The following is a 57,156-nucleotide window of genomic DNA, read 5'->3' on the forward strand; positions in this document are numbered from 1 at the left end:
TGGCCTTCTGCTACTCGGTGGGCCTCAACGCCCTGCTCACGGCCCGACGGAACGCGCGAATCCTGGGCGTGGAGATGACGCTGGCCGCTCCGCTGCCGCAGACCAGGCGGCTGCTGGAGATCACCGGCACCGACCGGGCCTTCACCGTCCGCAACAGCGTGCGCACCGCCCTGGCCGACGCCCCAACCCCGCCGGCGGGGAGGTCGTCATGAGCAACCCGTCACGCTACGCGGTCACCCTGCCCGGCGTGCCCGGCACGCACGCTCCCCCCGAGGTCGTGATCGTCCACGCCACCGGCGAGATGACCGCCAACGGGCCGGTCTACGCTGACCCGCCCGGCACCTTCCGAGTCGAGATCGCCGGAGAAACGGCCCGACCACTCGCCGAACCTTCCGGACCAGGACAGCACACCTGCCTGCACGCAGTCCCTCTGCCCTGACGCCCCCCAAGACCTCGAACACCTCGCCCAGGTGCTCAACGGCCTTCCACGCAAGACGCTCGGCTGTGATACCCCAGCCGAGCGTCTACGTGATCTACTCACCGTCTGAAATCAAGCGGTGTTGCGACCCCTTGAACCCAAAATATCGCGGGAGGGCCTTCGCAGCGCGAGCCCGCCGTAGTCGATCTGCAATAGACGGCAACGAACCGCAGGTCAGGGACAAGTACGTCCTATTCATGGGAGCCCCCCAGGACGCAGAAATCGGGCTCGCTCTGGGTCAGCAAGTACCCGACATCGCGCAGAGCCGTGGTGAGGCCGGCCTCACCGATCACGTACGGGCGCGGTTCGGCCACCGGACCTTACCCGAGGCCGTGTCTCCCGTCGCCTCCGTGCGCGTTCACGATCAGTAGCACTTCGTGCCCCGGGCGGTGGGGCGGCCGAATCGATCTCGTGGTCTCCGCTCGGCGCTTCTCACCGCGTCTCATCGTCATCACCGCCGCGTGTGCACTGGTTGTGAAATGATCTTCCGCGCGACTCGCATTTCCGCAGGTCAGAGGCATGTTCGATCAGTACTACGACCTGTAGGACCCCCTCTGACCTGCAGAAACGCAGGTTGATCTCTCATCGTTTCCGCAGGTCAGGCAGGGCCCTGACCTGCGGAAACGCGCAGGGAGGGGTCGGCCGCAGTACCTCTGGGGCTCGCGATGTGAAATGAGTGTGCAATGGGCAGGGGCAGATCGAACTCACGATGACGCCTTCTTGCCCGTGCCGGCACTGGGAAGTACGCCATCTCGCTACTCACAGTAGCCATCACTCCGGGGCTTCCGACGCAACGGGTTCGATCTCTTACCGGCACTGCGCCTCCTCAGGCGAGGTGTCACCCGGGCTCGCCAAGCAGCGGAGCCTGCCGTCGTCGGGCCGCGCCGGTTCAGCAGGCCACTGATCGGGATTCCGGCCGGCGCGGAGGTCAGCAGCTGCACCGTCGAGAGCGTCGCGTGGTCGTCTGGATGAACCGCCCAGTGGATCGGACGATGGAGGACAGCCGCATGGGGGACTTGCGGTAGAGCGCTTTCCGCCAGGTGGTCTGGGCCAGGCACGGGGCGGACAGCGCGGCGCGGGACCGCGACTGGCCGAGCGGACCTGCTCGTAGCCGGTCAGGGCGAGGAAGGCCGGGGCTGGCCGTAGGACTTCATGCCGACGAGGCGGACGTCCTTCTCGGAGCGGAAGAGCTCGTTCACGCCGTGTGGGTAGACGGTGCCGCAGGAGTACTGGTTGGGGTCGATCAGCGGGGTCAGCTCAAGCTGGGCCTGGAGGCGGTCGTCGAGGCCGAGGCGCAACTCGGCGAGGAAGGACAGATCCGGACGCAGGCCGGCTCGAAGCGCACCATGTACGCCTTCGCTTTCCGCGAAGTCCGCGTCAGGACCGGGTTCCGCAACATCCGCACCACACTGCCCTGCCCTGCGGCCGATGCGGGGTCTCGGACCGGTAGTCGGTGGTGAAGCAGTCGGCGACCCGTCGCGGGTCGTGCGAGTTGATCGCGTCCTTGAGCCGGTCGATCGGGGCGTTCGTGGTCACTGCGACCTCCTGGTTCCGCGGATTGTTGCGCGCTGGGCGCGGTCTGAATGTGCGCTCTGCGCCGGGCGCCTCACCAGGTTTGTGGCGTGGCGCCCGGCAGGATTTCGCCGCTCAGGAGGACGGGGTCGTCGCGTCTTCGCCACCGGGCCTGGTGAAAGAGGCGGCCTGGGCCACGAGTGCGGCGATCTCGGGGTGCTCCGCGAAGTGGCGAGCCTGTACCTGCTCGATCTTCGTCTTGATCTCAGGGTCGGCGGAGTCCGTGATGTCGAAGGCCTCGAACCGCGCGAGGTAGCCGATGCCTTCCAGTTCGAGGCGGACGTGCGCGGGGTGGTTCAGGTACTGGTCGTAGCCGTCGAGGTCTTCGATCACGAACACGGCTCCGTAGTCGAAGCCCCCGGTGGGGTGCGGCCCGACCACGTACGACTTCACGGCGGGACAGGTCTCGCCGACCTGGCGCAGCAGGTCGAGGCAGGCCTCGAGCTGCTCCTCGCTCAGGTCGGGCTTGGGCGTCAAGCGGTTGATGTGGAAGATCATGGCCTTCTCCTCAAAACTCGGTACGGCACCGTCTTGTCTGTGGATTCCTGCGTCCCGGGGGGCCCGTACCGGCCCCCCGGGGGGGTCCAAGCGTTCCCCCGTGCGACCTGCATGATCAGGCCAGCCGGGCAGGCAGCTCGCCGCCGTGCGCCGCCCCGGGCGGCACTTGTCGGCTCTTCATCGCCAGGACACGACGCTAGTCAGGCGATCGTTCTTTAAGCAGGAGGAGATTTACCTGACACTGTCAGGTATTCAGACAGTCGTAAGCCGCTTCGATCCCCGTCGGGCCGGCACCCTAGGATCGCCGCATGTCCGCAGACGCGTCCGCGACGGTCCTGCCATCCCTGCGCCAGCGACGCCGGGCCGTCGCCACCCAGGAGATCGTGGCCGCCGCCGAGAGCCACCTCGCCGAGCACGGGTTGCACGCCCTGTCCCTGAGAGCGGTCGCCCGTGGCCTCGGTATGACCGTGCAGGGGCTCTACCACTATTTTCCGAACCGGGACGCCCTCGTCACGGTTCTCGTCGCCAAGGCGTACGAGGACCTGGCTGACGCCGTGACAGCGGCTGTCGACACGATGACGGACGAATCCGCCGCTCTGCGGTTCCTGGCCGCCGCCGAGGGCTACCGCCGATGGGCCGTCACCCACCCCGAACGATTCCAGCTGCTGTACGGGGCGCCGTTGCGGCACTACGAAGCACCGGCCGAGGGTCCGACCGTTCTGGCGATGCGCCGGGTGGGCGAGGTCTTCCAGCGCGAGTTGTTCGGCGGGTTCACCACGTCACAACTGGCCGCGGCCGACACCCGGGTCCTCTCGTCGGCCCTCCGGGCGGACCTGGAACGCTTGATTCCGCACGGCCCGGGCACTCTGCCGCCTCCGGCGGCCGCTCTCCTCGTCAGCGCATGGGGGCACATGCACGGCATGGTCGTCCTCGAAGTCTTCGGACACACCACCTTCATCGGCGAACACCAGGCCGAGATCTTCCACATGGCGATGCGGGACCTGGTCGAGGACGTTCATCGCCGGATCACCGCACCGCCCCACGCCGAGCCTCAGTGAGAAACACGGACGACCCACCACGATTGCCGGACCGCTCCGAGCTCCAACAGGCGGCCGCGCCGGAGCTACGGAACTGGCCACCCATCTGACGGTCGATGCCCGAGGTTGAACTCGCCTTGTCGTAGGTGCTGACGGACCTTGATCCCTGCGGTACGACATCGGAGTGCGATACGCGCAGGGGGGCGGGTTCACTGCCCAGGAGCAACAGCGTCGGGAACGGGTACGCCTGGAGGCCGCAGAGCGGTTTGAACGGGGAGACGGCAACAGGCTGATCGACGCTGACCTCCGGGTCACGGTGCGGTCGGTGGACAGGTGGCGCCAGGCCTGGCGGCAGGGCGGTTCGGCTGGCCTGGGGGCGAAGGGGCCGCAGTCCCCGCCCCCGCTCGGCACACGGCAGTTCGCCCTGCTGGAGCGGGAGCTGGAGAGAGGGGCCGCTCCCTCACGGGTGGGAGGACCAGTGATGGACGCTGGCGCGGATCAAGATCCTGATCGGCCGCCGGTTCCACGTCTCCTACACAGTCCAGGGCGTGTGGAAGCTGATGCGTCGCAACGGCTGGTCGTGCCAGCAACCGGTCCGCCCGGCGATCGAGCGAGACGACGGGGCGGTCGAGGTGTGGAAGAAGGAGGTGTGGCGGCAGGTAAGAGCCTAGCGGCGGAGCTCGGGGCCTGGCTGGTCTTCGAGGACGAGGCCGGGGGTCTCGATGACGCCGGCGCGGGCCCGCACCTGGGGACGCCGCGGGCGGACGCCTGTCGTCCGGGTGCGTGACCGCTCCCGTCGCCGGGTCTCGATCGCTGCCCTGACCTACTACAACCCGGCGAGCGCTCCCGGCTGATCTACCGGCCCCGGCTGGACGACAGCCAGGGCAGAAACAAGGGCCGCAAGAGCTTCACCTGGACCGACTACCGCGACCGAGCGGCGCCGCCGGGTCCTGCGGTCGTCCTGCGGCGGAGTCGCCCGGGGCTCTCAGCGGTTGATCGAGATGGCGAAGGGCGTGAATCCGCTGGATCGGATCACGTGCGGGACGAACAGGATCGCGGCCTCCGTGGCGCGGGCGGTCTCGATCCCGCCGAGGTCCGTGATCCACTCCTGCTGCCAGCCGAGGTCGGTGAGCAGTTCACGGACGGTCCGCTTGGCCTGCGGGTCGTCGCCAGAGAGGAAGGCGGTCGGCGTCTGGGCCAGCGCGGCGGGCGCGGTCATCACGGGGAAGAGCATCGTGTTGAGCGTCTTGACGACGCGCGTTTCGGGGAGCGCTTCCTGGAGTTGCTCGGCCAGGCTCGAGCCGGGGTAGACCAGGTCGGCGGGCAGCCCGTCCGGTCCGTCGACGGTGGCGTTGGAGACGTCGACGAGGATCTTGCCCTGCAGCTCCCCGCGCAGCGCGGTGAGCCGTTCCAGCGAGCCGGCGCCCGGGGTGGCGTTGATGACGATCTGCGCCGTCCTGGAGGCGTCGGCGGCGGCGCCCGGCTCGCGGTCCACCGTGGTCACCTCGTGGCCTGCCCGGGTGAGGGCCTGGGCGAGGTTGCCGCCGACGCGGCCGTTTCCGAGAACGGCGATCGTGGTCATGTTGTTCTGTTCCTTCCGTACGTGCAGGGTGTGGTGGGTGGTCAGCGGGAGAGCGTGGTGACGGCCGCGGCGTGGACGCCGGGCGCGGCGGCCAGGAAGCTCTCGCTCTGCGGGGTCCAGGGGCGGCCCTGGGCGTCGGAGATCCGCCCGCCGGCCTCGGTGACGAGCAGGGCTCCGGGCAGCAGGTCCGCGCGGGCGCCGGCGAACTGCCAGAAGGCGTCGATCCGGCCGGCGGCCACGTTCAGCAGGTGCAGGGTGGCAGGCACTGCGACGCGGACGACGAGCGCGTCGAGGAGCATCGCGGTGATGGAGGAGCCGATGCGCCGGACGACCTCCTCGTTCTCGTCCGGCCGGGCCTGGCTCGTGGCCACGAGGCCCAGGCCGAGGTCGGTGGTCCGGGAGACGTGCAGGGGGCGGCCGTCGAGGTGGGCGCCGGCGCCGGCGAGCGCGGTGTAGGTCTCGCCGGTCAGCGGCAGGTGGACCGCGGTGAGCACCGGCTGGTTGTCGCGCACGAGGGTGGCGGTCACCGCCCAATCCGGCAGGGCGTGCAGGTGGTTGACGTTGCCTTCGGCCGGGTCCACGACCCACCACTCGCCGGAGGGCAGGGCCCCGCCCGCGAGTTCGTCCTCCACGAAGCGGGCGTCCGGGCGGAGGCGGGTGAGGGCGGGGCGCAGGGCCTCCAGGGCGGCGTCGTCGTTGGCGGCGAGCGCGCTCATCAGCTCTTCCCGGGTCCGGTAGGGGACCACGTCTCCGAAGCGCTCCCGCAGCACGGCCCCCGCCGCGCGTACGGCGTCAGCGGTGTGTGCAAGCAGGTCGGTGTCGGGCACGGCGTCGGCGGTCGCGGCGACTTCGACCGTCTGGATCGTTTCGGACATGGTGGTGCTCCCGTCTGAGGAGGGGTGATCAAGCGGACCAGGCGAACCGTGCTCCGTTCGCGCCTGCATTTCGAAGGTAGAAGGGCCGGGCATTAACTTCAACTGCATGTAAAGCACTGCTGGGATGACTCCCATGCAACTGAATCTGCAGCCTCCTCGCCGTGCTCGGTGAGCTCCCGGAGGAGGACGCACGACGAGGGATCGGGCCGTGGCCGGGTGCGCGCCGGGACCGGTCAGCAGCCCGGTGCCGGGTGCCAGCACGACCGGCGGCGATCAACCGTCCCGGTGCCGACGTCCGTGTGAACAGGCCCCCCAGGGGCCGGCCGGAGCGAGCGGAACCACGGTAAGCGCCCGGCTCGCCCGGCGGCTGGGCGTGTGCTTGCCCGCCTCGGGCCGGTGCTCCCAGAAGTCATGGGTGTGGCCGAGAGCGGGCAGGACGACCTGGTGCCCGCGGGACAGCACAGGCAGCAGGTCGTCGGTCGGGTTCACCGGCGGTGCGGAGAAGTCGAGTTCGCCACCGATGAGCAGAGTCTCGGCCGCGCCGGGCCGGACCGTTCGGCATTCGGCGCCGTCGGGCCCATTGCCCGGCGGAACGCTACTGGCCAGCGGCGTCCGGAGTGGTGAACAGGTCCTGCAGGGTCTGAGTCGCCAGGTCGAGCAGCCAGGTGTGGGCGGGGTCGTCGTCGTAGCGCTTGTGCCAGAGCAGGTAGAGAGGTACGGGTGGCAGGTCGAACGGCAGCGGCAGCGTGGTCAGGCCCAGTTGCTCGCGGGCGGAGCGGGTGACCGCGTCGGGGAGGGTGACCACGACGTCGGTGTCACGGGCGAGCTGCAGGGCGGTGTCCGTCGCGGGGGCGGAGACGGTGACACGGCGCTCGTGGCCGAGGGCGGCCACGACATCGTCGACCCGGTCGCGCAGGCTTCCACGCCGGGAGACGGTCACGTGATCGGCCGCCGCGTACCGCTCGACGGTCACCGGTCCTTCGGTGAGCGGATGGCCCGCCCGGACAGCGAGGATGATCCTGTCCTGGCCGATGAGACGGTGATGGATGTCGGACTGAGAGGGCGGTCCGTCACTGGAGGCCACATCGACCTCGCCACGACGCAGCTCAGGGGTGTCGTGGCCGGGCTCGACCGTCAGGCGCATCTTCACCCCCGGGGCCTGGCGGCGCACCGCGGCGACGAGGGCAGTCCCGCAGGCGGTGGTGAGGGCGTCGTGCAAGCGAATGGTGAACACCCGCTCCAGGCTCGCCAGGTCGAGGTCCGGACGGGCGGACAGCAACTGGTGCGCCTGCTGCACCAGGGCGTGGACCTCGGTGCGCATGGCCAGCGCGCGGGGCGTGGGCGTCATGTGGCGTCCGGTGCGGACCAGGATCTGGTCGCCGGTGGCTTTGCGGATACGGCCCAGCGAGCGGCTCATCGCCGGCGCGGTGACGTGGAGCCGGTCCGCGGCTCCGGCCACGCTGCCCTCTTCCAGCAGCGCGTCCAGGGCGGTGAGCAGATTCAAATCCAATTGCATGACAGTAACTATAGGAGTAGAAGTCATGCACTTTTTGTTAATAGTTGAGGGCTCTGGCTTGGCGATGCGGGGCCGAGAGGAACACCCAACACCGGCCTGCTTCTACCGAATTCCGTCGCCGCCGCTAAAGCGGCCGTCGCTCGCCCGGCGGCCTGCGTCAATCGGGGATCGGGTCAGACCCTCGAGCGGTGCCGCCTCATGATCATCTTGACGCTACGGACAGCAGTCTGCGGCCCCGCGCCCCTACTCCTCAGCGGCGACAACGGTTTCGCCGTCCTCCAAGCGCTGGCGGATGCCGGCGTACTTCTCGGGCCCCCACTCGGGCGAGGCGGCCAGCTCCGCCTCCACCCAAGCGTCTATGCTCTTGCCCAATTCCTCATCGTACGCGTCCATGCGACTACCCTCCGGCAACACCTCAGGTCAAGACTGCCTGGTTGTGACAAGTCATCGGCACCAGCTGATGGCCCGTCAGAATTCGGATGCGCCTGCACGGCCCTGCGGCACCGACTCCACGGATGCACGCCGCAGTCCCCAGTGGCGACCGATCCGCTCACGGTGTCGGCCCGTGGGGTGCGCGACCGGGGGCGCAACGCGCTGTCGTCGGGCGTAATGGAGGAACCGGCCCGGTGAACGGGACCGGGGCTTCGGACTGACCGAGCCGGTGCCGAGCGTCCGTGGCGGGGCAAGGAGGGTGAGCAGGGATGACTGGTGGGCGGCCGTCCGGTGCAGCGGGACCGGGCCGGTCGGAGGGGCACGGTGAAGGCCTGTTGTGGGCGCTGCTCGATCAGGCCCATGGGCTTCCGCCGCGGCTGGTCGCTCCGCTGGTCGCCGAGGCGGTGAGCAGGTTCGGCGGCCGTGACCCGGCGTTGCTGTTGCAGGACTACGGGCAGCTGGTGCTGGTGCCGCTGCCCGGCCGGGGGCTGGCCGCCGGGGTACCGGTGCGGATCGAGGGCTCGCCCGCGGGTGCGGCCTTTCTGCGTGGTGCCCCCGTCGAGGTACCGCAGACGGACGGGGTGCGGGTGTACCTGCCGCTGCTGGGCGGCAGCGACGAGGTGGGGGTACTGGCTCTCACGCTGGACGATGTCGGTGAGGACGGTCGGCGGCTCCTTCGCCGACTGGCCGCCTTGGTGGCGGATCTGCTGGTCACCAAGCGCGGCTACACCGACCGGATCTTCCAGGCCCGGCGCATGGAGCCGATGAGTGTCGCCGCGGAGATCCAGTGGTCGCTGCTGCCACCGCTGTCGATGACCGTCCCCCGGGTCGCCGTGGCGGGCATCCTCGAACCCGCTTACCAGGTGGCCGGCGACAGTTTCGACTACGCGCTCAACGACGATGTCCTGCACGTGGCAACGATCGACGCGATGGGTCACGGGCTGGACGCCGCGACCATGGCGACCGTGGCCATCGGTGCGTACCGGCACGCCCGGCGGGCCGACATCGGGCTGGCGGAGATCTACGCGTTCATGGACCGGGCCATCGCCGAGCAGTTCGGGCCGGACCACTTCGTCACCGCGCAGATGATGCGCCTGGACACCGTGACCGGTCACCTGCAGTGGGTCAACGCCGGCCATCCTCAGCCGCTGCTGATCCGTGACCACGTCGTCGTCGAGCGGCTGGAGAGCGAGACCACACTGCCGGTGGGGTTCGGTGGCGAGGTGCCGGTGATCAGCGAGCGGGTGCTGCGGCTCGGTGACCGGGTCCTGTGCTTCACCGATGGTCTGGTCGAGGAGCGGGAGGCCGGCGGGGAGCAGTTCGGGGAGGAGCGGCTCATCGAGTGGGTCGACCGCGTCGAGCGTTCGCAGGACGGGGTGCGGGCCGTGGTGCGGGCGCTCTCCCACGTGTTGAAGGAGAAGCGGGGCGGGCGCACGAGTGACGACGCCACCCTGTTCCTGATCGAGTGGCGCGGAGGCCCTGGCACCCCGCCGGGGCTCTCGTGACCGGCCGGATCGGCCCGACGCGGGCGGAGTACCGTAGGAATATCGGGGGTAGCCCGAGCCGTCGCTCCCCCAAGGACCGGTCCTCGCTCAGCGGGCCCGGTCTGTGTCTGCGGATAGGTGGCGAGCCGTGTCGGAAGAAACCGGTGCTTCGCATCCGGGGCTTCTGCCCGACCGGTTCCGACAGGCGGCGAAGCCGGGGACGGTCTTGTTGCGCCTGGAGACCACACAGTCGCGCGAGGGTGTCCTCGACGGGGCGTGGTGGCCGCGTTCACGGGATGTCGGCGCCGAGCTGCCCGGGCTGATCGAAGCCTTGACCGAACACCTCGGCCCCGTGGCGAGCGTCGGCCTGGACGCGCAAGCCTGGGACGATGTCCCGGCCCGGCTGGTCGTCGGCGGGCGGTCGGTGCACATCGACCAGTACCCGGTCGGCGACAGCACGGTGATCATCACCCGTGGCGACCGCGATCACTTCAGCCTGCTCGTCGTGCCCCCGCAGGCGAGCCGGGAGGCGGCCCTGGCCGCGATGGCGCACGCGATCGAGGCCGGCGCAACCGACTCGGCAGGGCAGATCCTCATCGCCACCGGCATCGGCTCCGAACCACCGGCCGAAGCCACCTGAGAGACCAGCACCGCAGGTCCTCGGACAGACAAGGAAGGCGGGACGAGAGATGTCCGTCTACGTGAAACTCTCAACCGAGACCCGGGCACCGGCAGAACCGTCGAAGGGACCGTTGGACCTGCAGTACGAGGACGGCGCGGACGACGGCGTCACCTTCGAGTACGACCTGCATCCGAGCGGCGCGCTGCGGATTCTGCGGGTCTTCGAGGACACCCCGCACCGGGTCGAGGCGTGCTTCAGCTCCGGAGCGTGGCTTCAGGTCGCCGGCACCTACCTGCGCAGCGGCTCCGAATACTGACGGCGGGTCGGGTCCGGTGTTGCCATTCGCCGGAGACGACGCCAGTATCCGGTGCCGGCCTGCGAAGTGCCTTCGGTAACCTCCGGGCTACTCTCGGTCCGGCCCGAACCCGGCATGGCCGCGATGCCATCGTCTCCGCGCGTTTTCACGATCAGTAGCGCTGCGCAGCCCAGACGGTGGGGCAGCCGACTCGATCTCGTGGTCTCCGCTCGGCGCTTCTCGCTGCATCTCATCGTCATCGCCGCCGCGTGTACACCGGCTGTGAAATGATCTTCCTTGAGACTCCTGTTTCCGCGGGTCGGCAATTCGCTGAACTGCGGAGACGCCAGGTCGCCGGCTCGCCCGGACTGCTCCAGGCGCGGTCATCGACGGGTGGGGTGAAGGGGGCGCCGCCACTCGGCACCCATAGTGGATACAGTGTTGCTGTTATGGTGCCGACCGGGGAGGTGGACGTTTCAGTGGCAGCAGCTGGTCCTACGCGAGCGACGACGACATCGGGCCGAGGCCCGGGGCGTCCGCCCGTGCCGTTGGAGCGCATTGTCTCCACCGCCCTGCTGGTCGTGGACGAGGAGGGGGCCGACGCCCTCTCGATGCGGACGCTGGCCCAGCGCCTGGGCTCGGGCACGGCGACGCTGTACCGGCACTTCGACAACCGGACAGCGCTGGTCGCCCATGTCGTGGACCGCATGTTCGGCGTCGTGGAACTGAACGGCGGGGAACTCCTCGCGATGGGCTGGCAACAGGCCCTGCGGACGGTCGCGCACACCATGTTCGAGGCCCTGGCCCGGCACCGGAACGCGGCGCGCCTGATGGTCGAAGAGATTCCCATGGGGCCGAACGCCATGGCGCTGCGGGAGCACTGTGTCGCGGCGCTGCTCGACAACGGCTTCCCGCCACGACTGGCCGCGCACGCCTTTGCCACCCTCGCCCGCTACGTGCTCGGATTCGCCATACAGGTCAACGGCCATGGCGACGGCGGGCAGCGCGACGACGCACACCTGTCCGGTGTCTTTCAGGGCGTCGATCCGGCCTTGTTCCCGGCAACGGCCACCGTCGCCGGGTCGATGCCCGTTCCGATCGAGGACGAGTTCTCCTTCGGACTCGAACTCCTGCTCAGCGGGCTTGCCCACCTGCGCGACGAGGTCTGACCCGGGTGGTCGAGGTCTGACCCGGGTGGTCGGCGGTTCGTCAGCGGAAGGCGAAGTGCTCGGCGTGGAGATGCTGCCGGGGGACGCCCTGGCGGTGGAGGGCGCGACTGAGGTCTTCGACCATCGAGGCGGGGCCGCAGAGGAAGACGTGCGTGTCGGGGGTGATCGGTCCGGCCACGGCCTGGATCCTTTCGGCGGTCAGGCGGCCGTGGCTGCGGCTGAAGGTCGGGTGGAGCCGCAGCTCGGGGCGGTGTGCTGCCGCAGCGGCGAGTTCCGGGAGGAACGGTGCCTCTTCGGCGGTGGGGGCGCAGTAGAAGAGGTCGGTTTGGGCCGGCACTGCCCCGGAGTGGGTGAGCCAGCCGAGGAAGGGCGCGATGCCGATGCCCCCGGCGATCCAGATCTGGCGGGGTCCGCCGAGGGTGTGGTCGAACATGCCGTAGGGGCCCTTGAGGGTGGCGGGGTGTCCTTCGCTCAGCTCCCGGTAGAGGCCGCGTGTACCGCGGCCCAGGGCACGGATGGTGAGGCGTACCGAGCCGTCGGCCCGGGCGCCGGCGACGCTGAAGGGGTGTTCGTGCCAGCCGCCGACCCGCAGGTAGACGAACTGGCCTCCGGTCACGGGAAGCGTCGTCTCGCCGGTGGGCGTGAGGGTGAGGTCGAGGACGTCGGGTGTCGGGCGCTCGACGCGGTGGACGGTGTAGTCCGCCCGGGGTTCCCGGTGCCGCAGCACCAGTTCCTCGTAGGCGTAGGCGGTCATGCCGATGGTGGCCATGGTGACGTAGATCGCCAGGAGGGGCGTGGATCCGTTGATGACGAGATCGAGGTACCAGCCGTGCAGCAGCGCCGACAGGAGCAGCAGGCCGGTGAGGCGGTGCAGGAACAGCCAGCGCTGGTAGGGCAGTCGGAGGATGCGGCCGACCTGGCCGAGGGAGATGAGGACGAGCAGCAGCAGGCCGATGGCGGAGCCGGCGCCGAGGAGATGGCCCATCCCTACCGACGCGGTCGGGTGGGCGTAGCCGTACGGGCTCCCGTCGAAACCGGAGAAGAAGTGGAGGAGCAGGTGGGGGGTGAGCAGGAGGATGGACCACACGGCGTACCGCTTGTGCCGGCGGTACATGCGGTCCAGGCCGCCGAACCACTGCTCCAACCACATCAGGCGGGTGGCCAGCACCAGGGTGCAGGACATCAGGTAGGCGGACAGGACGCCGGCGAACTCACCGGCGAAGTAGACGGCGCTGAGGTGCTCGGGCCTGAGCCGGTCCCAGGCCAGGTAGAGCATGACCGCTCCGGTCGTGACCGACAGCGGGCCGATGTGGCGCTTCTTCAGGCGCGCGTCCAAGGGGGCGCGCGCGATCCGGATGGCGTAGATCGCTATCACGATCAGGACGGGCATTGTCTGACCCTTCGGAGGTCGGCTGGTCTTCGGTCCTCAGGCGAGCAGGGCCGCGAGGTACGAGGCGACAAGCACCGCGCACACGGCGGCGGGCGCGACTCTGGCAACCGGGTCGCCCTTGCGCAGGTGTACGACCGCAGCTCCGGCGAGCAGGAGGAGCAGCCCGGTCCCCGCGAGGGCGCCGAGCGCCGGCACGGCGGGGCCGAGCGCCACCCCGGCGACTCCTGCCAGTTGCAGCACACCGATGCGGCGGTAGGCGGCGACGGAGAAGCCGGTCTCGGCGGCCAGCTCGCGGGCCTTCGGCAGCGCGAGGGTGTTGAGCACCCCGCTCGCCCCGAAGATCAGGGCGATGGCGCAGGCGAGGGTGACGGTGAGGATCACGAGGTGTCTCCAGCGTGGCGGTGGCGTGGCGGCGCGGGCGTAGGGTGACGGCCCGAGGGCGCGCGGGGTCGTCACGGGCCCGTCATCGGATGTGTCGGGCGGTCGAGCCGCTCGGCTGGGGCATGGCGCGGCTCGCTGTCTGCGGCGCCATCGCCCGCACGGCGGCTCGTGTGGTGGTGAGGAAGTCCCGGGTGGCGATGTGCCCGAGGTAGCCGTCGGGGCGGATCAGCAGCAGCGTGTCGCCGGTCAGGCCGTAGGCGGTGCGCAGCGTGTCCCTGGGGTCGGAGAAGGCGAGGTCGTCGCCTGCGGCCGATCCGAGGGTGAGTCGCTTCAACTCGGCGCCCGTCGTCGGCCAGTCGAGGAGTTCGAGGTCCCGGGCGGCGCCGGGGCCGTAGGCGATGGCGGTGAAGTGCGGCCCCTTGAAGAGGTCGAACAGCCTGGTCTCGGTGCCGTCGGGGCCGAGCAGCCGGGCGTCCGGGGCGCGGTCGCCCACGTGCAGCGTGCCGCTGCCGGCGCCGGCAGCGGGGGCGAGCGGGCCGCCGTAGTAGGTCAGGGAGAGCTGCTGCTCGTCCTTGCCGCGCTTCATACTCGAGGGGTCGAGCTTGGCGATGCCGCCCCACTTCTCGGTGGACAGCCCCAGGACTCCGGCGGCGATCGGCTGCCGCTCGGCCTCGTAGGTGTCCAGCAGGGCCGGGTCGGCACCGGCGAGGACCTGGCCGAGCTTCCAGCCGAGGTTGTAGCCGTCCTGCATGCCGGTGTTCAGGCCCTGAGCGCCGGCCGGGGTGTGGACGTGCGCCGCGTCGCCGACGAGGAAGACCCGTCCGCGGCCGTAGTGCTGCGCAAGACGGATGTTGGGCCGGAACACGGACGTCCAGTGGATCTCGTGCAGCTGGATGTGCCGGTTGCGGGTGTGGGAGTGGATCCGGTCGATGACGGCGCCGATCTCCTGGGGCGGCTCCTCCTCGGGCGTGAGCCGGATCATCCACTGGAACATGTCGCTGCCCGGGAGTGGGCAGGCGGCGATGAGCTTGCCACCGAGGCCGGGCCACATGTGCCACCGGTTGCGGGTCAGGCCGCTGACGGAGGCGTCCACGATCAGCACGCGGTCGGCGTCGTCCGTCGTCCCGGCGAAACCGATGCCGAGCTGCTTGCGCACCGCACTGGACCCGCCGTCGGCTCCCACGGCATAGCGGGCGACGATCTCCTCGGCCCCGTCCGCGCCCACCACCTTGGCAGTCACCGTGTCCTCGTCCTGCGTCAGCTCGGTCAGTGCTCTGTCGAACTCGACCTCGCAGCCGAGCTCACCGAGCCGGGCGTGCAGGGCGCGGTCGGTGCGGAACTGCGGGATCAGCCAGGTGTTCGGGTACGGGACGTCCGGGGTCGCCTCTTTGGTGGGGAACATCTTCCACGGCACGCTGAGGGGTCCGGCATGGAGCCCGAGCTTGGGATAGAGGTCGCCGCCGGCCAGCACGTCGTCGAGAGCGCCGAGGTCTTCGAGGAGTTCGAGGCTGCGGGGCTGGATGCCCTTGGCGCGCGAGCCGTCGAAAGCGTGGGGGGACCGGTCGACGATCCGGACGTCGAGTCCGCGGCGGACGAGGTCGATCGCAAGGGCGGAGCCCGAGGGGCCGGCGCCGACGATCAGGACGTCGATGGTCTGCGGGTTGTTCATGAGTCGAGCCTTTCGGTGCGTGCGGACACGAACGGGACGAGCTGGTCGGCGACGTCGCGAGGCCGTTCGAACGGGGCCATGTGCCCGCACTTGGTGATGACGTGATGCTTCCGCGGCTTCAGCAGGGCACGCGCCGTGTCGGTGTGCACCGGCGGCGTGACGGTGTCCTCGTCGCCCCACAGCAGCAGCGTCGGAATGCCCAGCGCCCCCGTCCGCCGGAAGAGGTCGTCGCGGCCGGCGAGAGGCAGGTGCTGCAGGGTGTCGAAGACCGCGTACAGCGAGCCCTCGAAGCGGAGGGTGCCGAGGACCATCTCGGTCAGTTCCGCCCCGAGCTCGGGGTCCCGGACGTTGTGCCCGAGATGCCCCTGGAGCAGCCGGAGGCCGCGACGGCGGACGACCACCCCGGCCAGCAGATCGCTGCGCAGCAGCCGGTCGGGGGAGGCCAACCGCGATTTGGCGAGACCGGCCGGGCCGACGATGGTGAGCGTGGACACCTGCGAGCGGTACCGGTCCGCGTACGTCATGGCGACGAGCGCGCCCATGGAGGTGCCGACCAGGTGCAGGGGCCGCTCCGTCAGGCCCAGCCGGTCCGTCAGCTCGGCCAGCTGACGGGTGAACAGCGTCTCGTCGTAGCGCGCCCGTACCCGGTCGGAGTAGCCGCGGCCGTAGGCGCTGCAGGTCAGCGTGCGCAGCCCGCGGGCGTGCAGCTCGGTGACCAGGCCGTCCCAGTAGGACAGCGGGATGGTCAGACCGCCCGCCATCAGGACCACCTCCCCGTCCTCGGGCCCCGTCAACTCGTAGTGGGTGACGCCGTCGGACAGCTCGACGAAACTGCCGCGCAGCGCCTGGCGCGAGTCGGCGGTGAGCTTGAGGTCCTCACCCGGGGCGACGAAGTACTTCATGGCACGGGCCTCTCAGTTCGCGGGGGTGCCGGCGCAGGAGCCGAGGAACTTCGCGATCGCCTCCGCGGCCCACCGCGGTTCCTCTTCCGGCAGCAGGTGCCCGCCGTGGGGGTGGACGAGCTCCTGGGCGCCGGGGATGTCGCGGGCGAAGTGCTGGCCGTCGATGCCCGCGCTGCGCAGCACCAACGTGGGCACCGTGATGCGGGGGATCTGCGCGCTGCGGTCCGGCTGGTCGGTGTTGCAGAAGTCGACGAAGGCCGAGCGGTTGCCGGGGCGGCTCATGAGCTGGTGGGCGCGGTCCACCATGGCGTCGTCCACGATCTGCGAGTGCGGCCCGACGGCCTCGCGCAGGCTGCGCTCGACTGCCCCGCGCGGCATCACCCGCCTCAGCAGGGGCCGCACCAGCGGGTTGCGGGTCAGGCGCATCCCCGCGGGCACCGTCTTCTCCGGGTAGCCGGTGGCGTTGACCAGCACCAGGCCGGTCAGCCGCTCCGGATGGTCCAGTGCGACGTTCCAGGCGACGTTGCCGCCGAGGGAGTTGCCGGCCAGCGCGTAGCGCGGCACTCCCAGTGCCGCCACGAAGCCCGCCACCGTCGCGGCGTACGCCGGGATGCGGTAGTCGCGGTCCGCGCGCGGGCCCGTCAGTCCGAACGCCGGCAGGTCGGGACGGATGACATCGAACGAATCCGACAGCAGATCCGTCACGGGGTCGAAGTGCTGGAGGGATGAGGCGCTGCCGTGCAGCAGCACCAGTGCCGGGCCGTGCCCGGCGCGCTTGTAGTGGATCGGCAGGCCGTCCACCTCGACGAACCGGGAGTCGGGCTGGGGCTCAGACCAGTAGCTCATAATGGATACAGTGTTGCCGATAAGGTGCGGTGTCAAGTGAAAGCCCTTGGCGCGGGCGCGGCGCCCCACCCGGCCGACTCCGCACGACGACCTCGAAAGGTGTGCAGCACATGACACTCCGACGCGTTCTCGCCGGACTGGGCGCCGCGGCAACCCTCGGCGCTGCTGCGGCGATCAGCAGACGGCGCCGCGCCCTGGCGGCAGTCCCCCGCGAGCTGCGGCACCCCGTGCTCCTCCTCCCGCTGAACTTCGGCAACCCGCTCACCCTGGCCGTCGCCCGCCGCCTCGTGCCCTTGGCGGGAGCCGCCGTGCGGCCCGGCGTCCGCGTCGACCGGCGCACGCTGCCGGCCACGGCCGACGACCTCCCCGTCGAGGTGCTCACCTACCGGGCACCGGGCCGAGCGCCGCGCGCCGCGCTGCTCTGGATCCACGGCGGAGGACTCGTCATGGGTGCCGCCCGGCAGGAGAACACCTGGTGCAGCCGCGTGGCCGACGAACTCGGCGTTCTGGTCGTCAGCGTCGACTACCGCCTCGCACCCGAGAACCCGTACCCCGCAGCTCTGGACGACTGCTTCGCTGCGCTCCGCCGGCTTCACGCCGGTGCCGCCGCCCTCGGCATCGATCCCGCCCGCATCGCCGTCGGAGGCGAGAGCGCCGGAGGCGGACTTGCCGCCGCCGTCGTCCAGCGCGCCCACGACTCAGGGGTGCCGGTCCGGTTCCAACTCCTCGTCTACCCCATGCTCGACGACCGCACGGCGCTACGCGTCGACCCTCCCCACAGCGCCATCCACACGTGGACCCCGGACTCCAACCGCTTCGCCTGGACCTCCTACCTCGGGCGCCCCCCACAGGCCCGCGACGATCGCCCCTACCTCGCGGCGGCACGGCGCAGGAGCCTCGACGGGCTGCCGTCCGCGTGGATCGGCGTGGGCGACCTCGACCTGTTCCACGACGAAGACGTCGACTACGCCCGACGCCTGAGCGAATCCGGCGTCGCCTGCGAGCTGCGGGTCGAACCAGGCATGTACCACGGTGCTGACGCCTTGCTCGACGGCAGAGCACCCTCGATGACCGCTTTCCGCACTGCCGCCCTCGACGCGCTGCGAACTGCCCTGACAGAGCCCTGACCGCCTCGAAGACGGTCACCGAAGACCGGGCCGTACGACGCAAGCCGCCGAGTGCAACGATGTCGCGCCTTCACGGTCAGTAGCACCGCGTCGCTCCGCTGGTCGAGGAGCGGGGTCGACGCCCACTTGACCGGCGGCTCGGTCACCTTCCGTCCGAGCCCGTCCTCCGCCGCGCGGCGGGACGCGGAGGTCGGTCAGACGAGGTCGGGGAGGGGGCGCCGGGCGACCTCGTGGGCGTCGGCCGGCGGGACGCCCAGCATGCGCAGGACCATCTCGGCGAGCTTCACCGCGGCTTCGTCGCCGTCCACCTCGGGCCGGGCGAATCGCAGCTCCACCAGGGACAGCAGAGTGCCGCCCAGTGCGGACAGGGCAACCACCGGGTCGGCGGCGGTGAAGCGGCCGGAGGCCATGCCCACCTCGACGTCCCGCAGTGCCCGCCGGGCCAGGCCGTTGTCCGAGTGGATGTGGCCCAGGCCCCGGCGGCGCAGCACCTGCATCAGCTCCGGGTGCGATTCGGCCATCCGCGCGCTGAGCCGGAAGCCCGCCGCGACGAGCTCCGCGGGGTCGTCGATCCCGGCCAGCTGCCCGTCGAAGGCCTGGCCGTACTCCTCCAGCGCGTCCTGCACCGCGGCCTCGAACAGCTCCGTCTTCGAGTCGAAGTGGTTGTAGAACGAGCCGAAGCCGACGTCGGCGAGCTCGGCGATCGCCTGGATGCTGACGCTGGTGTCCCCGGTCTCGGCGAGTATCCGGCGCGCCGCCCGGACGAGAGCTCCGCGCGTCTCGGCGCGACGCCGCTCGAACCGGTTGCTGGGCGGGGCTGACGTAGGCATACGCCGAGTCTAGCCGTGGAGACGATGACGATCGCATCACTGATGATTTCATCATTTTCCTGCCGTGGGGACCTTGACGAAGGAAAGTCTCACACTTGATGATTTCCTCATTACGGCAATGCTGCTTGGAGGACACCATGTCCGAAACTCGCGTCGACGCAGTCGCCGTCCCGGATGCCAGGACAGCGCACCAGGACCTGCACAGCGAGCACGGCGCCCTGCGCGGCGAACATCCCGGGCGATCCCGCAACCCCGTGATCAAGGTGGCCGACCTGGCCTGGCTGGAGTTCGAGAAGCCCGACCTGGACCGGGCCGAGGTCTTCGCCCGGGACTTCGGCTTCGGTGTCGCCGCCCGGAGCGAGAGCGAGCTGTGGCTGCGGGGCACCTTCGCCGGCTCACCGTGCATGGTGATCCGGCGCGGCCGGACCTCCCGCTTCATCGGCCCGGCGTTCCGCGCCGCCGAGCGGGCCGACCTGGAGCGGCTGGCCCGGGCGACGGACAGGTCCGTACGGGACGCGGACGTACCCGGCGGTGGGAGGGTGGTCGACCTGCTCGACCCCTCCGGCTTCCCGGTCCGGGTCGTGCACTGCGGGGAGGACCTGCCGGCGCTGCCCGAGCAGCGGCCGCTCCTGCTCAACTTCGGCACCGATCACCGCCGCACGAACGTCGCCCAGCGGCCGCCGCGCGAACCCTCCCGCATCCAGCGCCTGGGGCATGTGGTCCTGGAGACACGGGTGTTCGGGCGCGCCCTCGACTGGTACCTGGACACCCTCGGGATGATCGTGTCCGACTTCCTGTACCTGGACGGCCGGCGCGGGAGCGGCCCGACGATGGCGTTCATCCGCTGTGACCAGGGCAGCCGGGCCGTCGACCACCACACGCTGGCCATGCACCTGGGCCCGGCCAACGGCTACGTCCACTCCGCGTACCAGGTGACCGACCTCGACTCGATCGCCGCCGGTGGCGAGTACCTGGCCGAGCGCGGCTACCAGCGCAGCTGGGGCATCGGCCGGCACATCCAGGGCAGCCAGCTCTTCGACTACTGGCGCGACCCGGACCGCTTCATGCTGGAGCACTTCGCCGACGGCGACCTGTACTCCTGCGACCTGGAGCCCGGCTGGGCACCCATGTCGACCAGCGGGCTCGCCCAGTGGGGGCCTCCCGCCACCCGTGACTTCCTCGGCGCGAGCCCCTCCCCGCAGCGGGTCCGCGACGTGATCCAGGCCCTGCGGGGCGACAACGAGCTGGACCCGGCACGCCTGCTGGGCCTGCTCAAGGCCGCCAAGTCCTGAACCCCGACTTCCTTACGAAGGTACTGACATGAGCACCAATGTCCTGCGCACCGCCGACGGGTGGTGGGTCCTCCGGGGCGACCGGGCCGTCCCCGTCGACACGAAGGCCGCCACCACCGCCGAGCTGATCGCCGACCGGGCGGCCGTGCGCGAGGCCGCCCTCTCCGGGGAGGCGGGCACGCCCGTCGCCGAGCTGGTCGTCCTCTCGCCGGTGACCACTCCCTGCCGGGTGGTCGCACAGATGGTCAACTACCGCAGCCACGCCCGCGATTCGGGCTTCACCGGCGACATCCCGCCGGCCTTCTTCCGCAAGGCGTCCGGGTCGGTGAGCGGCCCGGGCGAGCCGATCGTCCGGCCCTCGCACGTGAAGTTCCTCGACTACGAGATCGAACTCGGGCTCGTGATGGGCGCACCGCTGCCCGTCGGCACCGTGGTCGAGGAGCGCGAACTGCCTTCGTACGTAGCCGGGTTGGTGATCACGAACGACGTCAGCGCCCGTGAGGTGCAGCTGACCAAGACGCAGTTCTACGAGAGCAAGTCGTACCCGACCTTCACCCCGACCGGGCCCCGCCTGGCGCTGCTGGAGCCCGAGGACTTCGCCCACCTGCTCGACCTGCGACTGCGGCTGTCGGTCAACGGCGAGCTGCGTCAGGACCGCACGCTCGCCGACATGATCGTCCGCCCGGCCCAGGCACTGACCCTGCTGGCCCGGTTCCAGACCCTCGACCCCGGCGACCTGCTGCTCACCGGGACACCCGGGGGCACGGCCCTCAAGGCCCCGCCCAAGGCGGTCGAGAAGATCGGCGCGCTGCTGCCGCCCGCCGTGAAGTGGAAGGCGTTCTTCAAGAGCCAGGCCCGCAACCCGCACTACCTGCACACGGGTGACGTGATCACCGCGACGATCTCGACCGCGGACGGCCGGATCGACCTCGGTGAGCAGCGCACGCCCGTCACGGACCCGAAGCAAGACCCGAGGTGAGCCACAGATGACCGCCGATCAGGCCGGCCTCCGGGGCGCCGCCCCCGGGCCCGCACCGACAGACCCCGCACCCGTCGTGATCATCGGCGCCGGGCCGGTGGGCGTGACCGCCGCCCTCCTCCTCGCCCGGCGCGGAATCCGCACCGTCGTCCTGGAACGCCACCAGGACGTCTACCCGCTCCCGCGTGCCGTCGCCACCGACGACGAGGTGCGCCGCATCCTCCAAGCCGCAGGCGTGGGCGAGGAGTTCGCCACGATCACCCGCCCCGCGAACGGACTTCGGCTGCTGGACGCCCGGCACCGGGTGATGGCCGAGTTCCGGCGCTCCGGGCACGGCCGGCACGGCTACCCGCAGACCAGCATGTTCGACCAGCCCGAGCTGGAGCGGCTGCTGCGCGACGCCCTCGCCCGCCGCCCGGAGTGCGAGCTGCGGGGCGGAGTCGAGGCCACCGGCGTCAGCCCGGAGCCGGTCGGCCCCGTGCGCGTGACCTACCGCGACGAGGACGGTGAGCACCAGCTGTGGGCCGAGGCAGTGCTCGGCTGCGACGGCGCGGGCAGCCTCACCCGGGCCGCCATCGGCGCCGAGTGGGAGGACCTGCGCTTCGAGGAGCGCTGGACCGTCGTCGACGTCCGCACCAAGGCCGACGTCCGCTGTTGGGAGGGCGTGGACCAGGTCTGCGACCCGCACCGGCCGGCGACGTTCATGCGCGTCGGCGAGGACCGCTACCGCTGGGAGTTCCGGCTGCAGCACGGGCAGCCACCGGTGCGCGAACTGATCGCCCCGTGGCTGCCGCCCTCGTACGACGGGGAGTTCGAGGTCGTACGGGAGACGCAGTACACCTTCCGGGCGCGGGTGGCCGACCGGTGGCGCAGCGGACGGGTCTTCCTCCTCGGCGACGCCGCCCACCTCACCCCGCCGTTCGTCGGGCAGGGGCTGTGCGCGGGCCTGCGGGACGCCTACAACCTCAGCTGGAAGCTGGCCCGCGTCCTGGGCCAGGGCGGCGACGAGCGGCTGTTCGACACCTACGAGAGCGAACGCAAGCCGCACGCACGGCATGTGATCCGGCTCGCGGTCGCCATGGGCTGGGCGATGACCGGCGGCCAGGACGGCGCCGCCGCACTGCGCCGCAGCGTCCTGGCCGCCGCCTGCCGCATACCCGGCCTCACCACGGCGGTGGGCCGCGACCTCAGCCCACCGCTGACCGCCGGGCCCCTCGTCCGGCGCCGCCTGCGCAGGAGCCTCGTGGGCACCCACTGCCCGCAACCCTGGGTGGCGCCCGACGGCCGGCGCAGCCGCCTCGACGACCTGCTCGGCGACGGCTTCACCGTCCTGACCGCCACCGAACCCTGGCCCTCGCTGCGTGCCCTCGCCCGCGGGCTCGGTGTCCAGGCGGTCCCCGTGACCGACCTCCGGGACGACGGCACGCTCGCCGCCTGGCTGCGCGCCGGCCGGGCGGACGCCGTCCTGCTGCGCCCCGACCGCGTCGTCATGGACCTCGTCCCCGCCGGGAGGGACGACTTCACCGACACCGCCGCCTGGGCCTCCCTCCTGCACACCACGCGCAGCCCCGACCCATCCCCACCACGGACCGTAGCGAACAGCCTGCCGAGGAGCGCCGGACGATGACCAGGCCGGAGCCTTTCACGACGCCCGATCCGCAGGCCGTCGCGAGCAGCCGCATCGCGGGCAGGACCACTCCCCCAAGGCCGCCGCCGACCGCTTCGCCCAGCTCGAACCCACCGTCCTGATCGCCGCCGACGGCTACCACCACCGGCCTGCCCAAGGGCATCGTCCACGGCCACGGCGGCGTCCTGCTGGAGCACTTCAAGACCCTCGGCCTGCACTCCGACCTCGGCCCCGGCGACCGCCTGTCCTCGGTCCGCGTCGTCGGCTGCACCGGCTCGGCCCTGCCGGCCTCCGCCTACCCGTGGGTCCGCGACCACACGGCACCCGCTACCGCGACGCCTACTTCTCCACCCATCCTGGGGTGTGGCGCCACGGCGACTGGATCACCCACACCTCCCACAGCTCGGTGATCGTCCACGGCCGCTCCGACAGCACCCTGAACCGCAACGGCGTACGCCTGGGCAGCGCGGACATCCACGACGCGGTCGAACGCCTCCCCGAGATCACCGAGGCCCTCGTCATCGGCGCGGAAGAGCTCGACGGCGGCTGCTGGATGCCGCTGTTCGTCGTCCCGGCACCAGGAGTGACGCCGGACGACCCGCTCCGAGAAAAGCAGGGCGCCCCCGCCGAACAGGTCGTCAACCCGGCCGCCGTGGACGCCCCTGACCTCCTCGACCACTACGCCCGCCTGGGCGCCGAGCGCCGGAGCTCTCGCCACGGGCGGCTGACGCGACTCACTTCGCCTCGACGAGGGTGATGACGAAGTGGTCGGCGGCCGCAGGGCCCACCGGCGCCGGCTGTGGTTATAGTGCCGCAGGTGCGAGTACTGGTGGTCGAGGACGATGCGGATCTGCGCTTCGCCGTGGTCGGGGCGCTGCGCGGTGCCGGGCTGGCCGTCGACGAGGCGGCGGACCTGCCGGTGGCGGACGAGGCGCTGTTCGTGACCGACTACGACTGCGTCGTGTTCGACCGGATGGTGCCGTCCGGGGACGCCCTGGACTACGTACGGAAGCTGCGCGGCGCCGGCGGTACGGCGCCGGTGCTCTTCCTCACGGCCCGCGACACCGTCACGGACCGGGTGGAGGGATTCGCCTGCGGAGGCGACGACTACCTGGTCAAGCCGTTCGCCGTCCCGGAGCTGGTGGCCCGGGTCCACAGCCTGTGCCGACGGGCCGGCACCGTCCGCCCGCCCGTGCGGCACTTCGGCGACATCGAGATCGACACGGCCCGGCGCCAGGTCCGCCGGGGCGGCGTACGGCTGGTCCTGACCGTCAAGGAGTTCGCCGTCCTCGAAGTGCTGGCGGCCCGGGCGGACGAGGCGGTGCCCCGGTCCGAACTGATCGAGAAGTGCTGGGACGAGATGGCGGAGCCCAACTCGAACGTCGTCGAGGTGCTGGTGTCGCAGCTGCGCCGCAAGCTGGGCGACCCCTGCCCGATCCTCACCGTGCGCGGGCTCGGCTACCGGCTCGTGGCCGACGGGACCGGGCCCGGGGCCGGTCGGTGAGCCGGCTGGGATGCTGACCGCCGAAGCCCGCATCCGCAGACTGCGGTGGCGCCTGACGGCGCTGTTCGCGCTGACCAGCGCCCTCGCCCTGGCCGGCCTGGCGGGGTTCGCGATCTACAGCGACAGCAACGCCCGGCGCGACCAGCTCGACGACAGGCTGCGGTTGCGGGGCACGGCGACTGCCAAGCTGATCGTCTACGACGACCAGGACAGGCTCGACATCCAGTCGCTGCTCGACATCGTGGGCACCGAATGCCCCCAGGTGACCATGGTCACCGTCACCTCCGACACGCCTGCCATCGCGTACGCGCCGCCCAAGCCCTGTATGCACGCCGCGGAGGCGGACGTCCGCCGGCTCGCCACCACGGCCGTCGCGCAGCACAGCGCGGTGTCCGCGGACGGCCACACCGCGGACGGCCGACCGGTGCGCCTGTTCGCCGCGCCTTTCGACGGACCGAGCGGAGAGAGCGCGGCCGGCGCGGTGGTGCTGGCCGCCGACGCCTCCGGCAGCCAGGCGCAGCACCAGCTGCGGCTCGTCCTGATCATCGGCAGCCTGGTGCTGGTGTCGGTGTCGGGCCTGGCGGGGCACCTGCTGTCCGGCCGTGCGATCCGGCCGGCGCTGACTTCGCTGCGGCAGCAGGAGGAGTTCCTCGCCGACGCCGCCCACGACCTGCGCACTCCGGCCGCCACCCTGCGTGCCCTGGCCGCGACCGCCCTGCACGAGCAGGCCGGGCATCCGCAGCCCGCCGCGCGGACCAGCGCACTGCAGCGCACCGAGCACCTGGCGGCCCGGATGGGCGACCTCATCGACGGCCTGCTCACCAGGGCCAGGCTCATGGCCGGTGTCGCCACACCCGTCCGGGAGCCGCTGCGCCTGGACCAGTTGGTCGAGGCGGTCGTCGAGGACACCGACACCCAAGGGCACCGGGTCACCGTCGTGACCGAGCGGGCCGTGGTCGTCGGCGATGTGGACCTGCTGCACCGGGCGGTGGCCAACCTACTGGGGAACGCGCTCGCCCACGGCCACGCCCCGGGCGTGCCCGCAGAGGTCCGTCTCGCCGTGACCGGCGACGGGACCGTCACGGTCGACGACAGCGGCCCCGGCGTGCCGCCGGAGCTCGCCGGTTCGCTGTTCGAGCGCCACCGCAGCGGCTCGGGCTCCTCCGGGCTCGGCCTGTCGATCGCCTCCTGGGTCGCCCACGTCCACGGCGGCTCCCTGACCGTGGCCACCAGCCCCACGGGCGGCGCCCGTTTCGTCCTCCGGCTCGCCACCTCCTGAGACGCCGCGGGCGGGGCCGCCTCACCGAATCCTCAGGTTCCCCGGGGCAGACTTCCCCGAGGTTCCGGAACAGCACACAACGAGCGAGGGACGGTCACACCGGCGTCGGCGTCCTCCACGTTCTCCACCGCTGAGCCATCGGCTCTTGAAACAACGGGATGGGTTTGCGCCATGGAACTGGAGTTCCGTCATCTGAGGATGATCCGGGCCATCGCAGACACCGAGAGCGTGACCAAAGCAGCGGATCGTCTGGGACTTGCCCAATCAGCGCTCTCCACCCAGCTGAAGAGGATCGAGGCCGCGGTCGGCGGGCGCCTCTTCGAGCGGGGCCGGAAAGGCGTTCAACCGACCCCGCTGGGCGTCCTGGTCCTGGAACGGAGCCGGGTGCTGCTGCCGGCGATGCGCCAACTCCAGGAGGACGCGCTGCGCTTCGCGAGCACGGTGGGCGAGAACGGCGCACTACGCCTGGGGGCGACGCCCGGCTCCTTCCTCGGCCCCTTGGTGGCAGGGCTCGATGCGGCACGGCCCGGCCTGGTGGCAAGCACCCGATCCTCGACCTCGGTCTCGGAGTTGGTGGATCGGATCGCGGGCGGGCGGCTGGATCTCGCGCTCACCGGGTGCTGCGGGCACGGGAAGGCGGTGGACGACGGACGCCTGGCCTGGCGGGAGATCGCCGTCGACCCGGTGTTCATCCTGCTCGCCGAGGGCCATCCGCTGGCGCGGGAGCGGGAGTTGCGGCTCGGGCAACTCGTGGACGAGCGCTGGGCGCTGCCGTCCGGGGAGAGCTGCTGCGGCGAATGCCTCGCCGCCGCCTGCGTGCGCGCGGGCTTCCTGCCCCGATCGGTCTACGAAACCGATGCCGCGTCATGCCTCCACCTCGTCCGATCACAGCGAGCCGCAGCCCTGTGCCGGGCGACCTTCCTTGCGCCGCCCGGGTTGGAACTGATCCCCCTGGCAGCCTCCGAGTTGAGCTGGCGCCACCTCCTCCTCTGGCATGCGCCCACCCTGGCTCCCGGACTGACGGCCATGCTGCTCCGTCACGCCATGGCGGTGCACGCCGAAGCCGTGGCGCACAGCCCGGTGTACGCGGCCTGGCTGCGAGGACAGGAGGACGTGACCGCGCGACCCGGAGGACACCGCACTCCCCCACCGCCGGAGCGATGACCTCGCCGGGGCCGGACGCACCCTGTCCCCCGCGTTACGGCCACGTACATCACGTCGAAGCGGGAGTCTCTTGACATGTCCCCAACCATCCCTGCCCCGGGCTAGGGTTCCGGCATCCCCCACACCCCGAGGAGACCCCAATGCTCCTACACCACATGGCAGTTGCCGCCCGCATGCGCCATGCGCGGCGGGCGCGGCCGGTGGGTGGCGCACGTCCTCGGCGGAGGCGCTGAGCGCGGACCGGAGTTCTTGCCCAGTGCCTCCTGCCACGTGTCCCACCGGGGTCGCCCGCATTTCAGAAAGAGGTCGGTGATGACGATCAACCCATCCGTCGCGGCGCATCCTCTGCGACATCGGCTGCGGGAGTGGAACGCCGCCTGGAAACGCGGGGAGGTCATGGGAGAGCGGGTCGCGCGCGAGCTGCACTTCGGATCGCTGCTGGACCTGCTGCCCGCCGATCCCGGCGCGTGCGCCGTCGCGGCGCCGTCCGCGCGCGGGCGCAGCCCGCTGTCCTACCCGCGGCTGCACGAATTCCTGGGGGGCGCCGGGCCGTTCGACGACCTCGGGCTGACCCCGGGGGATCGGTGCGCGATCGCGATCCCCGAAGGCCCCGAACTCGCGGTGTGCCTGCTCGCGGTCGGCACGCGCTGCGCCGCCGTGCCGATGAACCCGTGGAACCCCGAAGGGGAGGTCGCCACGGACCTGGCCGAGACGGCGGCGAAGGCGCTGATCGTCCCGGTCGGCACGGACTTCGACCACCTGCGGCGCGCGGCGCGGACGGCCGGGGTGGAGGTCGTGGATCTGTGCCCCGACCCGTCGGCGGCCGGACTCTTCACCCTGGCGGTCGACGGCCGGGCCGCCGCCGCGGCCGGCCTGCCCGCCGCCCGGCAGGCCGGGCGGCGGATCAACGGTCCGGAGGACATCGCGCTGGAGCTGTTCACCTCCGGCACCTCCGGCCGCAAGAAGCGGGTGCCGATCCGGCTGCGCGATCTGGTCGTCGGCGCGTCCTGCATCGCCGCCGCGCTGGAACTGGGCCCGGAGGACCGCGGGTTCAACATGATGCCGCTGTTCCACGCCGGCGGCATCGTGCGGAACCTGTTCGCCCCCTTGCTCGCGGGCAGCTCCATGGTCTACTCCGACGGGTTCGACCCTGCGGCGTTCTGGGACGAACTCGTCGGCGGCGGGGGCTTCACCTGGTACTACGCCTCACCCACCATGCACGACGGCATCCTGCACGAGGGCCGGGCGCGGACGGCCACGGCCCGGCTGCGCTTCGTCTGCAACGCCGCCGGCGACCTGCTGCCCTCCACGGCCGCGCGGCTGCGCGAGCGCTTCCAGGCCGCCGTCCTGCCCGGCTACGGCATGACCGAGTGCATGCCGATCGCGATCCCGCCGCTGGACTACCGGCTGGAACGCCAGGGCGCGAGCGGTCTGGTCCTGGGCCCCCGGGTGCGGATCCTCGACGAGCGGGGGCACCAGGCCCCGACCGGTGTCGACGGCCGGATCATGATCAGCGGCGTCCCGCTCGCGCGCATCGTCCAGGACGAGCCCGGGCCGGGCGAACCGCCGGTCCCGGCGGGCTGGTTCGACACCGGCGACCTCGGCCGGTTCGACGAGGACGGGTACCTCTACGTGGTCGCCCGCGCCAAGGACGTCATCAAACGCGGCGGAGAGACGATCGCGCCGGCCGAGATCGAGGACGTCGTGGTGGCGCACCCGGACGTGCGCGCCGCGCTGGCCTTCGCGGTCCCGCACCCGGTGCTGGGGGAGGTGGCCGGCTGTGTGGTCGTGCCGCACGCCGACCGGCGGGTCGACCTGGACGGCCTGGCCCCGGTCCTGTCGGCGAAGCTGGCCCCGGCCAAGTGGCCGATGCTCCTGGTCTACATGGACGACCTGCCCAAGGGCCCGACCGGGAAGGTCCTGCGCCTGCGGCTCGCCGGCCGGCTCGGGATCGACCAGGTCGACGAACGGACACCCGCGCGCCGACGCCTCCACGAAGCCATCTGCCCGCCGGTCGGCGCCCCGCTCACCGACTCGATCCCGGCGGAGCCGGTGGTCATCGAGCCGGACGAGCTGGTCGCCGCGATCCGCTCGTCCTGGCCGGCCGCGACGGACGTGTACGTCAGCTGCGATCCGGGCTCCGGCGTACTGCGCGCCGCGGTCGAAACAGCCGGGGCGGTCGGCTGCCCCGGCACAGCCGTGCCCGACGGCGACGCCCTCCGGGAAGCACTGCGCAGCGTCGTCCACGACTACCTGCTGCCACGCGCGGTGACCGTGCTCGAAGCCTTCCCCCGGCTGGCCGACGGCGAGCCGGACCGCGAGCAGCTCCAGGCCCTGACCGCCAGCGACCACCGACCCGAGGCCGGGGCCGGCGACGAGATCGAGGCGCACCTGCTCGCACAGTGGCGGACGCACCTCGGCGCGGACCGGGAGATCGACCTCGACAGCGACTTCTTCGACGACCTGGGCGGGGCCTCGCTCACCGCCGTGCAGATCATCGCCGAGCTCCGCACGCACTACGGCATAGCGCTGCCGCCGACCGCCGTCTTCCGCCACCGGAGTGTGCGGGCCCTGGCGGCACTGGTCCGAGCCGGGGTCGCGGACCTCGGGGCCGACACCGAAGACGCCGGCCGCCCGGCGGCGCCGCTGCCCGGCGGACCGGCGCCGAGGCCGCAGACGGCGGTGGCGGCGCTGCTCACCCAGCTGGTGCCGCTGGCGCTGCTGCCGGCGGCTCTGCAGCTGGGACAGTTCGCGGCCTGGATCACGTTCTGGTGGTACCTGCGCGGCGACCTCGGACTCAGCGGCCTGTGGGTGATGTTCGCGGCCCTCGGGGCCGCCGTCGCCACCCGCAAGGTGGTGGCCCCGATCGCGGCGATCGGCCTCAAATGGGCCCTGGTGGGTCGGTACTGCCGGGGTGTCGCGCCGCTGTGGGGCCAGGCCTACCTGCGCTGGTGGCTCGCGCACCAGGTCCAGACCACCGTCGGGTTGGGCGTGTTCGGGCTCTCCTACCCGCTGACCGCGCTGTACTACCGGCTGATGGGGGCCCGGGTCGGGCGCCGGACCCGGATCGCGGCGACCGCGGACCTCGGCGAGTTCGACCTGCTCACGATCGGCGACGACGCGGTCGTCGACGAGGGCGCGATCGTGCGCCCCTTCGGTTTCGAGGGCGGGGCCATGAGCCTGCGGCCGATCCGCCTGGGCGCCGGCTGCTCGATCGGCACCCGCTCCACGGTGGTCCCCGGTGCGGACCTCCCGGCCGGCACCGAGCTCGCGCCGCTGGGCACCTCGACGAACCCGCGCTCACTCGACCAGGGCACCCGGGTGCTGTCCCGCGCGCTGGTCTACTCCCCGCCGTCCTGGCTCAAGGGCCTGGGCACGCTCATCAAGGGCGCCGTGACGGCCGGGGCCTGGATGCCGATGATCCTGCTCATCCACGCGCTCATGTCCACCATGGTCACGCGCGGCATCCACCTGCACGGCCCGGCGGACCTGCTGGTGCAGATGATGTCCCTGCAGCGCCTCCTGCGGGCCGTCACCGTGCTGGCCGTCTCGACCGTGACCGCACCGTTCCTGTACCTGGCCGGCGTCATCCTCGTGAAGTGGACCGTGATCGGCCGCTTCCGGGCCGACGACGACATCACCAAGGCGTGGCCGAAGTTCGAGCGCTGGCTGGTGTGGAGACTGCTCCCGGACGGCGGCCTCGGCGGCGCCGGCCGGATCCTCGGCGCGAACTTCGCGGCGATCAGCGTCGTCCTCCGGCTGCTCGGCGCCAAGGTCGGCAAGCGCATCTACTGGCCCGGCTCCGGCCACGTCATGACCGAGTACGACCTGTTCGAATGCGGCGACGACGTGACGTTCGGCTCCCGCTCGACCTACCTCATGACGGACGCGCACGGCTCGCGACCGATCCGGATCGAGGCGGGCGCCAACGTCGCCGACCGCTGCGTCCTGGCCCCCGGGGTGATCGTGGAGCGCAACGCCGTCCTCGGCTCCGGGACCTACGCCCCGACCGGGTTCACCGCCCCGGCCGGCTCCACCTGGATCGGCCAGGACGGCCGCCTGCAGCCGATCGAGCTCGAACCGGCGACGCCGCGCCGGGCCGAGGCCGACACGCTGCGCCCGTACGCCCAGGCCATGTACCACCGCCAGGCCCCGTACCGGGTCTGGCCGCTGGCCGCCCACATCGGGTTCAACCTCGCCAACGCCGTCTGGGCCGCGCTGTACCGGGCGGCCCCGCTGAGCGGCGCGCTGCTGATCACCTGGGAGCTACTCCGGGTCTCCCACGGCAGCCCGCACAGCACCGCAGCCCTGCTGGCCCTGACGCTGCTGCTGTACATCCCGCTGCACCTGGTCGGCGCCCTCGGCGCCACGGCCGTCGTGGTGGCCACCAAGCGCCGGATCATCGGCGGCCTGCGGACCAGCGGCGAGCACTTCTGGACCCAGGACTCGTACTGCCAGCGCTGGAAGATCCACACCGTGATCTCCTCGCTGACGGGCAACTGGTTCGGCGGTCGCAACCTGCTGGACTTCCTCGGCGGCTCCGCCTACCTCGTCTGGTTCTTCCGCTACCTGGGAGCCCGGATCGGGCGCGGCGTGTGCCTGTACCCCAACGGCGCCGACCCGATGATGGAGGAGGCCGACCTCACCACGATCGGCGACGGCGCCTGCATCGACCAGGCCGTCCTGATAGCCCACCTCAACACCCGCGGCGAGTGGACGATGGGCACGATCGAGATCGGCGCGGGCGCCTGCCTGCGGGCTCAGTCCCGGGTCATGATGATGGGCTCGGTCGCCGAGGGCGCCACCCTGCTCGAGGGCACGCTGCTGCTCGCGGGTGACGCGGCCCTGCCTTTCTCGGTCTGGGACGGGTGGCCCGGTCAGGCGATCGCCGGCGGCGCACTCGAGCACCGGGTGGGTACGGCCGGCACTGGCGTCAGCACGGGCACTGGCACTGGCACTGGCACTGGCACCGTGGACGCGGAGATCGCGAGCGAGCACCACTTCGCTTGATGCCCGCTCATCCCGGGACAGGACTCACCCTGTCCCGGGATGAGCGGGAGGAGGGGCGCGGGGTCGACAGGAAGGGACCACCCCTGGCGACAGCGGCGATGGTCAGGGCGGCGGTCAGGAAGAAGCCACCCCCGCCGACGACGGCGATGGCCCTGCCACCCCCGAGCCCATGCCCACGCCGGCGGTCGACCAGTCCACCGAGGCGGCCCCGCTGCCAGTTCGACCGGGCCGGTTGCCGGCGAACTGGCACACACCGGTGCCGGCTCCGCCACCGAGCACACCGCCGTCCTGAGCGAGCTGGTCGACGGGCTCCGGCTCGACGAGTTCCTCCTGACGGATCAGGACTGGGGCGGCCCGATCGGGCTCGGCGCGGCGGTGTCGCGGGCGGATCGCGTGGGCGGATCGCGTCCGGGGGATCGTGCTGGGCAACACCGCGTTCTGGCCCGTCGAACCGCCGGCGGACCGGGCGTTCGGCCTGGTCATGAGCAGCCGCCCCGCTCAGCGCCGCATCCCAGAGGAGAACCTCCTCGTGGAACGGTTCCTGCTCGGCAGGTCCGGTCCCGACCTGACCGCGGCCGAGGCCGACCACTACCGCCTAGTCCAACCCACGGCAGAGGCCCGCTGCGGCCTCGCGGTCGCACCTCGCGCCGCTCCGTGCTTGCCGAGGCCCCCCACCTACCCCTGCACCGCCTCGTCACCGCCCTCGCCGAAGCCGAGCACCGGGGCGAGAGCCACCCTGCACAAGGGTCCGGGCCCCGCCGCCTCGCTGCTCGCCGACCGGATCACCGCCGCCGGCCTGTTCGCCCGGGTCCGCGCACTCCGCCGCCCGGCCGACCGTCTGACCGCTCACCGAGCACCGAGCACCAGCGCCCGCATCCCGGCTCTCGTGAGGAACCCGCCACATGAGTGCGTCTACCCCCGCCCCTCGTACGCTCGCCGCCCGCTGACGAGGAGCTGCTCCGGGCCGCCCTCGAAGACACCTCCTGGGGCGGCTGTGTGCCGAGCCGAGCCACACCGACACCCCGCTGCTGACCGTGCTCGGCCTGCGGCACAAGAGCCCACCCGGGCAGCTGAAGCCGAGGGGCCCGCAGGCAGACCTGCGGGCCCCTCGTGGCGTCCCCGGAGGGCGTCACTGCTCCTCGGTCAGGTGGGCCGTGAAGCTGAAGCGGTCGCCGCGGTAGAGGGAGCGGACGCATTCGACCGGCGCGCCGGTGTGGTCGCGGGTGATGCGGTTGAGGAGGAGCATCGGGAGGGCCGGGCTGGTGCCGATGAGTTGGACCTCGCGGGGGGAGGCGAGGACGGTCTCGATGCGTTCGTCGGCGTCCGCGAAGGTGGTGCCGTGGGTGCGGAGGTGGGCGTAGAGGGAGGTGGCGGGGTCGAACTCGGCCTGGAGGGAAGGGAATCGGGCCACCGAGAGGTAGGTGCTCTCCAGGCCGACCTGTTCGTCGTCGGCGAGCAGGAGGCGTTCGAGGTGGTGGACCGGGGCGCCCGGGGGGATGTGCAGGGCGGCGGCCAGGGCGGGGGTGGCGGGGAGTTGCTCGAAGACGACCGGGCGGCGGCCGGGGCGGCGGCCCTGGCGGCGGACGCCCTCGGTGTAGCTGGCCAGGGTGAGGGGCTGGACGAGCTTGGGCTGCCCGGCCACCGAGGAGCGGCCGCTGCGCTGGACCCGGCCTTCGAGCCGGAGCTCGCGGATCGCCTGGCGGACCGTCATCCGGGAGACGCCGAACCGGTCGGCGAAGACCCGTTCGGTGGGCAGCGGGGCGCCCGGCCCGAGTTCGTCCAGGACGGCGTCGATCTTCTGCTTGACCTGGAAGTACTTCGGCGGCTCGCCGTGGTCCGGCACCCCGGCGCGGGCCGCCGCCAGCGGCGGCGGGGAGGGGGCTGGGGCCGGAGGGAGATCGCTGGTCACGGGTGCGAGCGTAGCCGAGGCCCTGGCTGGGCCTCGGCCGTACGCACGGGAGAGCGGTGAGCCGGGGAGCGGTGGGCTGGAGAGCGGTGAGCCGGAGAGCGGTGAGCCGGAGAGCGGTCAGCTGCCGAAGGTCAGGCCCAGGTCGTCCAGGTAGCCGTCGTCGTCCGTGCCGCCGCTGCGGGTGAAGGAGACCGCGAAGCGGACCGCGGCGGTGCCGGTCGGGACGGTGCCGGTGGCCTGCTCGCGGAGCAGCACGGTCTGGTTGTTCCGCTGGGCCGGGGTGACGGGGGCCAGGGTGGCGGTGCCGAGGGCGGCGCCGCTCGCGTCGAGGAAGGTCGCGACCACCCCGGCGCTGTCACCCTGGGTGCTGTAGCCGCCGATCCAGCCGGAGAGGCTGTACGGCAGCGTGCCGGTGGCGATCCGCGCGGACTGGCCGGAGACGTCCACGGTCTGGGTCATCTGGGCGGAGGCGTACGGGCCGCCGTCGAAGAAGGCGCCGCCCGGGGTGGCCGGGGCCTGCGGGCCCTGGGCGGTGGTGGGGTACGAGGGGGCGCCGTAGCAGACCTGCTGCGGCTGGTTGCTGGTGGCCGTCCAGCCGGAGGCCGGGTGGCCGCCCGAGCCGGTGCCACAACTACCGTTCTCGGCATCGGAGTTGGCGATCGGAACGGTGTAGAGCGAGCCCGAGTTCACGGTGTAGGTGAAGGTGGTGGTGCCGCTCGCGCCGGTGGCGTCGGTGGCCGTGGCGGTCACCGTGGCGGTGCCGGCGGCGGTCGGGGTGCCGGAGATCAGGCCGGTGGAGGAGCCGATCGAGAGGCCCGCGGGCAGGCCGGCGGCCGTCCAACTCAGGCTCTGGGCCGGGTCGGAGTCGGTGGCGGCCAGCTGGAGGGAGGTGGCGGTGCCGGTGGTCGCGGTCTGCGCGCCCGGGCCGGTGACGGTGACGGTGTTGCCCGGCTGCGCGCCACCGGTGAAGACCTCGTTGAACGGGGTGGCCCACTTGTCGTTGTTCGTCATGGTGGCCAGGCCGAGCGCCCCCTCGATCACCCGGGCGCTGCTGTAGTGGTCGTACCGGTTGGCGTCCTGGTACCCGGCCTTGACCGTGCCCTGCGAGCCGATCGCCAGCGTCATCACCTGGTTGGTCTGGCCGGGCCCGAAGCCGCCGGGCGAGCCGGCGCCGTCCTCGTCGAAGGTGAGCAGCAGCAGTGACTTCTGCTGCGTCCAGGCCGGGGAGTTGAAGAGGGTGGGCAGGGTCTGACCGAGCCAGGTGTCGCCCGGGCCGATGCCGCAGTCCTCCATGTCGTAGCAGGAGTCCGGGTCGAACCAGACGAAGTTCGGGGTGGTGGCGGCCGACTTGAGGTCGGTGTTCAGGAACTGCGTCATCGGCTGCCAGTGCGCCTGGCAGTAGGCGTTGTCGTTCTTCATCTTCGCCGCGTAGTAGAACGGCACGTCGTCCGGGGAGTACTCGCCGCTGCCGGTGGTCTGGCAGTTGCTGGTCTGGGTCTGGGTGTACTGCTTCCAGGTCTTGCCGACGGCGTCCAGGTTGTCGCCCAGGCCGTTGTTGGTGGCGGTGCAGGCCGTGCTGGTGATGCAGTTGGCGTTGCCGCCGCCGACGGCCTGGCTGCTGCGGCCGTAGGAGTTGCCGAAGGCGATCTGCTCGTAGTTCGGGTCCGAATTGTGGGTGCCCGCGTGGTAGTTGGTGAAGAGCGAGCCCATCGGCACCAGGGTGTTGTTGATGTACGGCGCGGCCGAGTTGCCGATGATGCCGGCGCCGCCGTCGGCGGTGTTGGAGCTCGCCGAGTAGTTGTTGTTCTCCATCATCACCACGAAGACGTGGTCGTAGGCCGGCACGGTGGAGGCCGGGACGGCCAGGGTCGGGGCGGTGACCGGGGTGTCCAGGGTGAGCGAGAGGTCGTCGGCCAGGCCGTCGTTCTGGGTGCCGGTCATGGTGAAGTCGACGGTGGTGGTGATCGAGCGCGTGCCGGCCGGTACGGCGGTGGTGGTGCTGCGCTGGACGAACTTGGTGACGCCGCCCCGGTCGGCGGCCAGGGCCGGGGCGATCGAGGAGGTGCCGAGCGAACTCCCGTTGGCCGCACGGTAGGTGAGGGTGACGCCGGCGGCGTCGTTGTAGCTGCCGACCCCGCCGAGCCAGGCCGAGGCGGTGGAGTGCACGCCGCCCGCGTCGATCGCGGCGGCGGCCGAGGAGACGTCGGTGGTCTGGGTCATCTCGGAGGAGCCGCGCGAGCCGCCCTGGAAGTACGCGCCGCCCTTGGTCGGCGAGCCCGGGGTGCTGGTGGCGGCCCCGGTGGGCACGCCGTAGCAGTTGATCACCGGGTCGCCGGAGACCAGCTGCCAGCCGGGCACGGTGGTCTCCTCCCACCCGCCCGGGCTGCACTGCGAGGTCTCGGCACCGCCGTTGAGCAGCAGGTTCGCGCTCTGGATGGCGGCCGCGGCGGGCAGCGGCGCAAGCGCGGCGGCCGAGCCGGCCGCCAGGGCGGCGAGGGTCAGGAGGAGGGTGGTGCGGCGGGGGCGCGGTGCGGCAGATCGGTTTCCGCTCACGGCGGGGCGTCCTTCCAACGGGGGGTCGGGCACACGGGGCTCGATTGGGCTAGCCCAATCGACGCACCACGGAGTCTGAGCCCACCGGCGGGCCACCACGGGTCCGCCGGCTGCACAGCCGGCGTCGAGCGAGCGAACGGCAGCCGCCGGGCGGACACGAACTTCGCCCCGCGAACCCGGGCCCCCGCTGCGAGAGACCGGCTGGTGGCGTGGAACGCTCGGGAGCCGGCGACCTACCAGGCGGTGGACCCACCCTGGAAGGCGGGTCGACCACCCATTTGGAGGGGATGTGCCGCAGCGGACAGCACCGCCGGACGGTGAAGCGCAGCGTCGACTCGTCGAGTACCTGCGGGCCAGGGACTTCCAGGGGCCGGCGTGGGAGCTGTTCATCGGGCAACTCACCGCCTTCGGGCGGAACTACCTGCACAAGAGCATCTGCAACAGCCGAATCTTCAAACAGTGTCTGGCACAGGGCCGACCGGTCGGCACCTCTCCGGATCGGGAGTTCCTGCGGGAGCACCGGGCCGCGCGCGAGATGCTGGTCATGGACGTGCTGGCCGCGACCGCCACGCAGTTCCGGGAGAACGCCTTACGTGGCGGGGCATGGCAACCAAGCCTCGGAAGCTCCCTGCGGTCTTACTACGTGGGGGCGTTGGTGCTCGAATTCCCCAATGCCTACCGCCGATGGCTCACCCGGTGGCGGTCCGAGGACGGACTGCACCTCTTCGCCTGGCAGGACCTGCTGGAGCTGGAGCGACTCGACGGCCGGATGTTCATCCTGCCCGCACCTCACGACCCTGCCCATCAAGTGGCCGTGTCGGACCTGTTGGAGCGAACCCTGGCCACCGGCGACGACGAGATACGGAAGATCGCCGAGCTACGCAAGCTCGGCTGGGAGTGGGACGAGGTCGGCGCGAAGCTCGGCAAGAGCGGCAACGCCGCGAGCGAGAAGTGGCGCCGCTTCTGCGCCGGGATCCGTCAGCAGCACGGCAGTGCGGCCCGTCAGATCAGCGGACAGGCCGACTCCGTTCCGACTCGGGGGGCTTGGCCATCCGGCGGATGCACAGGTGAGGAGGACTGACATGCGTACGCCCCCCATGGACAGCCAGGCCCGACCGACCCTGAAGGGGATGGAAGCCGTCACCGGCGATGCCCTGGATCTGCTCCGCCGCCTGGAGCAGCAGCAGCCCGACCCTACGGGTCAACGGGCCCGGTGGATCGAGGTGTTGGGAGACTTCCACGACGCCCCAGGGGCCACCCCGAGCCCCGAGTCGATCGCAGAGGTACTGGAGTTCTTGGAACTGCTGGAGCTCTCCTTGCTCGCCCGCGACGTCGAGGAGGAGAACGAGGAGGAAGAAGAAGAGGACCAGCCACCTGCCGGAGACGGCCCACCAGCCCCACCGCCCACCGGTCCGGTCGCCCCTTCGAACGACGACGGCCTACGCGAGCGGATTCGCGCAACGCTCGACGCGCTGGAGACATCGTCCCCCTTCGCGCCCCTGCCGGAACCACCGGATCTGTTGAGCGGCACCTCGGAACTGGCCGGGCTGATGGAGATCCGCCGCCAGCTGGAGCAGGCACAGAGCGCCGTCCGAGAGGCACAAGAAGAGGTGAACAAAAGGGAGTTGGTCACGCTCCAGACCTCGTACTCCCGGGACTCGATGCACGCAGTCGTCCGTCAGATCGAACTGGAGGAGAAGCGGCTCGCGCTGGAGATGCATCGCCTCGACCTGGCCGAGCGGGAGGCCGAGCGCCGACACCGGCTCGACCTCCGACGCCTCGACCTCGAGGCCGACGCACAGCGGTCCGAGCTGGCACGGTACGCACGGGTGGGCGAGCACGAGCGGCGACGGGAGCAGCTCCAGCAGCGCAGGGCAGCCGGCCAGCAGATCACCGTCCGGTTCGTAGCGGGGGCTGCCGCGCTCACGGTGGCGGCTTGGCCCGGCCTACGTGTGGCCGACACGAGCCTCGCCTTCCTGACTGTGGCGGCCGCCCTGTTCCTGTTGACCGCACTCGCGATCGTCCGGGGTGGGGCGGACCAGCGGAACCGACTCGGGGGGCTCCCCGGAGCGAAGGTGGGCCGGGCGATGGCTCTGCTGCCGGTGGCGGGGGTGCTGGTCACGGCCTCGGCGCTGGCCTCGTTCGCCTCGGTCCTGCTGCCGGGGACGCGGCGCGAACAGCTGGGCGACTACGCGCACCGCACCCTGGGCACCGCCGAACGCCTCCTGCTCGGCCCGTGATCCCCGGTCGGGGCGGCAACCCCGCCGCCGCCCCGACCGCAGTCACCGGCCGGGGTCACCGGCCGATCAGCTTGTGCAGCACCGGGACGCTGGTGCCCGTGGCCGTCACCCCCGCCAGCAGCGCGACCGCCACGGCATGCTGCCCGAGGTAGGTCAGGCAGCCCACGATGATCCCCAGGAACAGGCCCAGGGCGAGGATCACCACCGTCCGGAGGTCGAGCAGCGGGCCCTGCTCGGGCGGGGTACCGGCACCCGTGGCCGTCGTCATCACGTCTCCCATCACCAGCGCTTCACCAGCGGACACCCACCGTGTAGGTGCGGCGGCCGGCCCGGTTCCACGGGTGGCGGGGTCACAGCCCCGGGAGGGTGTCCTGGTCGCCGGGGAGGACGCGGGTGGGGTCCTCGGGGTCGCGGCAGGTGGGGCCTAGGCGGAGGAGGCGGGATTCGGGGTCGTGGAGGGGGCGGTGGCAGCGGCGGCAGAGGACCGGGGGTGCCTTGGGGGTGGTGGGGAGCGGGAGGGGGGCCGGGTGCATGGGGAGAGTCTGTCAGGGGGCGGGGGTGAGGGCCAGGACGGCCAAGTCGTCGGTGAGCGGGGAGGAGTGGCGGCGGACGTCCTGGTCGAGGAAGGCGACCACGGCCTCGGGGTCGGTGCCCGGGAGGGTGGTGAGGCGTTCGGTGAGGGGGTAGAAGGCGCCGGCCCGGTCGCGGGCCTCGCTGATGCCGTCGGTGTAGAGCAGCAGGGTGTGGCCAGGGGCCAGGGCGAGGCTCAACGTCTCGGCCGGGGCGGCGGCCAGCTGGCCGAGGCCCAGGGGGAGACCCTCCGGGCAGGAGACCAGGGCGGCCGACCCGGGGGTGAGCAGGACGGGTTCGAGGTGACCCCGGTTGACCAGCTCGCAGCTGGTGGAGCCCGGCCGGTGCTGCAGCAGCACGGCCGTCACGAACAGCTCCTCGTCGCCGCGCTCCGCCGCGGCCCGCAGCACCTGCCGGTCCAGCTGCTCCGCCAGCTCGGCCAGCCCGGCCGTCTCGTGCGCCACGGCCCGGAAGGCGCCGAGCACGTCGGCCACGATCCGGACGGCGTCCAGCCCCTTGCCCCGGACGTCGCCGAGCAGCACCCGGGTGCCGTACCGGGTCTCGCACAGCTCGTACAGGTCGCCGCCGATCGCCACGTCGGCGACCGCGGGCCGGTAGAGCCCGGCCGTCCGCAGCCCGCCGACCCGGCCGGGGACGGGGCGCAGCACCGTGCGCTGCAGGGTCTCCACCACGGTGCGGACCCGGACCAGGTCGCGCTCGCGCCGCACCCGCTGCCAGGAGAGCGCGGCGCCGAGCACCCCGGCCAGGGCCGTGGAGACGTACACCCAGACGTGGTGCTGCTCGGAAACGTGGCCGACCCGCGCCGCGAGCAGGAGCTGCAGCCCGATCGCCAGCAGGGTGCCGGCGCCGACCGCCGCCGGGCCGAGCGCGAAGGCGACCACCACCGGCAGGGCGGTCAGCAGGAAGCCGGCCGCGACCGTGTCCGGGAGGGCGTACTCCAGGACCAGGTCGACGGCGATCAGCAGCAGCGGCAGTGCGAGCACCCAGCGCGGGGCGGTGGCGCCCTGCGACGGGGTGAGGTTGCGCCGCGCGGCGGCGGTGGTGGACGGGGCAGGCGAGGACAAGGTGGGGACCTCCTGCCTCCATGGTGGCCGGGTTCGGGCCGACCGCACGGCGGCGAAGGTCCCCGATCGGACGGGGCGAAAGACCCTGTTCAGCCGACGGGACGAAGGACCCGGTTCAGCCGGAGGGACGAAAGAGCCGGTTCAGCCGAGCGTGATCGGCAGGCTCTGGTAGCCGCGCAGCACCCAGCGGTCCCGCCGGGTGGGGGCGCCGGCCCGGGCCAGGGCCGGGAAGCGGCGCAGCAGGGCCGGCATGGCGAGGGTGGATTCGAGCCGGGCCAGCTGGGCGCCGAGGCAGAAGTGGGCGCCGCCGCCGAAGCTGAGCGGGCGGCTGTCGCGCCGGGTGGGGTCGAACCGGTCCGGGTCGGGGTAGCGCTGCGGGTCGCGGTTGGCGGCGCCGATCAGCAGGAAGGACATCCAGCCGTACGGCGCCTCCAGGTCGCCGATCTTCAGGCCGTTGCCGAGCGAGACCCGGGAGGTCACCTGGACGGGCGAGTCGTAGCGCAGCACCTCCTCGGTGTAGCCGGCCGGGTCGACCGCGCCCGAGCGGACCCCGGCCAGCGCCCCGGGGTGGTCGAGCAGCAGCGAGAGCCCGTTGCCGAGCAGGTTGGTGGTGGTCTCGAAGCCGGCCACCAGCAGCAGCACCAGGTTGGCCAGCAGCTCCCGGCCGGAGAGCCGCCCCGGGTCGGCGGCGGCCACCTGGACGAGGGCGCTGACCAGGTCGTCCTGCGGCCGGGCCTGCCGCTCGCCGGCCAGCGAGGTGAAGTAGTCGGAGAGCTCGTCGGCGGCGCCGTCGGCCTTGGCCAGCTCGTCCTCGGGGGCGATCGGCTCCAGCGCCGCGGTGAGGTCGGCGGCCAGGCCGCGGAAGAGGTGGCGGTCGGCCGTCGGCACCCCGAGCAGTTCGCAGATCACGGTGACCGGCAGCCGGTAGGCGAAGGTCTCCATGAAGTCGACCTCGGCGCCACCCGCGCCGAGCTCGGCCATCTCGTCCAGCAGGCGGTCGACGGCGGCCGCCACGGCCGGCTCCAGGGCCGCGACTCTGCGGGCGGTGAAGACCGAGGCGATCTGCGAGCGCATCCGGCTGTGGTCGGGCTCGTTGCGCTCCAGCAGCGAGAGGCTGAGCAGCAGCTTCGAGGAGTGGTCGTGGAAGCCCTCCTCCCACCGGCTGCGCAGCTCGGCGTCGGCCACCCGGAAGGCGCCGTCCCGGAGCACCTCGTTGACCTCGCGGTAGCCGCTCACCATGATGATGCCCTCGCCGGCCGGCGTGACGGCCCCGAGCTCCTGCGCCCGCCGGTACAGCGGGTACGGGTCCTCCCTGCCGCCCGCTGTCATCAGCTGTTCTATGATCGCGGCACTGTCCATGACCACTGCCCCCTCCGTCGGTCCGTCGCCGTGTTACTACCCGGTACGCGGCCGGTTATGACGGGCCGGAGGAGACCCGAGCGATGAGCACCACCGAGAGCGTGCCCAAGCGGCGGCGCCGCAGCTGGATCCTCCTCCTGGCGGCCGTGGTGGTGCTGGCGGGCGGGGTGGCGGCGGCGGTGCTGCTGCTGCGCGGGCCGGCCAAGCCGACCGTGCCGGCCGCCCTGGTGCCGCTGATCGAGCGGGCCGCCAAGACCTGTCCGGCCGTCTCCCCCTCGCTGCTCGCCGGGCAGCTGTACACCGAGTCGCGCTTCGAGGCCAAGGCCGTCTCCTCGGCGGGCGCGATGGGCGTGGCCCAGTTCACCCCGGACACCTGGGCGGAGTTCGGCGTGGACGGCAACGGGGACGGGGTCAAGGACGTGTACGACCCCGCCGACGCCATCCCGGCCCAGGCCAGGTACGACTGCTACCTCGCCAAGCAGACCGCCTCGGTGCCGGGCGACCCGACCCGCAACATGCTCGCCGCCTACAACGCCGGCCCGGGCGCGGTGGCCAAGCACCAGGGCGTGCCGCCGTTCGCGGAGACCCAGGGGTACGTCACCAAGGTCGAGAAGTACGCGGCCGAGTTCCGGTACCTGGACACCACGGCGTCGGGCAGCGCGAGCCCGTCCGGGCGGGCGAGCGCCAAGCCCTGAGGGCTCTACGCTGGGCGGCATGGAGATCTGGATCAACCCGAAGTGCAGCAAGTGCCGCACGGCGATCAGCGAGTTGGACGCGGCCGGGATGGGCTACACCGTGCGGCGGTACCTGGAGGACCCGCCGAACACGGCGGAGATCGAGGACATCCTGGCGCGGCTCGGCCTGGAGCCCTGGGAGATCACCCGGGTGGACGAGCCGATCGGCAAGGAGCTGGGCCTCAAGCAGTGGCCGAAGGAAGCTGCCGAGCGCAGGCGCTGGATCGCCGCGCTGGCCGAGCACCCGATCCTGATCCAGCGCCCGATCATCACCGCCGACGACGGCCACGCGGTGGTGGCCCGTACGCCGGAGGCGCTGAAATCCGTGCTCTGACGCCGGGGGCGCCGAGCTCCGTGCGCTAACTGCGCGTCATCCGGCGGGCCTCCTCGCCCGGGCGCCAGGAGCGGATGACCAGCTGGTCGTCCTCCACGGTGGTGAGCACGGCCTCGGTGAGCTCCAACCGGAAGGCGTGGTACGGGCCGGGCGGCAGATCGCCGTAGTCGGCCTCGTAGGCCATCAGGTCGACCGGGTCGGTCAGCTCGACGGCCCGGCCGGCCAGCTTGGCGTCGCCGCCCTTCATCGCCTCGTCGCCCGGGTGGGCGTGCAGCGCGAACCGGCCGTCCCGCTGGAGGTCGCGGGCCTTGAGCGCGCCGTGCATCGACCCGATGGTCAGGTCGGCGCCGAGGAAGGCCACCTCGGTGCCGCTCACCCGGGGCGAGCCGTCCTTGCGCACCGTGGCCAGCACGTGGTGCTTGTGGGCCTCGAAGCAGGCCCGCACCAGCGGGGCCAGGTCGGGTGCCTGCTGCTCGAAATCCTGCCAAGTCGTCATGGGGCCGAGTCTGCCAGGAGGCTGTGACAGATGCGGCAGACTGGCCGGGTGACCACCTACATCGCGTTTCTGCGGGCCGTCAACGTCGGCGGCCGGACGGTGAAGATGGAGCGGCTGCGGGCGCTCTTCACCGAGCTGGGGCTCGGCGGCGTCCGCTCGTACATCCAGAGCGGCAACGTCTTCTTCACGACGGAGGAGGCCGACCGGGCCGCGCTGACCCGGCGGATCGAGGAGCACCTGGCGGCGGAGCTCGGGTACGAGGTGCCGGTGATGCTGCGCACCGTCGAGGAGGTCGAGGAGCTGGTCGCGGCCGACCCGTTCGCCGGGGTGGAGGTGACACCGGAGGTACGGCTCTGCGTGGTGTTCCTCTCCGAGCCGCTGCCGGCGGAGTACACCTTCCCGGTGGTCTCGCCCAAGGGCGACTGGGAGATCATCGGGGGCACCCCGGGTGCGGTGTTCACCGTGATGCACCTCAAGGACGGCCGCCTCGGTGGCAATCCGGCGGCGGCCTTCCCCAAGTCGTACCGAGGAAGCGGGACTTCGCGCTTCTTCCACACCACGGTGAAGATCCTGGCCGCCGCCAAGAAGGGCTGACCTCCGGGGCTCAGACCGTCGGGGTGCCCCAGAGGCCGCTGGTGCAGCGGGCGTAGGTGGCGCGCCAGTGCGGCCACTGGCGGGCGGTGGTGTCGTCGCAGTCGGCGATCAGGCGGTCGATCTGCTCCTCGTCCACGCCCTCCAGGAGCCAGACCAGGGCGTCGGCCGGGGCCGGGCCGTCGGCAGCGGCCAGCAGGTCGAGCAGCTCGGGCAGGGTGCCGATCCGGGAGCCGGGGGCGAAGACGCCGGCCATCCGGGGCAGCAGCTGGCGCTCCTCGATCCGCAGGTGGGTCTCCAGCCGGGCGGCCAGCTCCTCCACCGCGTAGGCCACCGGCCAGGCGCTGGCCGGGTCCCGGGTGGCGATCCGCACCAGGGTGGTGACCCGGGTGAAGGAGTGGTCCAGATTGTGGTGGTCCGACTCCAACCAGTTGAGCAGCAGCCGCAGTTCGGGCGCGAAGCGGCGCAGCAGCGGCCAGAGCCGGGTGTCCTGCTGCTCGTGGTGGCAGGTCAGCATCGCGGTGATGAAGTCCCAGTGCCGCTGGAGCGCCTCGGCGGCGACGGTGTCCTCGGGCTGGAGCAGTCGCAGGGCGTTGGGCAGCCGGGCCAGGTCGCGGCGGAGCGCGGCGTGCACCAGCTGGAGCCCGGCGAAGGGCATCGGCTCGACGGCCGGCTGGACGTCGCGCTCCCGCACCGACTGGGCGGGCACCACGGGGGACTCGACGGGCAGCAGGTAGGTCGGCATCGCACTCTCTTCACAAGCTGGTGGCGGCTGAGCCTGCGCGGGGCCCCGCTCTCACTGCGGGCCCCGGGCTCGGTCTCCAGGGTGACGACAGCTCATCAGAGTCGAATCAATGTCTGATTGACGTGCAGGTCAGAGCCCTGCGGATGGGTCGGGCGCCCACCGGCTGTCGGAACATGGTTCTACGCTGCGGCTATGACAGACACTCACGAACGGCCCCTCGCCTACCGCCTGCTGATCGCCGCCCCGCCGGAGCGGGTCTGGGCCGCCCTGACCACCTCCGAGGGCACCCGGGCCACACTCTACGGCTGCTCGATCGACTCCACCTTCGAACTCGGCGCCCGGGTCGAGTTCTTCGGCGAGGACGCCGAGGGCCGGCGGGTGGTCCAGGTGTACGGCGAGATCACCGCGTACGAGCCGCTGCAGGTGTTCGGCTACCGCCAGCACCCCGGCCCGGGGCACAACGAGCGGCACGCCGAGACGCACTGCCGGATGACCCACACCCTGACGGCGGTCGAGGGCGGCACCGAGCTGGCCCTGGTGGTCGACCAGTGGACGCCGGGCAACCCGGCTTACCGGCACGCGGCGGAGTCCCACCCCGAGTCGGGCTACCTGGACGGGATCAAGAAGTACGCGGAGTCCTGAGCGGCCCGCACCGCGGCGGCGGCCCGTCCGTCCGCGGCGGTCAGTCCGTCTGCGGGCCGGAGAGGTTCTTGGTGAGCCACTCCAGCGTGTTGGGGATCATCTTCTTGAAGTCCGAGGTGAGATGCTTGCCGCCGGGCTGCTCGTAGTAGTCGATGGTGAGCGGCGCGGCGGCCTTGGCCAGCCAGGCCTTGACCAGCTTGGTCTCGTAGGCGTTGGCCCCGCCGGAGGTGGCGAGCATCCGCACGTCGGCCTTGCTCTGGCTGACCAGGATGTCGGGGCTGTTGGCCAGGCGCTCGGTCTCGTGGCCCTTCCAGAGCGGGGAGTCCGGCACGAAGTAGCCGTCGATCGGGACGGCGGCCTTGAACACCTCGGGGTGCTGCATGGCCAGCTTGGCGCTGCAGAACGCACCGGTGGAGGCCCCCATCACGCCCCAGCCGTCCCGGCCCTTGACCGTGCGGAAGTTGGCCCGGACGAAGTCCGGGATGTCCTCGGCCATCCAGGTCTCGATCTTGGGCTGGCCGGGGATGTCGCTGCACTCCAGCGCCTTGGACTCGTTGGAGTCCAGGTTCTGCACCGGCATGATCATGATGAACGGGTGGGCGGTGCCCTGCTGCGCCATCGTCGCGTCGGCCTCCTGGATCGGCAGCTGGTTGTCCGTCCAGGTGTTGTAGCCCGCGCTCTGGCCGCCCGCGTACAGGGTGAGCACCGGGAAGCCGTACTTGGCGTACTTGGGGTCGTTGTACTGCGGCGGGAGCCAGACCCAGACCTTGCCGCTCACGCCGGACTTCTTGCCGGTGAGGGTGGTCATCAGGATCGGGCCGGCGCCCGTGGTGCGGGCGGTCTTGAAGTCGGCGGCCGGGCCGGTGGGCATCAGCACCTTGGAGGGCTTCGGCGGCGGGGTGGAGCTCTGCGCGGCCGAGGGGCTCTGCGCAGCGGCCGACTTGCCGGCCTTGGCGTCCGCGGCCGGGGTGCTGGGGGTGCTGCCGCAGGCCGAGAGGGTGCCCGCCAGGGCGAGGGCGGCGGCTCCGAGGAGGAGGGCACGGGAGCGGGTCTGCGACAGCGGCTGCACGGTGACTATCTTCTCCGACCGAGATCACGCCCGGCCGACCGGGCGGTGGCCCCTGGGGTGGGGCGAGGTGAATCCTATGACGTGAAGGTCGGGAATCCCGGTTGCGGTCAACGGTGCGAAAGTGCGGGTACCCGCCGATCGGCGGGGGCCGGACGGCGGCTTGGAGACTCCTCCAACTGCCCGGCGGGGCCCCGCCGGGCGATCATGAGAGCCAGACCCGGAACCGCACCCACCGCACCCACCGCACCCACCGCGCCGAGGAGCCGAGCATGTCCGAGCAGATCGCCGTCGTCACCGGAGCAGGCACCGGAGTGGGGCGGGCCGTCGCCGTGGAGCTGGCCGCGGCCGGCTGGCGGGTGGTGCTGGCCGGGCGGCGGCCCGGGCCGCTCACGGAGACGGCGGAGCGGGCGCCGGGAGCGCTGGCGGTGCCCACGGACGTGACCGATCAGACAGCGGTCGAGGCCCTCTTCGCCACCGCCGCCGAACGGTTCGGCCGGGTCGACCTGCTCTTCAACAACGCGGGCAGCTTCGGCACCCCCGTGCCGGTGGACGAGCTGGCCCTGGCCGACTGGCGGGCGGTGGTCGACCTCAACCTGACCGGCGCCTTCCTCTGCGCCCAGGCCGCCTTCCGGCAGATGAAGGCCCAGCGCCCGCAGGGCGGCCGGATCATCAACAACGGCTCGATCTCGGCCCACGTGCCGCGCCCGCACAGCATCGCCTACACCGCGACCAAGCACGCCGTGACCGGCCTGACCAAGTCGCTCTCGCTGGACGGCCGCCCGTTCTCGATCGCCTGCGGCCAGATCGACATCGGCAACGCCGCCACCGAGATGACCGCCGGGATGGCCGCCGGCGTGCCGCAGGCGGACGGCCGGATCGCCCCCGAGCCGACCATGGACGTGGCCGACGTGGCCCGCACCGTCCGGCACATGGCCGAGCTGCCGCTGGGGGCCAACGTGCAGTTCGCCACCGTCATGGCCACCACCATGCCGTACATCGGCCGGGGCTGAGGCATCGGCGCCGAGCCGGTTGCGCTGAACCGGCCGGGCCCGGGCCGCCGGGGCCTGGCCGGCCGCGCTGAGGCATCGGCGCCGAGCCGGTTGCGCCGAGCCGGCCGGGCCCGGGCCGCCGGCCGGCGGGCTACTCGTCGTGGGAGTGCCGGTAGCGGTGGCCGTCCAGCCGGTAGACGCTGGTGGTCGGCCAGTACTCCCCCGCCTCCGGGCGCGGCAGGTCGCGGCGGAGCGGCAGCCGGAGCGAGGGCGGCGGGGCGGCGGCGCGGACGCGTTTGGCCGCGCCGTCCCAGCGGCCGCCGTGGAGCTGCAGGGTCAGGACGGCGGAGGTGGTGGTCACCCCGCGATGCTGTCAGCGGGGTGCCACCACGATCCGGGCCGCGGCCGGTGATCCACTCCTTCGAGCGGTTTCGGACCGAGGGCCGTGACCGGGCGGCCGTCTCGGCTGCGGGCCGGGTCAGTTCCGCCAGGTGTCGTTCAGGGCGAGCATCCCGCTGGCCGGGACGGTGCCGGTGCGGTTCGCCCCGGACTCCCAGGTGACGGCGCCGCTCGCGTCCTTGCGGAGGTACTTGTACTGGAAGGAGCTGCCGGCCGCCATGGTGACGTCCAGCTTCCAGACCGGGTACGCGGCCGAGGAGAGCGGCAGCGCCTTGGTGGTGTCCCAGCCGCCTAGCGCCGCGCTGTCGCCGACCACGTAGATGTTCTGGCCGAAGCTGGTGGTGGCGTTGACAGCGAAGGAGGCACCGTGCGCGGCCGTGGCGCTGCCGGGCGCGCCGACGTACAGCGCGACCGAATCGCCCGCGCCGATCGTGGCGGTGAACTTGCCGTCACTGCCGACGGTGTAGCTCGGGCCGGTGCAGCCGCCGCCCGCCGGGTCGCCGTGCTCCACGTCGCAGTAGGAGCCGGCCGGCAGCGAGGTCTGGAAGGTCTGGGTGAGCGCCGAGGCCTCGTGGTTGATCGCCAGGTAGCCCTTGCTGCCGCGCCCGAAGCCGATCGCGTTGGCGCCGTTCGACCACCAGTTGGTGACCCCGGTGCCGGCCACCGCGTTGCGGAAGCCCACCATGTTCGCCACCTGCTGCCAGGCGTGCACGCAGTTCCAGCCGTTGGTGTAACAGGCTTTCACCGTACCGCCGTTGGGCGGGCCGTCGTCGGTGTTGGTGAAGGAGTAGCCGGAGTAGACGTTGGGCGAGCCGTACGGGAAGGCCAGCATGAAGACGTTGGCCAGCGTGTAGGTGTTGCCGTAGGTGTAGTTGAGGGTGGAGCCGTTGCGCTCGGTGTCCCAGTTGTCGACGAAGGTGCGGGCCTGCGCGCTGGGCAGCAGGCCGGAGCCCCAGTTCGACAGCGAGGCGATCGTGCCGCCGTTGAAGGCGCTCTTGAGCCAGGTGCCGGAGCGGAACTCGTCCACGTCCCCGGTGCCGGTGTACTCGGTGGGCTGGATCGGCTCGCCCGCGCCGTAGATGACCTCCTGCACCCAGTACGTGTTGGGGTTGCTCATCTTGGCCTTGATGGCGGCCAGGTCGGTCGCGGCGATGTGCTTGGCGGCGTCGATCCGGTAGCCGTCCACACCCAGACTGCCCAGGTCGTTCAGGTAGTTGGCGATGGTCTGCTGCACGTAGGCGCTGCCGGTGTCCAGGTCGGCGAGGTTGACCAGCTCGCAGTTCTGCACGTTGGAGCGGTCGTTGTAGTTGGTGATCGGCTGGCGGCAGGAGTGGAAGTCCTGGTCCTGGTAGTAGCCGGGGTAGTTGTACTTGGTGTACACCGTGCCGCCGGTGCCGGTGCCGGAGCCCGCGCTCATGTGGTTGATCACCGCGTCGGCGATCACCTTGACGCCCGCCGCGTGGCAGGTGTTCACCATCGACTGGAAGGCGGCGCGGTCGCCGAGGCGACCGGCGATCCTGTAGCTGACGGGCTGGTACGAGGTCCACCACTGCGGGCCCTGGATGTGCTCCTGGGCCGGGGAGACCTCGACGAAGCCGTAGCCCTTCGGGCCCAGGGTGTCGGTGCAGGCCTTGGCCACCGAGGCGTAGGTCCACTCGAAGAGGGTGGCGGTGACGTCCTTGGCGGCGGGCGGGGTGGCGTGAGCGGCCGGGGCGAAGGTGAGCCCGGTGCATATCGAGAGCGCGGCGACGGCCGCGCGGGCGCGCCGAAGGCGGGCGGGGGTGGTGACCACGGTGTCTCCAGGGCGACGGCAGGGGTGGGGGGTTGCCGAAGAAAGATCCTGCAAACCAGACTGAAACTTGCTGGAAACTTGCAGTGCGCCGAACTTACGAGCGCGCGCCGGGCCCGTCAAGCTCTCCCGCGCAACGGTTCGGCCTCGGGCCCGCGCGAGGTGGGGGCGTCCGGTTCGGGCGACGAAGCGCCGAGGTGCCGGCCACACTCGCCGCGAAGGGCGCCGAACTGGCGAAGACCATCCCGACCGTGGGCTGACCGGCAGCACGAAACGGGGCCCGGCGTCCAAGACGCCGGGCCCCGCTCACCTGTCGATCACGGTGCCACCCCCTGCGGGGCGGTGGTTCAGCTGGTCGTGACGGCGGTGTCGTCGATCACGAAGCTGGTCTGGAGGGAGGAGTCCTCCACACCGTTGAACTTGATGGTGACGCTCTGGCCGGCGTAGGCCGAGAGGTCGATCGAGCGCTGGGTGTAGCCGGTGGCCGCGTCCACGTTGGAGTAGGTCTTCAGCGCGGTGCCGTTGGCCGAGACGGTGAGCTTGTCGTACTGGGTGGTGCCGGTCTCGGCGGTGTCGATGTGGAGCCAGAAGCTCAGGGTCGCCTTGCAGCCGGCCGGGATGGAGACGGTCTGCGAGAGCGAGTCGGTGTGGGCCGAGCCGTAGCCGTTCAGCCAGGCCTTCCAGGAGCCGCCGTGGGCGGCCTGGGAGGCGCTGTTGTCGACCACGCCGGCGGTTGCCGTCCACGGGGCGGCGGTGCCGGTCTCGAAGCCCGGGTTGCCGAGCAGCTGGGTGCCGGTGCAGCCGCCGCCACCACCGGTGTTGACCGTCCAGGTGAAGGAGGCCGAGCCGGTCTTGGCCGCGGTGTCCTTGGCCGTGACGGTCACGTTGTAGGTGCCGGTGGCCGTGGCGGTGCCGGAGATCAGGCCGGTGGAGGCGTTGATCGAGAGGCCGGTCGGCAGGCCGGTGGCCGAGTAGGTCAGCGCGCCGGTGCCGCCGCTGGCCTTGATCTGCAGGCTGGCCGCGGTGTTGACCTGGGTGGTCTGCGAACCCGGGTTGGTCACGGTCGGCGAGTTGCTCACCACGGACCCGACGTTGACGGCGGCCCAGGTGTTGGCGACCGCGGTGGCCTCGACCCCGCCCGCGCCGTACAGGTCGTTGGCCGCGTTGATGGTCGCGGTCCGCGCGGCGGCGTAGTTGGTGGTGGAGGTCATGTAGGTGGAGAGCGCGCGGTACCAGATCTGCGCGGCCTTGTCGCGGCCGATGCCCGTGAGGGTCGAGCCGTTCGAGGTCGGGGAGTTGTAGTTGACCCCGTTGATGGTCTTCGCGCCGCTGCCCTCGGCCAGCAGGTAGAAGAAGTGGTTGGCCACGCCGGAGGAGTAGTGCACGTCCTTGTTGCCGACCGTGGAGCTCCAGTAGTCGGCCGACTGGCCGTCCTTGGAGGGCTGGTCCATGTAACGGAGCGGCGTGCCGTTGCCGTTGAGGTCGATCAACTCGCCGATGAGGTAGTCGGGGTTGTCCTTGGGGTTGTTCGCGTAGAACTCCACCATGGTGCCCATGATGTCCGAGGTGGCCTCGTTGAGACCGCCGGACTCACCCGAGTAGTTCAGGTTGGCGGTGGCCGCGGTGACGCCGTGGCTCATCTCGTGGCCCGCGACGTCGATCTCGGTCAGCGGGTGGGTGTTGCCCGAGCCGTCGCCGTAGGTCATGCAGAAGCAGGCGTCGTCCCAGAACGCGTTGGTGTAGTTCGAGTCGTAGTGCACCCGGGAGTACGCGCCGACACCGTCGTTGCGGATGCCGTTGCGGTTGAAGGTGTTCTTGTAGAAGTCCCAGGTCATACCGACGCCGTAGTGGGCGTCGACCGCGGCCGACTCGCTGTTGCTGGCCGAGCCGTTGCCCCACACGTCGGTGGACTTGGTGTACAGGGTGCCGTTGCCGGACGTCCCGTTGTTCATGTTGGTGGTGTAGCCGCCACCGCGGGTGGTGTCCTTCATCTGGTACGTCGAACCCGACAGCGTGGTGCCGATGGTGACCTGGCCGACGAAGACACCGGTGCCGGTGCCGGTGTTGATGCCCTCGTTCTTGAAGAGCACCGCGCCGGTCTTGGCGTCCGTCACCACGTGCAGCTTGCTCGGGGTGCCGTCCGACTCCTTGCCGGAGACGACGGTCTCCCAGGCCAGGGTCGGGGTGCCGTTGGCCGCGTAGACCACCAGGCGCGGGGCGGTGTCCAGCGCGGCGCCGGACTCGGCGGCCAGCGCGGCGGCCTGGGCCTTCGGGGCGGCCAGCGCGGGGGTGGTGTTGATGTTGACGAGCTGGGCGTTGCTCGCCTTGTCCACGCCCTTGATGACGCCGCCGGCGGTCTGGTGCACGATCATGTCGCCGCCGAGCACGGGCAGGCCGGCGTAGGTGCGCTCGTAGCGGAAGTGCTTGGTGCCGTTGGCGTCGGCGATGACGTCCTTGACGACCAGCTTCTCCTGGCTGCCGAGACCCAGGCTCTGCGCGATCGAGGCGCTCTGCTGGCCGGCGTCGGCGATCAGCGCGGCGCGGTTGGCCACGGCGGCCTGCTGCGCGGCCACGGTCTGCGGAGCCGAGGGCGAGGCACTGGCGATGACCGGGATGCCGGTCACCAGCAGGGCGGTGGTCGCGGCCAGAGCGGCCATGGTCACCCGAGGTGTGTAGCGGGACATGCTGACTCCTTTTCCGACCGGTCGCGGGGTGCACGAGCGGTGGAGAGAACCTGGGCCGCGGGGTTGCGGCGCAGCGGGGGCCCCCAGCCGCCTGTGCGCGGAGGGGTGCGGTGCATTAAGGAGCGGTGCAGAATGTGCGATGCGCCGAACTTGCGCTGGATCAGCTGCGCCGGGGGTGGGGGACCTCTCATCCGCAGCCGGTGGAATCGTGGCAGCAAACAACCCGTGAATGACAGATGCATGCCATGGATTGGCCAATAAACGTCCGGCGCCGGGCAAAGCTCACGGGCCGCTGCACCAAGCCCCGGCCAAGACTTCCCCCCGCCCGGGCCAACGCTCCGTCAAGAGCCGTCCGCCCAGCTCCGACCCGCCTGACCTGCCCACGGACCGGACGATCGGTCGGGCGCCGGCGAGGAGCTCCCCGCGTAGACCGCCACCCTCCCGACGCCACCCCTCAGCAGCGCCCCCGGCTACCCGTATGTCACCTCAGGCCGCTTTCGACCGACTGTTTTCAGCCATAACAGGCCTGGGCCCCGCCGGTCGGCGAGGCCCAGGAGTTGTGAAGAACCTGCGTCAGCCCTGAACGAAGATCGCGACAGTCCGGCCCGGGACGGTAAAGCCGCCGGTCACCGCGTCGAAGGCGGACCGCTTGACCGTCTGGTCACTTCCCGCCAACTGGATCGGATGCAGACTCTGTCGAGTTCCGGCCAGGCCCGGCACGGTCTGGGTCTGCGCGGTGGGCGTCGCGTTGAACACCACGGTGAGCCCGCGCTCGGCCCCGGCCAGCCCGGTGCCGTCCAGGTGCAGGGTGATCACCCCCGGGGTCTCCCCCGCCGTGCCGGAGAGCGGGTAGCTCAGCCGGCGCTGCACCTCGGCGGCGCTGCCCAGCGAGAACAGCGGCGAGGACTGCCGGATGCCCAGGTACTCCTGGTACATCGCCGAGGCGGCCTGCTCATCCGCGCAGCCCACCGTCAGCCGGGGGTCGGCCAGCAGCTTGGCCGCGGTGGGCCACATCGAGCCGTTGTCGGCCTTCATCGGCAGGCCGTGCGCCCAGCCGTTGCCCTGCGCACAGTCCCAGTGGACGGCGTTGAACCAGTCGCCCGAGTCGAAGGAGTTGCTGTCCAGCGACTTGGAGCGGAGCAGGTCGCTGCCGGCCTGGGCGAAGCCCGGGCCCTGGCCGAGGGCGGTGAGCGAGAGGCCGAGCGCCTGCATCCGGGCCCGGTCGGCGGGCGAGGTGGCGGTGGGCAGCTTGTAGGCGAGCGCGTCGAACAGGTCGGTGTTGTCGTGCGCGTCCAGGTACTCGACCGCCTCGCCGGGCTGGGCCGCGTAGCCGGTCGGGGCGCCGTTGTAGTCCACGCCCGCGCCGGTGACGGCCTTGCCCGCGCTGTCGGTGAAGGCGTATCCGGCCAGGTTGCCGGCCAGGCCCACCTTCAACTGGTCCATCTGGTGCAGCAGCCGGGCCTTCTGCTCCTCCGGGGTGCCGTTGTCGGCCGAGCCGTTCGGGTCGGTGTACAGCCCGGAGGCGAAGCCCTGCCGGGGCGCCGAGGAGAGCATGAAGTTGCCGCCCCGGCCGGCGTCCCGCAGCCGGTCGTCGAAGGTGGCGATCCCGGTGCCGGCCATGTTCTGCTGGGTGGCCTGGACGAACCGGGCGTCGTTCGCGACGACCCCGAAGTTCCAGCCCTCGCCGTACAGGAAGAGGTCCTTGCCCTCGACCCCGTCCTTGGCCTTGGTCAGCCCGCGCAGGGCGGACTGCACGTCCAGCATGGTCCGCTTCGGGTCCAGGCCCATCAGGTCGAAGCGGAAGCCGTCCACCTTGTACTGCTTGGCCCAGGTGGTCACCGAATCGACCACCAGCCGGTTCATCATGGCATGTTCGGGCGCGGTGTCGGCGCAGCAGCTGTCCGTGGTCACCTTCCCGTCCGCGCCGAGCCGCTGGTAGTAGCCGGGGACGACCTTGTCCAGCACCGACTTGTCGCTCTGGCCGGAGGCGGCGGTGTGGTTGTAGACCACGTCCAGCACCACCCGCAGCCCTGCCGCGTGCAGGGCCTGCACCATCTGCCGGTACTGCAGCGTGCGGGCGTCCGGATCGGTGGCGTAGGCGCCGTCCGGCACGGTGTAGTGCAGCGGGTCGTAGCCCCAGTTGTACGCGTCCTGGGCCTGCACGGCCTGCAGGCACTCCTGCTGCTTCGGGCTGTCGGCCGCCAGGGCGGCCAGGTCGCAGGCGGGCAGCTGCTGCTTGTCCCGGGGCGGGATGGAGGCGATGTCGAAGGTGGGCAGCAGGTGCACGGTGGTGACACCGGCCTTGGCCAGGTCCTTCAGGTGCTGCATGCCGGCCGAGCCGGACTGGGTGAACGCCAGGTAGCTGCCGCGCTGTGCGGCCGGCACGGTGGTGTCGGCCACCGAGAAGTCACGGACGTGCAGCTCCTGGATCTGCTGCTTCGTCGCCGGGATCGCGGGCGGGGTGGCCTGGGTGTCCCAGCCGGCCGGCTTGAGCGAGCCCTCGGCCAGATCGGTGATCCGGCTGCGGGTGGAGTCGGCGTTGAGCGCCACCGAGTAGGGGTCGGTGACCAGGTTGGTCACCGTCTGCTGCACGCTCGGCGCCCAGACCCGCACCTGGTAGACGTAGTACTTCCCGGCCGGCCCGGCGGAGTTGAGGCTCCACACGCCCGAGCTGTCGTCCCGCTTCATCGCCACCGTGGTGGGCGTGCCGCCGGTCGGGGTGTCGTAGAGCTGCACCGAGACCTGCTGGGCGGTGGGCGCCCAGAGGGCCAGCGACGCACGACCCCGGTTGACCACCGGCCCCAGCGTGGTGGCGGCGGCCTTCGCGGCGTACAGGTCGTCCAGCACGCCGGGCAGTTGGACGCCCGTGGCGGCGAGCAGCGCACCGCTGGGCAGGTGCTCGGTGAAGACCACCTGGCCGCGCAGCGCGGTCTTTACCCGACCGGTGTCGCGCGGGTCGACATGAAAGGCTCGGTAACCGGCCAGGTGCGGGTACTCGGCCTTCTCCGCGTCGGTGAGAACGCCCGGATTCAGCCGGAGCCACTGCCCGGGCTCGCTCAGCACGCCCTTGTCCAGACTCAGCCCGCCCGCCGGGTCGTAGAGCAGCTGCGCGCTGGTGCCGCCGGCCAACGCCGCGTCACCCGCGCCGTACCCGGCCGGAACGACCACCGTGGTGGCGTCGATCCACTGGGCACGGGCGGTGGAGAGGTCGAGCTGGGCCGAGGCGCCGGCCGTCTCGGGCAGCAGATATCCCTCCTGGCCGCCGAGAATCCACACCTCGCGGCCGCTGGTGGCGAAATCCAGCGACTGGTCGTTCGGCAGATCCTTGTCGTTACCGTTGTGCAGGATGTAGCTGAGGCTGGTCGCCCCGGGCGCCAGCGGCACCTCGAAGACGTCGCCGAAGCCGTCCTTGCGCGCGGGCTGGAGCGGCGCGCCCCAGTCGGTGGGCGTGGCGGCGCCGGTCCAGTCGTGCAGGCCCCAGCCGTCGTACCTGCCGTCGGCGCGGTGGTAGTGGATGACGGCCTTGCCCTCGGGCACCGGCACCACCGGGTCGGGGTCGGTCAGGTGGACGGCCAGGTCGCCCTCCTTGAGCCAGATCTCCCCGGTCGCCCCGAGGTCGATGTGCCGGTCGGCGGCCACGTCCTTGGTGCCGTTGTTCTCCACGATGAAGCCGAGGTCGGCGGCGCCCTCCTTCAACTTCACGTAGGCGAAGGCCCCGTAGGCGTCCCGCCCGGTGAAGCCGTGCCCGTCCGGCCAGTTGGTGGACTCGCCGTCCGCCAGGTCGCCCCAGGCGTAGAGGTTCCAGCCGTCGTAGTCACCGTTCCTGCGCTGGTAGTGCACCACCGCGTACGGACGGCTGCTCGCGCTCGGCACCGGCTTGGGGGCCGGCGCACCGGTGGTGAAACTGCCCGTCACCGAGCGGAGTTGACCGCCACTGGCCTGCACCACGGCCTTGTACGTGACCACCGTGCCGGGGGCCACCCCGGTCAGGTCCTGGGTCACCCGGTAGTCCCCGTTGTCGGCGCTGCCGAGCTTGACCCACGGGCCGTTGCCCACCTGCGCGGCGAAGGACACCCGGTCGTATCCGCCGCCGGGCACCTGCGCCCCCACGGTGACCGGCCCGGTCGAGCCCTCGGCGGGCGCCCGCAGCGTGATCGCGGGCGCGGCGGCCGTCTTGGCCAGCTTCGCCGCCGCCCGGTAGACCACGGCGCTGCGCGGCGGCACGGTGACGGCCAGCCTGGCGTCGGCGCCGGTGGTGAGCTGCGGCCCGGCGGCCGGGTAGATCGGCGCGAAACCCATCTGTGCGCTGTACGTGGGCAGTTGGACGCTCTGCGCGGTGGCGGCATTGTTCACCGCGACCAGGTACTCGACCTGCTGCTTGGCGTCGATCCGGGAGAAGGCGTACACCCCGGGCCCATCGGCGGCGTACCGCTCGACCTGGGCGCCGTCGGCCAGCGCCGGGTTCTCCTTGCGCAGTTGGGCGAGCCCGGCGATGCCCTGGTAGAGCGCGCCGCCCTGCCCGTACCGGTCGGCCGAGCCGGGCGTGCCGCCGATCACCGGATCGGCGTTGTACGAGGCCGTCTTGGAGGCGAACATGTCCTGCCGGGCGTCCTTGTCGCCGCCCGCGCCGGTGAAGCCCTGCTCGTCGCCGTAGTAGATCACGGGCTGACCGCGCGTCAGGAATTGCAACTCACTGGCGAGTTGGTCCCGCTGTACCAGCTCCGCCGGGCTCGCCGAGGGGTTGTCGGCGCGCAGGAAGGAGCCGAACCGGCCCATGTCGTGGTTGCCGGTGAAGGTCGGCAGCTCGTAGGCCGAGGTGTCGGCGCTCGCGTAGCGGTAGTCCTGGGCGTAGAGGTCGGCCAGCTGCTTGGCCGAGCCGTTCTGCGAGACGTAGCCGCGGGCGGCCTGCTGGAACGGGAAGTCCAGGGTGGCCTGGAGCTTGCCCCGGGTCACGTACGGGGAGGTGATCGCCGGGTCGCCGGAGTAGACCTCGCCGAACATGAAGAAGTTCTTGTTGCCCTGCTTGGCGGCGAACTGCTTGAGCGCGGGCGCCCACTGCTGCCAGAAGGCCATGTTCACGTGCTTGACGGTGTCGATCCGGAAGCCGTCGACGCCGGTCCTGGCCACCCAGTCCTGGTAGACCTGCTCGAAGCCCTTCACCACGGCCGGGTTCTGGGTGTCCAGGTCGTCCAGGCCGGAGAAGTCGCCCTCGGTGGCGGATTCGCCGGCGAAGGTCGAGTTGCCCCGGTTGTGGTAGAGCGCAGGGTCGTTGAGCCAGTCCGGCGTCTTGGCGTGCGCGTCCGCCGGCGTCCGGTACACCGGGCTGTACGGGAAGGAGTCGGCGGTGATCTTCGGCCACTTGGCCCGGGCGTCGGCCAGCGCCGTCTCGTCCACCGGGCGGCCCTCGG

The 57,156-nt window shown here is 71.6% G+C and carries 46 protein-coding genes and 5 pseudogenes (2 of these 51 only partly in view); 25 read left to right on the forward strand and 26 right to left on the reverse strand.

Annotation, left to right across the window (positions count from 1 at the left end):
- Positions 1–212, forward strand: the 3' portion of a protein-coding gene (locus CFP65_RS10135) for an STAS domain-containing protein (protein WP_158702120.1). It extends 208 nt beyond the left edge of the window; only the last 212 of its 420 coding nucleotides appear in the window; its start codon lies off the left edge, out of view; its stop codon occupies positions 210–212.
- Positions 209–439 (forward strand): DUF6296 family protein, encoded by a 231-nt coding sequence (locus tag CFP65_RS10140; protein WP_104815798.1) that lies wholly within the window; start codon positions 209–211, stop codon positions 437–439. Before CFP65_RS10135 ends, CFP65_RS10140 begins: the two co-directional genes overlap by 4 nt.
- 245 nt (positions 440–684) lie before the next feature.
- Here the strand turns inward: CFP65_RS10140 and CFP65_RS40700 are convergent.
- The 3 genes and pseudogenes from CFP65_RS40700 to CFP65_RS10155 form a co-directional block, all read right to left on the reverse strand.
- Positions 685–774, reverse strand: a pseudogene (locus tag CFP65_RS40700) (TIGR01457 family HAD-type hydrolase); the annotation flags it as partial.
- 790 nt (positions 775–1,564) lie between these two features.
- A pseudogene (locus CFP65_RS10150) lies at positions 1,565–1,809 on the reverse strand (flavoprotein); the annotation flags it as partial.
- A gap of 316 nt (positions 1,810–2,125) precedes the next feature.
- Positions 2,126–2,548, reverse strand: a complete 423-nt coding sequence (locus CFP65_RS10155) for a Dabb family protein (RefSeq protein ID WP_104815799.1) — start codon at positions 2,546–2,548, stop codon at positions 2,126–2,128.
- A 308-nt stretch (positions 2,549–2,856) separates the two neighbouring features.
- On the opposite strand from CFP65_RS10155, the gene CFP65_RS10160 reads away from it, so the two are divergent.
- The 3 genes and pseudogenes from CFP65_RS10160 to CFP65_RS40705 form a co-directional block, all read left to right on the forward strand.
- A complete protein-coding gene (locus CFP65_RS10160; protein ID WP_104815800.1) occupies positions 2,857–3,606 on the forward strand; it encodes a TetR/AcrR family transcriptional regulator in 750 nt (249 codons plus the stop codon).
- 163 nt (positions 3,607–3,769) lie between these two features.
- Positions 3,770–4,253 (forward strand): annotated as a pseudogene (locus tag CFP65_RS10165) (winged helix-turn-helix domain-containing protein); the annotation flags it as partial.
- 54 nt (positions 4,254–4,307) lie between these two features.
- A pseudogene (locus tag CFP65_RS40705) lies at positions 4,308–4,516 on the forward strand (IS630 family transposase); the annotation flags it as partial.
- 54 nt (positions 4,517–4,570) lie between these two features.
- Here the strand turns inward: CFP65_RS40705 and CFP65_RS10175 are convergent.
- From CFP65_RS10175 to CFP65_RS39675, 4 genes are all read right to left on the reverse strand, one after another.
- The gene (locus CFP65_RS10175) at positions 4,571–5,167 is read right to left on the reverse strand and encodes an NADPH-dependent F420 reductase (protein ID WP_104815801.1); all 597 of its coding nucleotides are present in this window, start codon (positions 5,165–5,167) and stop codon (positions 4,571–4,573) included.
- Positions 5,168–5,208: 41 nt separating this feature from the next.
- Complete coding sequence (locus CFP65_RS10180; protein ID WP_104815802.1) at positions 5,209–6,042, reverse strand: inositol monophosphatase family protein; 834 nt, start codon at positions 6,040–6,042, stop codon at positions 5,209–5,211.
- A 595-nt stretch (positions 6,043–6,637) separates the two neighbouring features.
- Positions 6,638–7,558 carry a LysR family transcriptional regulator gene (locus CFP65_RS10190; protein WP_104815804.1) on the reverse strand — a complete coding sequence of 307 codons (921 nt, stop codon included), beginning with the start codon at positions 7,556–7,558 and terminating at the stop codon, positions 6,638–6,640.
- A gap of 243 nt (positions 7,559–7,801) precedes the next feature.
- On the reverse strand, positions 7,802–7,951 hold the full coding sequence (locus CFP65_RS39675) for a hypothetical protein (protein WP_168219584.1): 150 nt from the start codon (positions 7,949–7,951) through the stop codon (positions 7,802–7,804).
- A gap of 308 nt (positions 7,952–8,259) precedes the next feature.
- Here CFP65_RS39675 and CFP65_RS10195 point away from each other — a divergent pair, with 308 nt between their 5' ends.
- From CFP65_RS10195 to CFP65_RS10210, 4 genes are all read left to right on the forward strand, one after another.
- Complete coding sequence (locus tag CFP65_RS10195) at positions 8,260–9,495, forward strand: PP2C family protein-serine/threonine phosphatase (protein WP_104815805.1); 1,236 nt, start codon at positions 8,260–8,262, stop codon at positions 9,493–9,495.
- A gap of 127 nt (positions 9,496–9,622) precedes the next feature.
- The gene (locus tag CFP65_RS10200; RefSeq protein WP_104815806.1) at positions 9,623–10,114 is read left to right on the forward strand and encodes a DUF5994 family protein; all 492 of its coding nucleotides are present in this window, start codon (positions 9,623–9,625) and stop codon (positions 10,112–10,114) included.
- Between the two features lie 112 nt (positions 10,115–10,226).
- On the forward strand, positions 10,227–10,412 hold the full coding sequence (locus tag CFP65_RS10205) for a hypothetical protein (RefSeq protein WP_104815807.1): 186 nt from the start codon (positions 10,227–10,229) through the stop codon (positions 10,410–10,412).
- 521 nt (positions 10,413–10,933) lie between these two features.
- The gene (locus tag CFP65_RS10210; protein ID WP_104815808.1) at positions 10,934–11,560 is read left to right on the forward strand and encodes a TetR/AcrR family transcriptional regulator; all 627 of its coding nucleotides are present in this window, start codon (positions 10,934–10,936) and stop codon (positions 11,558–11,560) included.
- Between the two features lie 40 nt (positions 11,561–11,600).
- Here CFP65_RS10210 and CFP65_RS10215 read toward each other — a convergent pair whose 3' ends face one another.
- From CFP65_RS10215 to CFP65_RS10235, 5 genes are all read right to left on the reverse strand, one after another.
- The gene (locus CFP65_RS10215; protein WP_104815809.1) at positions 11,601–12,950 is read right to left on the reverse strand and encodes a ferric reductase-like transmembrane domain-containing protein; all 1,350 of its coding nucleotides are present in this window, start codon (positions 12,948–12,950) and stop codon (positions 11,601–11,603) included.
- Positions 12,951–12,986: 36 nt separating this feature from the next.
- Positions 12,987–13,331 (reverse strand): DoxX family protein, encoded by a 345-nt coding sequence (locus CFP65_RS10220; RefSeq protein ID WP_168219585.1) that lies wholly within the window; start codon positions 13,329–13,331, stop codon positions 12,987–12,989.
- 82 nt (positions 13,332–13,413) lie between these two features.
- The gene (locus CFP65_RS10225; protein ID WP_104815811.1) at positions 13,414–15,000 is read right to left on the reverse strand and encodes an FAD-dependent oxidoreductase; all 1,587 of its coding nucleotides are present in this window, start codon (positions 14,998–15,000) and stop codon (positions 13,414–13,416) included.
- Positions 14,997–15,902 (reverse strand): alpha/beta fold hydrolase, encoded by a 906-nt coding sequence (locus CFP65_RS10230; RefSeq protein WP_104815812.1) that lies wholly within the window; start codon positions 15,900–15,902, stop codon positions 14,997–14,999. Before CFP65_RS10230 ends, CFP65_RS10225 begins: the two co-directional genes overlap by 4 nt.
- 12 nt (positions 15,903–15,914) lie before the next feature.
- On the reverse strand, positions 15,915–16,748 hold the full coding sequence (locus CFP65_RS10235) for an alpha/beta fold hydrolase (protein ID WP_104815813.1): 834 nt from the start codon (positions 16,746–16,748) through the stop codon (positions 15,915–15,917).
- 110 nt (positions 16,749–16,858) lie between these two features.
- Between CFP65_RS10235 and CFP65_RS10240 the strand changes: the two genes are divergently transcribed.
- A complete protein-coding gene (locus CFP65_RS10240; protein ID WP_104815814.1) occupies positions 16,859–17,875 on the forward strand; it encodes an alpha/beta hydrolase in 1,017 nt (338 codons plus the stop codon).
- Positions 17,876–18,069: 194 nt separating this feature from the next.
- On the opposite strand, the gene CFP65_RS10245 is transcribed toward CFP65_RS10240, so the two are convergent.
- Complete coding sequence (locus tag CFP65_RS10245) at positions 18,070–18,705, reverse strand: TetR/AcrR family transcriptional regulator (protein WP_104815815.1); 636 nt, start codon at positions 18,703–18,705, stop codon at positions 18,070–18,072.
- Positions 18,706–18,842: 137 nt separating this feature from the next.
- Here CFP65_RS10245 and CFP65_RS10250 point away from each other — a divergent pair, with 137 nt between their 5' ends.
- From CFP65_RS10250 to CFP65_RS10285, 8 genes and pseudogenes are all read left to right on the forward strand, one after another.
- The gene (locus CFP65_RS10250; RefSeq protein WP_104815816.1) at positions 18,843–19,997 is read left to right on the forward strand and encodes a VOC family protein; all 1,155 of its coding nucleotides are present in this window, start codon (positions 18,843–18,845) and stop codon (positions 19,995–19,997) included.
- A 28-nt stretch (positions 19,998–20,025) separates the two neighbouring features.
- Positions 20,026–20,976: a fumarylacetoacetate hydrolase family protein gene (locus CFP65_RS10255; RefSeq protein WP_104815817.1), complete on the forward strand. Its 951-nt coding sequence runs from the start codon at positions 20,026–20,028 to the stop codon at positions 20,974–20,976.
- A gap of 7 nt (positions 20,977–20,983) precedes the next feature.
- Positions 20,984–22,603 (forward strand): bifunctional 3-(3-hydroxy-phenyl)propionate/3-hydroxycinnamic acid hydroxylase, encoded by a 1,620-nt coding sequence (locus CFP65_RS10260; RefSeq protein WP_254552317.1) that lies wholly within the window; start codon positions 20,984–20,986, stop codon positions 22,601–22,603.
- 58 nt (positions 22,604–22,661) lie between these two features.
- Positions 22,662–23,360, forward strand: a pseudogene (locus CFP65_RS10265) (hypothetical protein); the annotation flags it as partial.
- 60 nt (positions 23,361–23,420) lie between these two features.
- Positions 23,421–24,107: a response regulator transcription factor gene (locus CFP65_RS10270; RefSeq protein WP_104820761.1), complete on the forward strand. Its 687-nt coding sequence runs from the start codon at positions 23,421–23,423 to the stop codon at positions 24,105–24,107.
- A 10-nt stretch (positions 24,108–24,117) separates the two neighbouring features.
- On the forward strand, positions 24,118–25,386 hold the full coding sequence (locus CFP65_RS10275) for a sensor histidine kinase KdpD (protein WP_104815818.1): 1,269 nt from the start codon (positions 24,118–24,120) through the stop codon (positions 25,384–25,386).
- Positions 25,387–25,557: 171 nt separating this feature from the next.
- Positions 25,558–26,550 (forward strand): LysR family transcriptional regulator, encoded by a 993-nt coding sequence (locus tag CFP65_RS10280; RefSeq protein WP_104815819.1) that lies wholly within the window; start codon positions 25,558–25,560, stop codon positions 26,548–26,550.
- 396 nt (positions 26,551–26,946) lie between these two features.
- Positions 26,947–31,560, forward strand: coding sequence for an AMP-binding protein (locus tag CFP65_RS10285; RefSeq protein ID WP_158702121.1), 4,614 nt, complete (start codon positions 26,947–26,949; stop codon positions 31,558–31,560).
- A gap of 1,129 nt (positions 31,561–32,689) precedes the next feature.
- Here CFP65_RS10285 and CFP65_RS10295 read toward each other — a convergent pair.
- Together CFP65_RS10295 and CFP65_RS40710 are read right to left on the reverse strand one after the other, a co-directional pair.
- The gene (locus CFP65_RS10295) at positions 32,690–33,469 is read right to left on the reverse strand and encodes a GntR family transcriptional regulator (RefSeq protein WP_254552318.1); all 780 of its coding nucleotides are present in this window, start codon (positions 33,467–33,469) and stop codon (positions 32,690–32,692) included.
- A 117-nt stretch (positions 33,470–33,586) separates the two neighbouring features.
- A complete protein-coding gene (locus CFP65_RS40710) occupies positions 33,587–36,022 on the reverse strand; it encodes an alkaline phosphatase family protein (RefSeq protein ID WP_254552319.1) in 2,436 nt (811 codons plus the stop codon).
- 289 nt (positions 36,023–36,311) lie between these two features.
- Here CFP65_RS40710 and CFP65_RS10305 point away from each other — a divergent pair, with 289 nt between their 5' ends.
- Both CFP65_RS10305 and CFP65_RS39680 read left to right on the forward strand, forming a co-directional pair.
- Positions 36,312–37,103, forward strand: coding sequence for a hypothetical protein (locus CFP65_RS10305; protein WP_104815821.1), 792 nt, complete (start codon positions 36,312–36,314; stop codon positions 37,101–37,103).
- Between the two features lies 1 nt (position 37,104).
- A complete protein-coding gene (locus CFP65_RS39680) occupies positions 37,105–38,262 on the forward strand; it encodes a hypothetical protein (protein ID WP_168219586.1) in 1,158 nt (385 codons plus the stop codon).
- Between the two features lie 55 nt (positions 38,263–38,317).
- Here CFP65_RS39680 and CFP65_RS10320 read toward each other — a convergent pair whose 3' ends face one another.
- The 4 genes from CFP65_RS10320 to CFP65_RS10335 form a co-directional block, all read right to left on the reverse strand.
- Positions 38,318–38,530 (reverse strand): hypothetical protein, encoded by a 213-nt coding sequence (locus tag CFP65_RS10320; protein WP_104815824.1) that lies wholly within the window; start codon positions 38,528–38,530, stop codon positions 38,318–38,320.
- Positions 38,531–38,612: 82 nt separating this feature from the next.
- On the reverse strand, positions 38,613–38,795 hold the full coding sequence (locus CFP65_RS42055) for a DUF6011 domain-containing protein (protein ID WP_104815825.1): 183 nt from the start codon (positions 38,793–38,795) through the stop codon (positions 38,613–38,615).
- Positions 38,796–38,807: 12 nt separating this feature from the next.
- Positions 38,808–39,917, reverse strand: a complete 1,110-nt coding sequence (locus tag CFP65_RS10330) for a PP2C family protein-serine/threonine phosphatase (RefSeq protein ID WP_158702123.1) — start codon at positions 39,915–39,917, stop codon at positions 38,808–38,810.
- Between the two features lie 141 nt (positions 39,918–40,058).
- Positions 40,059–41,276, reverse strand: a complete 1,218-nt coding sequence (locus CFP65_RS10335; RefSeq protein WP_104820764.1) for a cytochrome P450 — start codon at positions 41,274–41,276, stop codon at positions 40,059–40,061.
- 83 nt (positions 41,277–41,359) lie between these two features.
- On the opposite strand from CFP65_RS10335, the gene CFP65_RS10340 reads away from it, so the two are divergent.
- Both CFP65_RS10340 and CFP65_RS10345 read left to right on the forward strand, forming a co-directional pair.
- On the forward strand, positions 41,360–41,971 hold the full coding sequence (locus CFP65_RS10340; RefSeq protein ID WP_104815827.1) for a lytic transglycosylase domain-containing protein: 612 nt from the start codon (positions 41,360–41,362) through the stop codon (positions 41,969–41,971).
- A gap of 19 nt (positions 41,972–41,990) precedes the next feature.
- Positions 41,991–42,344: an ArsC/Spx/MgsR family protein gene (locus tag CFP65_RS10345; protein WP_104815828.1), complete on the forward strand. Its 354-nt coding sequence runs from the start codon at positions 41,991–41,993 to the stop codon at positions 42,342–42,344.
- Positions 42,345–42,369: 25 nt separating this feature from the next.
- Here the strand turns inward: CFP65_RS10345 and CFP65_RS10350 are convergent, their stop codons facing one another.
- Positions 42,370–42,840, reverse strand: a complete 471-nt coding sequence (locus CFP65_RS10350; RefSeq protein ID WP_104815829.1) for a pyridoxamine 5'-phosphate oxidase family protein — start codon at positions 42,838–42,840, stop codon at positions 42,370–42,372.
- A gap of 48 nt (positions 42,841–42,888) precedes the next feature.
- Between CFP65_RS10350 and CFP65_RS10355 the strand changes: the two genes are divergently transcribed.
- Positions 42,889–43,434 carry a DUF1697 domain-containing protein gene (locus CFP65_RS10355; protein ID WP_254552320.1) on the forward strand — a complete coding sequence of 182 codons (546 nt, stop codon included), beginning with the start codon at positions 42,889–42,891 and terminating at the stop codon, positions 43,432–43,434.
- 10 nt (positions 43,435–43,444) lie between these two features.
- On the opposite strand, the gene CFP65_RS10360 is transcribed toward CFP65_RS10355, so the two are convergent.
- Positions 43,445–44,176, reverse strand: coding sequence for a hemerythrin domain-containing protein (locus CFP65_RS10360; protein WP_104815831.1), 732 nt, complete (start codon positions 44,174–44,176; stop codon positions 43,445–43,447).
- A gap of 192 nt (positions 44,177–44,368) precedes the next feature.
- On the opposite strand from CFP65_RS10360, the gene CFP65_RS10365 reads away from it, so the two are divergent.
- Positions 44,369–44,818, forward strand: a complete 450-nt coding sequence (locus tag CFP65_RS10365) for an SRPBCC domain-containing protein (RefSeq protein ID WP_104815832.1) — start codon at positions 44,369–44,371, stop codon at positions 44,816–44,818.
- Between the two features lie 40 nt (positions 44,819–44,858).
- On the opposite strand, the gene CFP65_RS10370 is transcribed toward CFP65_RS10365, so the two are convergent.
- Positions 44,859–45,887 (reverse strand): esterase family protein, encoded by a 1,029-nt coding sequence (locus tag CFP65_RS10370; RefSeq protein WP_104815833.1) that lies wholly within the window; start codon positions 45,885–45,887, stop codon positions 44,859–44,861.
- Between the two features lie 269 nt (positions 45,888–46,156).
- Between CFP65_RS10370 and CFP65_RS10375 the strand changes: the two genes are divergently transcribed.
- Positions 46,157–46,897, forward strand: a complete 741-nt coding sequence (locus tag CFP65_RS10375; RefSeq protein ID WP_104815834.1) for an SDR family oxidoreductase — start codon at positions 46,157–46,159, stop codon at positions 46,895–46,897.
- Between the two features lie 130 nt (positions 46,898–47,027).
- On the opposite strand, the gene CFP65_RS10380 is transcribed toward CFP65_RS10375, so the two are convergent.
- The 4 genes from CFP65_RS10380 to pulA all read right to left on the reverse strand — a co-directional run.
- A complete protein-coding gene (locus tag CFP65_RS10380) occupies positions 47,028–47,237 on the reverse strand; it encodes a hypothetical protein (protein WP_104815835.1) in 210 nt (69 codons plus the stop codon).
- 117 nt (positions 47,238–47,354) lie between these two features.
- A complete protein-coding gene (locus CFP65_RS10385; protein ID WP_104815836.1) occupies positions 47,355–49,067 on the reverse strand; it encodes a carbohydrate-binding module family 20 domain-containing protein in 1,713 nt (570 codons plus the stop codon).
- Between the two features lie 344 nt (positions 49,068–49,411).
- A complete protein-coding gene (locus CFP65_RS10390; RefSeq protein ID WP_104815837.1) occupies positions 49,412–51,748 on the reverse strand; it encodes a M4 family metallopeptidase in 2,337 nt (778 codons plus the stop codon).
- Between the two features lie 573 nt (positions 51,749–52,321).
- Positions 52,322–57,156 carry the 3' portion of a pullulanase-type alpha-1,6-glucosidase gene (pulA, locus tag CFP65_RS10395; protein WP_104815838.1) on the reverse strand. 640 nt of this gene lie beyond the right edge of the window, so 4,835 of the gene's 5,475 nt are visible here — the last part of the coding sequence; the start codon falls outside the window, past its right edge; it ends in the stop codon at positions 52,322–52,324.

Origin of the sequence: Kitasatospora sp. MMS16-BH015 (assembly GCF_002943525.1) — a bacterium.
In the GTDB taxonomy this organism is placed as follows: domain Bacteria; phylum Actinomycetota; class Actinomycetes; order Streptomycetales; family Streptomycetaceae; genus Kitasatospora.

Excerpts from the sequence above, each read along its gene's own strand:
- CFP65_RS10230 (WP_104815812.1), bottom strand. The coding sequence starts at position 15,902 with ATGAAGTACTTCGTCGCCCCGGGTGAGGACCTCAAGCTCACCGCCGAC.
- CFP65_RS10255 (WP_104815817.1), top strand. The coding sequence starts at position 20,026 with ATGAGCACCAATGTCCTGCGCACCGCCGACGGGTGGTGGGTCCTCCGG.
- CFP65_RS39675 (WP_168219584.1), bottom strand. The coding sequence starts at position 7,951 with ATGGACGCGTACGATGAGGAATTGGGCAAGAGCATAGACGCTTGGGTG.
- CFP65_RS10390 (WP_104815837.1), bottom strand. The coding sequence starts at position 51,748 with ATGTCCCGCTACACACCTCGGGTGACCATGGCCGCTCTGGCCGCGACC.
- CFP65_RS10190 (WP_104815804.1), bottom strand. The coding sequence starts at position 7,558 with ATGCAATTGGATTTGAATCTGCTCACCGCCCTGGACGCGCTGCTGGAA.
- CFP65_RS10280 (WP_104815819.1), top strand. The coding sequence starts at position 25,558 with ATGGAACTGGAGTTCCGTCATCTGAGGATGATCCGGGCCATCGCAGAC.
- CFP65_RS10335 (WP_104820764.1), bottom strand. The coding sequence starts at position 41,276 with ATGGACAGTGCCGCGATCATAGAACAGCTGATGACAGCGGGCGGCAGG.
- CFP65_RS10240 (WP_104815814.1), top strand. The coding sequence starts at position 16,859 with ATGACACTCCGACGCGTTCTCGCCGGACTGGGCGCCGCGGCAACCCTC.
- CFP65_RS10225 (WP_104815811.1), bottom strand. The coding sequence starts at position 15,000 with ATGAACAACCCGCAGACCATCGACGTCCTGATCGTCGGCGCCGGCCCC.
- CFP65_RS10320 (WP_104815824.1), bottom strand. The coding sequence starts at position 38,530 with ATGACGACGGCCACGGGTGCCGGTACCCCGCCCGAGCAGGGCCCGCTG.
- CFP65_RS10195 (WP_104815805.1), top strand. The coding sequence starts at position 8,260 with ATGACTGGTGGGCGGCCGTCCGGTGCAGCGGGACCGGGCCGGTCGGAG.
- CFP65_RS39680 (WP_168219586.1), top strand. The coding sequence starts at position 37,105 with ATGCGTACGCCCCCCATGGACAGCCAGGCCCGACCGACCCTGAAGGGG.
- CFP65_RS10375 (WP_104815834.1), top strand. The coding sequence starts at position 46,157 with ATGTCCGAGCAGATCGCCGTCGTCACCGGAGCAGGCACCGGAGTGGGG.
- CFP65_RS10345 (WP_104815828.1), top strand. The coding sequence starts at position 41,991 with ATGGAGATCTGGATCAACCCGAAGTGCAGCAAGTGCCGCACGGCGATC.
- CFP65_RS10340 (WP_104815827.1), top strand. The coding sequence starts at position 41,360 with ATGAGCACCACCGAGAGCGTGCCCAAGCGGCGGCGCCGCAGCTGGATC.
- CFP65_RS10160 (WP_104815800.1), top strand. The coding sequence starts at position 2,857 with ATGTCCGCAGACGCGTCCGCGACGGTCCTGCCATCCCTGCGCCAGCGA.
- CFP65_RS10285 (WP_158702121.1), top strand. The coding sequence starts at position 26,947 with ATGGGAGAGCGGGTCGCGCGCGAGCTGCACTTCGGATCGCTGCTGGAC.
- CFP65_RS42055 (WP_104815825.1), bottom strand. The coding sequence starts at position 38,795 with ATGCACCCGGCCCCCCTCCCGCTCCCCACCACCCCCAAGGCACCCCCG.
- CFP65_RS10180 (WP_104815802.1), bottom strand. The coding sequence starts at position 6,042 with ATGTCCGAAACGATCCAGACGGTCGAAGTCGCCGCGACCGCCGACGCC.
- CFP65_RS10175 (WP_104815801.1), bottom strand. The coding sequence starts at position 5,167 with ATGACCACGATCGCCGTTCTCGGAAACGGCCGCGTCGGCGGCAACCTC.
- CFP65_RS10350 (WP_104815829.1), bottom strand. The coding sequence starts at position 42,840 with ATGACGACTTGGCAGGATTTCGAGCAGCAGGCACCCGACCTGGCCCCG.
- CFP65_RS10140 (WP_104815798.1), top strand. The coding sequence starts at position 209 with ATGAGCAACCCGTCACGCTACGCGGTCACCCTGCCCGGCGTGCCCGGC.
- CFP65_RS10155 (WP_104815799.1), bottom strand. The coding sequence starts at position 2,548 with ATGATCTTCCACATCAACCGCTTGACGCCCAAGCCCGACCTGAGCGAG.
- CFP65_RS10275 (WP_104815818.1), top strand. The coding sequence starts at position 24,118 with ATGCTGACCGCCGAAGCCCGCATCCGCAGACTGCGGTGGCGCCTGACG.
- CFP65_RS10260 (WP_254552317.1), top strand. The coding sequence starts at position 20,984 with ATGACCGCCGATCAGGCCGGCCTCCGGGGCGCCGCCCCCGGGCCCGCA.
- CFP65_RS10235 (WP_104815813.1), bottom strand. The coding sequence starts at position 16,748 with ATGAGCTACTGGTCTGAGCCCCAGCCCGACTCCCGGTTCGTCGAGGTG.
- CFP65_RS10215 (WP_104815809.1), bottom strand. The coding sequence starts at position 12,950 with ATGCCCGTCCTGATCGTGATAGCGATCTACGCCATCCGGATCGCGCGC.
- CFP65_RS10360 (WP_104815831.1), bottom strand. The coding sequence starts at position 44,176 with ATGCCGACCTACCTGCTGCCCGTCGAGTCCCCCGTGGTGCCCGCCCAG.
- CFP65_RS10245 (WP_104815815.1), bottom strand. The coding sequence starts at position 18,705 with ATGCCTACGTCAGCCCCGCCCAGCAACCGGTTCGAGCGGCGTCGCGCC.
- CFP65_RS10365 (WP_104815832.1), top strand. The coding sequence starts at position 44,369 with ATGACAGACACTCACGAACGGCCCCTCGCCTACCGCCTGCTGATCGCC.
- CFP65_RS10250 (WP_104815816.1), top strand. The coding sequence starts at position 18,843 with ATGTCCGAAACTCGCGTCGACGCAGTCGCCGTCCCGGATGCCAGGACA.